This window comes from Arthrobacter sp. P1_D4 (assembly GCF_056406115.1).
This window is the reverse complement of the sequence record NZ_JBFUAU010000025.1, coordinates 1-55825: the sequence shown is the minus strand read 5'-3', so window position 1 is coordinate 55825 and position 55825 is coordinate 1. Positions and strand designations below refer to the sequence as shown.

Below are 55825 nucleotides of genomic sequence, written 5' to 3'. Positions count from 1 at the left end.
AAATGTAGTAGGCGATGTTTTCGGCCAAACGCATGCCCATGGCAATGGCAACCTCACGAGGGTATTTGCGCAGGACCTCGAAGATCGGGGCCTTGGACTTCTCGCGCATGGATGCGGCCTTCTTGGCTTCGGCAAAGACGGGCGACTCCTCGATACTCAGGCGAACCCAGAGCCCGACAAGCACCAGCAGGGCGCTCAGGAGGAAGGGGACGCGCCAGCCCCACGCCAAGAAATCGCTGTCTGACTGCACTGCGGCCAGCACCCACAGCACGACTGCGGCCATCAGGTTGCCCAGCGGTACGCCGGCCTGGACCCAGGAGGACCAGAATCCGCGGTGCCGGTCGTCTCCGTGTTCGGCCGCCATGAGAACAGCGCCGCCCCATTCACCGCCCACTGCGAAGCCTTGGAGCAACCGGCAGAAGACGAGAAGCATTGGAGCGGCAACTCCGATCATGGCGTAGGTGGGCAGCAGGCCGATGGCGAAAGTGGCCGCCCCCATGAGCACCAGGCTGATGACGAGCATCTTCTTGCGGCTTACACGATCTCCGAAGTGACCGAAGATGATGCCGCCCAGGGGCCGGGCGACGAAGCCGACAGCATAGGTGCCGAAGGCCAGCAGCACTCCGGTTGCCGGGTCCTGGCTGGGAAAAAATACCGCTCCGAAGACCAGCGCTGCGGCTGATCCGTAGAGGAAGAAGTCATACCATTCGATGGCCGTGCCGATAAGGCTGGCAAATACGACCTTGCGGATGGGTGTCCGTGCGGCGGTGACGGACGTCTGGGTGTGTGCGTTAACCATGGGGGTCTCCGTTGGATGTGTCACGATGCTTGATGATGGCGTCTGGTTTGGGGTCAGCGTTGACCTGCAGGCGCTTTAGGGAAGGAGCACGACCTTGACTGCTTCGGCGTCGGCCGCGGCTTGGAGTGCGCGAGTGCCTTCGGTCAGCGGGAATGTGGTCACCAGTGACGCCCACATGTCAGGCGCTGCCTCCAGCGCTGCCAGCGCGTTGCGGTAGTCGAGGGCGACTGAGCCGTAGCTCCCGATGAGTTGGATCTCGTTTCTGGCCAGCACATTGACGTCTACGGCCGGGATCGACGGGAACAGGCCGGCGACGACGATGGTTCCGCCCGGGCCGATATTTGCCACCGCAGATGACAATGCCTGGGCCGCGCCCGATGCTTCCAGCCACCCGTGCAGCCCTGCCGGGGTCACGTCCTCTGCCTGGATGGTTTCCAGACCAAGTAGCCGGGCCAGGGGCAGGCGATGCTCTTCGTCGCGTGCTGCGCCGAGGAGCGTAACCCGATGCCCGCGCTGGTTAAGGAGCAACGCGGCCATGAGGCCGATCGGCCCGGGACCGCTGACGATGACACGGGCCTGGGCCGGTATCGATTGCTCCAGGCGTATCACCGCGCGCAGGGCCACGGACAGCGGCTCCGTGAGGGCGAGAACCGCAGCGGGCAGCTCATTGTTCACCGGCACGGCGCGGTATTCAGGGATGGAGAAGAGATCTGCGGCGGCTCCGTCAAAGGAGAGCCCCAGCACGGTTCGGTCCAGGCAAAGTTGACGAGTACCTCGACGGCACAGATCGCAGGATCCGCAGCCATCGATGGCAATGGGCACAATGCGTTGACCGATCCATTGGCTGTCCGTTCCCGCTCCGGTACCTACAACGACGCCGACCGCTTCATGACCCAGTGTCACCGGGCAATGGACCCATTCGTAACCCGTGTCCTGACGCCATGCATGCACATCGCTGCCGCAGAGGCCGCAGGCCAGTGTCTGGACCAGGAGCTCACCGGGAGCCGGGTCGGGCTTGGGATGCTCCTGCACCCGCACGTCTTTCGGTGAGGTGCTTTGTTTTCTAAGGGCTTTCACGGTCAGCCCTGTACGAATTTGTTCATCGGTTCTTCTCCTTCGAAGTTCCGCAGTCAGTGGTAGCGGCTGGTCCGTCGGCGCCCGACAGCGCCGGGGCAGGTTGACAGCCTCATTGGTGTATCCGGATGCCGCCCGGCGCCGCTCCTGGCTGCAGTGGTCGCAGGAGCAGCACCGGACTCGGCCCCGGGTTGCGGCCGGTCAGTGTCGACTCCGGGGAATCGCGGTCCGGCCCCGAAGGGAGAGGAGGCCTCTTAGCGGATGAATTGATCGACGTAGTCGGCGCCAAGGCCTACTGCTTCGTAATGTGCCCTCGCCAGGGCAATCTTGGTGAAGACATCCTCAATGCCCGTCGGGTTGCCGTCGGGATCCACGTAGATGTAGGTGCCGGTGACGTGGAACAGCGTGGCCATTTCCTCCACCCCGTCAGGGACGACGAGCGTGTGGATATCGCCCGGTGTTTCGAAGGCGTACGTGCCTTCTTCGGCCCACCACTCGTGCTCCAGGTAGTGCCAGCGGCCCTTAAGGGTGACCGCGTGAACCGGCCCGGCGTGCCTGTGCCGGGAAAGGATCCCGGATTTGCGCACGCGCAGGATGTTCACGAAATATCCCTGGCTCGCCGACAGAATCAGCGGGCGGAAGGACACGTCCTTGGACTGGGGCACCCACAGGCGCTCGTCCGCGTCCAGGTCGAGAGCGCCGGGCACGATGACGTCATCGATGATGCCATAGGGCTGCTCGCCGCGGTAAGGAACGGCAGCCTCATCCATGGTTGCTTCAGCAGCATTCGCAGTCATTCTTCTCCTTCGAAGTTTAGGAACCGATGTGGATGTCACATCACTTGCGGAACTGAATCGATTAAGTTCGAACGTGGCCAAAACCAGGGTTCCTGAATCGATTAAGTTAAGTATTCATGCCGTCGGCCCGGTGCGCAAGAGCTTTGGAGGATTTTTTGTTGTCCGGGTCACATTCGGGGGTGGCTTAGCCCGTTGTCTCCCTGACTTGAAGGACGTGGGGGAGCACTATGCGCTCGCGGGGCCCGTCATATCCCTGGATTCTGCGGAGCAGCAGTTCGAAGCCGCGCCGTCCCATCATTTCGCGGGGAACCGTCACTGTGGTCAGCTGCAGCGGGCCGGCGCTGGAGAAGCTCATGTCGTCGAATCCGGCGACCGCCAAATCCTCCGGCACCCGGAGCCCCCGTTCCCGGCAGACGTCGAGGACGCCCACCGCGATCATGTCGTTGCCGCACAACACGGCCTCAACCTGCTGCCCGGCGCTCAAGAGCGTCCGGGCCCGGGCGGCCCCGGATTCCCGGGTCAGCGCACCCCAGAGCCCGTCCTCGTTCACAATGGTCGCGCCCTCCATTGCCAGGCCTTCCCGGAAGCCCCGCTCACGGTCTCGGGAAACACTGGACGCGCCGGCGCCGCCGAGCACCGCGACCCTTTTTCGACCTGTCCCCGCCACATGTTGTGCCAGCTCCCGGGCCGCAGCCAGATTGTCGACTACCACCGAATCGGCAGCAGCTCCCTCGAGCACTCGGTGCAACTGTACGAAGGGAACACCGCGTCGGGTGAGGCTTTCAAGCAAGTCGCGGTCCTGATCGGCTACAGAAGTGAAGAGCAGGCCGGCCGAATTCCGGTCAAGCTGTGCCATTGCCGCTTCGGTCTGTCGCTCCCCATTAATGCCGACGTTGGAGACGAATACCTCGAAGCCCTCCAGAGTGGCCGCGGCGATCACTCCGCTGGCAAGATCAGGGTAAAACGGGTTTGCTATGTCGGCGAAAAGCAGGCCGACGGCATCTGTCCGCCCCCGGCGCAATTGCTGGGCTACCTTGTTGGGCCGGTACCCCAGGTCTTCCGCAGCAGTGAGGACACGATCACGTAAATCCTCACTAACCCCGGGCCGCCCGCTCATTGCATAGGACACTGCCGCGGATGAAACACCCACCCGCTGTGCAACGTCGCGGATGGTGACTCGCACACTCTTATCTGGGCCTGAACGCTCTTCCGTCACCATAAACGACAGCTTATCCGTTTAAGAAGATTCGAGCGTCGCGCTTTCTCCTTCGGCCGCGCTTAGCCATTTAGCCGTCTCTCATGAGGTGAGCGCCGATGCAGCTTTCCTCTCCACGGAAGCCGGCCACCTGCTAGCCCGTTGCCGAGTTAGGACTCCGCGTACAGCAACTCGTCGGCTGCCATCTCATCAAAGAATCCCCCTGCGGCAAGCCCTGGGCGCGGACCTCCTGGGCGACCGGTGGGCCCACAAACTCAGCCGCACCCTGGCGGCGGCGAGCACTCACTCGAGGAAGACGGCGGACTCTCGTGTCGCTGGCGGACGTGTTTCGTTTAATCCAAAGGACCTCTGCCGGCTCGCGGAAGTGGGGCTGGAGGTAACCGCTAGGACTTACTTTCGGGCTTCCTCCGACCCTCCGGATGGAAGCAGCAGGGGCTGGAAGGCCAGTAGTTGGTCGATCTCGGAGGCGTGGACATCGTGCTGCTATCCATTCCTGCATGGGCAGGTGGGGCCCGTCGTCGCTCACGACGTCGAACACGTCAGCCCGACCCTTTATTGGATCGGGCTGACGATCTGGGGTTGCTCATCTTGCAGGGCGCCTCAACGGCGCCCGGTTGATGTCCCTACCGGGCGGGCAGCGCCTCGAGCAGGAACCGGGCCGCGTCGTCGAGAGCCTTGCGCCCCTCGGGGAGCCGGTCTTGGTGCATGTGCCAGACGTGGAACATCTCGGGCCAGACGTCCAGGCTCACTCGCACGCGATTCTCGGCCAGGTGCCCGGCGAGCCGGACTGCGTCGCTGAGCATGAGTTCGTTCTCCCCGATTGTGACCAGGATCGGGGGCAGTCCGCGGACGTCGGCGAAGACCGGGGATGCGTCCGGGTCATTCGGCAGTGCCCCGCCTAGGAAGCTGCGTGCCAGCAGGTCCAGGACGGCCTTGCTGTTCAGCGGGTCGAGGCCTTCCCGGTTGGTCATCGACGCGCCTGTGTGCTCCAGGTTCGCCCAGGGTGACAGGGCAACCCCGGCTGCCGGCAGCGGCAACCCCAGATTGCGAGCCTTGATCATCACCGTGACTGTCATGGCGCCGCCGGCCGAATCACCTGCGACCATCAGACGCTTCGGGTCCTGACCCTGCTCCAGCAGCCAACGGTATGCGTCGACGGTGTCGTTGATCGGCGTGGGGAAGGGGTGTTCCGGAGCCAGCCGGTAGTGCGGCAGGAACACCCGGGCGTTTAGTCGGACTGCAAAGTTTCCGGCGAGGCCGTGGTAGCCCGCGGGGCTGCCGACGATGTAAGCACCGCCGTGGATGTAGAAAAGGGCCCGGTTGTCCTCCACGGTCTCGGGCGTCACCACGATCCCTGGGGTCCCTCCCATGTCCACCTCTTCGATGGTGACCCCTTCCGGGGTGGGATGGGCGGCCAGCATCTCGTCGTATGCGGTGCGCAGTTCATCGAGGGTCGTGTCCGACGGTTCTCCGCGGAGCAGTGGGGGAAGGGCGGCCAGGCTGGAGCTCCAGTTGTGAACAGCGGTGGAAACTTCTGTGGTGATAGGCATGTTCGTTCCTTTCGAGGGGGTTGGTTTAAGTTCTAGCACGTTCATCGGTAAATTGCGATATAACGATTTTGAGGTAGCCTTATGGAGTGCCTACAGATGAGAACCCCGGAACCCAGCTCCAGCAGGATGAGCTGCTTGCAGCACTGCGCGCGCTCTCCAACCCACACCGCCTGGCGATCCTGCAGTGGCTCCGCGACCCCGTGAAGAATTTCGAAGAACAGAAAGTCGACGCCACACGCTACGGGGTGTGCGTCTCAAGCATCCGGAAGCGTTGCGAGGTCTCCCAGTCCACCGCCTCGCAGTTCATGGCTACCCTCGCAGACGCCGACCTCGTGCAGACCACCCGCATTGGACAGTGGACGTACTTCGCCCGCAACGAGGCGGCCATCGACCGGTTCCGGTCCTCCGTGGCCACGTCCCTCTAAGCCTTCCCAACCTCCTGTCGCGGGAAAAGTGAGTGAAGGCATAAGCTTGCCCGGCATCCCAGCCCAGGAATCCGGCATCGCGTCAGCGCAACTGAACTCCGCCCAGCAGATCGGCGACGCCCTTGGCGTTGCAGTGCTCACCACAATCTCCGTAAGCATCACCGAATACAGGCTCCCCGACGCACTGACAGCGCTGTACACCTCACGCGCCTCTAGAGACGCTGCAGCAAACGCAACAGCCAGCGCTGCACTCACGAGTGGCTACACGACGGCGCTTTTCATCGCGGCCATCCTTCTCGCGGCATCGGCGCTTATCACCGCGCTGATCATCAACGCCGGCCGCCAAAAGGAAACCACCCAAGCGGCCACTCCCTAGGCAAGCCCTAAAAGCAAACAGCCAGCTACGCAAACCTCCACCGGCGGGATGCGCAAGGAATAGGGCACGGCAGGGATCGGTATCACAAACGATCGATTACTGAGACCGTCGGGCGGTTTTCAGGGCGGGTCAGGACTGTCGAGGTAATGAGACGCGGCAAATTGTCCTCGCGGGAACGTTGCGGGTCTCCTTCCGCCGACGTAGCCTCGGCCAGGTGAACGGCGAAGGAAAGCCCATGTCGGCGTCGAACGGCCGAGCGAAGAGAAACAGGGGCGCGGCTTTCCTGCCGATCGGATCGTTTTCGTTGCCGTTGCGATCGCAATGATATTTCTGGGAACCACGGCCTGGATGGCGTTCTTCACGATGGGCATCACGTTCCTCATCCTCGGGATGCAGAAGCCCGCAGACAACGATGAGCGTCCACCCAGCGAGTCTTCACGAGGCTGACCGCGACCGCATCATCGCGCTGAATACTTTTGTGTCCCTGTTTCTGGGGAAGGGACGGGGTCAGGCGGCCCGTGAACGCCGCCTCGGACCGCAGGCTCCCGGCACATAAGAAAGCCCCTCGACGGAGGGGCTTTCGCGGATGAAGCAGTGGGTTGGTGGTGTTGGTCAGCGGTGATGTGCGCCCCCTTCCCGGACTTCGTGTCCGTCTGACTGCATTCGATACCGAAAGACTTTATTAGCTGATCCGCGGATCGTCCAGCCGCAATGCGGCGTGTCATCCCGCACACGGGATCGCCGCCCAGCTTCGGTGCCCCCGGGCAGGAACCCTGCGCACCGGTGGTTCCGCAGCGGCCAGTGCCTGCCCAACGGTTCTTCGGGCGACCCGGTACTCCCGGACAAGGCAGCGGATGGATAAGCCCTTAACCCTGGCATCCCGGCGGATCCTCGAGAATAGCTCCACTCTCGACTCCATCACTGCCTTCCACCGTTGGGAAAAACTCTGATGGAACCAACCGTGGGGCGGGCGCAACTCAAACTGCGATTCATCAACGGGCGAGCCGCGAAGTGGGCCCAACTCAGACTGCAGAACCGGTCCCCACTCAAACTGCCATAATCAGCGCCGTCAAGGCAGCCCGGCTGTGGCCGACCCGGGAAAAGAGAGGGTGTGCACAATGTGCATACCCTGGGCTTCGGATCGGGTCGTACCGGTTCCGGACTGGGCCGGATTGGCGATGGTTGCGGGGGAGTGGCGGAAATTCAAGGGCTGGAACCCGGTTCGAGTCCCACCTCGGGCACGTGTTTTCCCTGTTCAGGGGCTTGTGGTCCTCTGAATGTGTACAAATCTCCTTTTATGGGCCCCTGCGGGGGCCCATTTTTGTTGTTGGCTGTTGCTTTCTGCCGGCTCCTCTCTTGGCTTGGACAGCGGTGTTGCTGCTCACTCCTGCATGGCCGGGAGCGCCTGGAACTGCATGACCTGGGATCAGATCCTTAGGGTTATCCCTGTTGGCAGCCGGAACCCCTGGCAAACTGTCGCTGTCCTCGACGATGTTCTCCAGCATGGGGCAGGACTGGACGAACCGATCGGGTTTGGTGACGGCCGGGGTGCCGCCTGCACAGCCGCCTGGGCTTAGTTCAGTCCCAGCCGATCCTTGTTCCTGCCGGTCACGCCGTGGTCACCATTGATCAGCTCCTTGGGGGACGCCCAGGCCTAAGCGCCTTGCGCGGCGCTGCCAGGTCCTGTTCGTTGGTGCAGACCCGGACGCAGCCATGATCTGTGCGGGCGGTGCAACCGTCGCGATTGTTCAACCTGAGCGGCACAGTTTTGCAGGCGGGGTATACGCGAATCCAGGATTCCACTAGCTGTATCGGATTTCTCGCAGCGCCAGTGCGGGCAGATGGTGTCGCGGTGGGGGACCGGCTTACGGGACGGGCCGGAAGAGGCGCCCGTAGTGCGTCGATGGATCCGCGCCCCTCCTGTTCTTGGGATTGCATCGTCCACCCGACGTAAGAATGTATTCGACCGCCGGTGATTATCAACTGCCGAAAAATTAGCCCACGTAGGCTATGCATTAGGAAAACAAAAAATGGGGGAACATCATGAATCAGCCGATAGACGCGGACGAGAAGGAACGGATCGCTTCTTGGAACAAACGGTGCGCGAAAGTCTGGTTCAAGTACCTTGCTTTCGTCGTTCTAACCTTTGCTCTTCTGCTAGCGCCCTTCATCCAGGTTTTCCACTACTTCCTGGACGTGACCGTCCCCTTGGTTTCAGGTGAACTGATTTATGGGCAGCCCGGCTACCAGGAATACCAGACCGCGAAGGACTGGTATCTAATTATCCTGGCCGTCCTGCTTGTCCTCTTCAGCGTCGTCTACTACCTCGGCCATCGTTGGTACAAGAGGGCAATTCGCGCTCTTGGCACACCACCGAGCGGAATGTTCAACCGATGGAACCGCTGGGTAGTGGGCTCAGCGCAAGAATCCTAAAAAGCGCAAAGCCGGCGGTACGGAAGTTTGTTCAAGAAATCCTTCGTCAGACGACAAAGCGTCCTATGGGCCACCGGCTTACGGGCATCAGTGAGGGCGGACTGAGGCAACCGCACATGACGTTGCGACGAACATCGCCGGGCGGACGGAGGGCGGGTCCGGTGAAAGAAGCCCGTCGGTAGGATCGACCTATGACCCGTAAGCCCTGGATGACTCTTAGTCCGCCTGCCCATATAGTCGAGCGTTTCTTCGCAAAGCACGGACGGGCTGGCTTGGTGCTACCTGACGGTTGGTACGGGAGGCCTTTCGATTCCCTCTTCGCTCTCACCTCCGCCGTGGATCTTCCGGATGGGCTCAAAATCGAGATTGAAGGTGGAAGGGAACTGATTTGTGAAGGCAACGTGACCATCGTCAAGACGGAGTTCGAGAAATATCCGGCTTTGAGGATTGAGGGGTTCAAGTCGGGGAACCCCCACGATGGCGTCGTAGATCGGCAGACCTATGGCGAGTCAGGTGCGGTCGTCTTAGTTTCCTAGGTGGGGCAGTCACCTCTGGCGCTTGGCGGGGCAGATCAACACCCTCAGCTCGAAGGGCGCGGGTTTCAGTGACTGCGCCCCGGATCAGAGGAGCGAAGATGGCCACCAGGACGGCGGTATATGTAATGGACCGCCACGGCTGGGCTACGTCGGCTGCGTCTAGGGTGGCCTGCAGGACACCGCTCAAGATGATGAGCCATAGCAGCGCCCACACGACCAGCCGTCGCCGTTTCGGCGGCATGCCGTCCAGGGAGTCGGACGGCCACGATTGCCACGGGTACCCTTTGCCGTCTCTGTTGCCTGACGTCACGACATCTGGGAGGCGACGAGTGTCGAACTCACGACGAACCCGATGCCGATGAACGCGAACATGGCGCCGAAGATCCGGATGAACGTCGGGTTGGCGAAGAACGATTTGGAGTAGTCGACCCCCATCGGCCTGTGGTCCTTGATCATCGAGGCATAGGCGCGCGTCGAGCCGCGAAGGTCCGCCGCCAGCATCACACCAAGGACGATGGCGGTGAGACCTAGCGCCGTCAGGCTCCACGGCATCACTGGGTTTTGCTTGCCCTCGGTGAATATTGCCGAAGCCGGCACGGACACGAAGACGACCGCGAAAGCGATCAGGTAGGCGACAAGGCCGCCCTTCACCGGCTGCCGTAATTTCATCATCGAACGCCAGGGCTTCATTGGTCCCCAATTCGGTAGTTTGGCTATTGCCGTCACCCTAGCCCGTCCGGGCGCCTTGGAGCCCCAGGAAAATGGCGGTCGGTGAGCCATTATCTGCGCACGACTTCGGGCGTGTCTTACGACGTGAACGGGTCGTTTGCCACCAGCCGCCGCGGAGCTTGGCCTTCATGGTCGCGGCGGTAGCGACGGAACCGCCTGCTATCTGTTGCTGAAGAACATCACCATGACGATGATGCCGCCGACAATGTCCAGAACACCCAGGATTTTTCCGGCTGTGGCCTTAACCCCGGCGGCTTCGGCTCGGCCGGCCATAATGAACGCCACGACGCCCGCCACGATGCCGAACAGGAACAGACCGATCACCCCGATGATGATGGAATTGCGGCGGTACTTCCGTCCCTCGTGGAAGGCGACTGCTCCCGACTCCGTCGGGCCATCCACTGACACCGTTCCGTGCAGGTCGTTGGACTCGCTCATGTATTCCCCCAATTTTCTAGGCCATCGTCGGCGTAATCGAGAGGCTACTACCTGTAGGGCAGCTGGCATAGAGCAGGAAGGAAAGGACTTTTGCCCCTACGGGGGCGACCCCGGTCTTTACGCAAACTGTCATGCCCGATCACGAAAATGACAAGCATGCTTCTCTAGTCATTGGACAAAGGCGGTGTCTAAAGTGAGCGTCATCACTCAGTTCCAAGTCTGGAGACACGATGTTTGTTGGGGAGGGCGGCCCTTGCCGCAACATTCAAATCGATCTGCCGGTGGCGATAGGCCGCCGGCTTTATTGTTGCGGGGCGCCACCCCTCTGCCTGGGCATCGGGCTACTGGCCGTCTCATAAATTATGAGCGGTGAAAAGAGAGACAAGCCAGCAGAGAAGCGATTCTTTCCCAGTGTCGGAGGGGTCGTCGCCGGACTCCTCCCAGGGGTTTTCGCACTGTTCACAGATGTATCCCAACCATTTGGATTGCCTTCAAGGTGATCCTGGTGGCAGCGGCGCTGGGGTTTGCCGCTGCAAACCTGATCGGGTTGGCTGTCGTCAAACATCGTCGCTCTACTAAGGATGGAGAGCGAGGGATTACCTAGCGAGTGTCGTCGCACTCCCCGGGCCCTGTTGGGGCGGCCGGGGGACCCCGGACCGATACGCGGTCCGGGGTCCCCCTAAGGAGCCAGACCGTGGAAGTGCCTGAAAGAAGGCAAGGGACAGAGAAGTCCCCGGAAGGAGCAAGATTGAGCGTCCACTGGCGGGTGCCCAGGGCAATCGCCTGCCTAAGCGGCGGAGCGGCTTTCGTGGCATTCTCGGCGGGGTGGTGAGGGAATGATCTATTGGCCACTGATTCCTCTTACCGCAGGTCTAATTCTGCTCGGCGCCTGCGCTCTCTACGTGAGGTCAAAGCGACCCGATGGTTCTGGAAGCCACCCGAGGAGATGACTTATGGCCACCGCAATTCTTTACCTGGGCACTGCAGCTGCGATAGCTGCCATTGGCGTGCTGGGGGTTGGCCTCCGCCAGATGGTCCGGGAGCGGAGGACCACTTACCCGCGGGCAGTATTCACTATTCCTCCTGCTCTGCCTGGCTGGCGTAGGCTGCTTTTTCCTTTACGCAGGGCTGGTGTAACTACCCGCTAGAAGACCACAGACCGGACGTCGGTCCGGGGTTTGTACGAGAAGAAAGTTAGGAGGTGACGTCATGGGGCGAGCGGTCACAGCGATTGCCCGGGCGTCGTGGTGGCAAGTCGGCTTTCTCATCGCCCTCGCCATAGTGAGTCTGTTGGATCTGACCTTGCCACGCGTGGTAGGCGGCATCGTGTTGCTGGCCTTGGCCCTGGTGATCGCCGTGTGCAAGCTCTTTGTGCGGCGTGAGGGGCGAGGAGCCTCTGTCGAGGTTGATGCCACAAACCGAAGACCAAGGAAACCGACAGATGGTTAGGCCATATATCCCGCTCGCCGCCGGACTAATCATCTTCTGGGGTTGCTTCTTCTACGTGAGATCTAAACGACCTCCGCGGGGGAAACCTTTCCCGGGCCGGGGCCTCGTCTTGGCCCTCCTAATGGTTGCGATCGGCTTGATGCTCTATGCATTGACCGGATTTCTGACAGCGTCAACGGGTTGATCCGAATCTTATCCAGGACAGTCGGTGCCGCACCGCCCACGGCTAGTGCCAGCAGTGGGGCAACGCACGATCGTAGAGGAGTAGATGCGGAGATGGCTGTTGAGATGCTGAAGCCCTCACCCCGGGGCAGGTGGGAAAAGGCCGCTGTCACCTCACAGTTCTGGCTGCTCTTCGTCGCGACTATGGCCTCAAGCGTCGTCCGCGATGACCTGGGCTTCTGGGGATCCACTGCATTGACTGTTGTCATCATGGGCCTCGGATCGTTCCTGCTGGTCTACAAGGCAGTTCCCGAACGGAAAGAGCGGCTGGCTCGCGACGCCGAGCGCGGCGTCATCGAATGCGCACTCCGGTATGCGGACTCGCATCCCGATTCCCTCCGCGGCCGGTGGTTGCCGGGTTTCGCCGAAATCGGCACCGGCACGTTCAAGTTCCAGCCCGACTACATCGACAAGGGTGAGCCCGAAGGCAAGATCACTGTGTTCTCGGACGTCGGGCGCCAGGGCCAGATCGAGCCGCCCCCGAAGCGGCCTCGCGAGCTGAAGAAGAACTGGGGGATCGTGGCCCTCGCAACTGATAGAGGTCAGCTCCACTTCGCCACCGGGGAGCCTGGCTTGACGCTCATCGAAGCGCGACTGGGGTAATCATGGGAAAGAGATAGTCGACGGGCGGCCTCTAATCGTGCCATTTCGTTTCCGTCAGTTCCGCGACCAACAGATCGGATCCTTCAATGACAGCCTCGCTAGCCAGAGCTCGTCTGCGGAAAGCAACCCTGATCGCTCTGACCGGCCCCCGCTCTCCAAGCAGGTGCAGACCGGCTGGGCGAGCTCAGCCGACACTACCTTGCCGCGGCGGCGTGAAGTCGGCGCCGAGTGGAAGCTGGGCGTGGCCGCCTCCGGGCTGGACTTGAAACACAACGTGGTGACCCTGGCCTTGTCCGCTGCCTTCAGCTTCGACAGCCACGACCGCCTCGAATGGTTTGAAAGCTCGCGCATATCCGTCCACGGCACGCCGGAATGAGGTAGACGTCAAACCTGCGGCAGCAAGGGAAGGAGTCCAAAAACTTCTTGAGGGCGAGTTTGACGCTGTTTTCATTCACGCCGTGCCACCCTCCGACGAACGGCTCGGTGTGCTGACCCTGGAAACCGGGCCGATGGGGGTTGCCCTTCCATCCGGCAGCCGGCTGGCAAAGCTGGCAGCAATCAGTCCCCTGGATCTGAATGGCCAGGCTCTGATCTGGTTACAGCGCGACGGCGACCCGGATGTTCGCGAGCGGGTACTGGGTTTGCTGGTGGATGAAGGGATGATTCCGGGCCCGCACCGCTGGTCGCCGAGCATAGCCACCACCATGAGCCTGGTGGCTGCCGGCCTTGGCGTGTCGTTCAAAACGCCGCATCAGGTGGTACCAGGTGATCCTCCCGGCGTCGTGTGGCGCCCGTTTGTTGGGGTGTCTCTCCCCATGCCGACCGTACTGGTCTGGCTCCGGAACGGCGCCTCGCCATTGACCACCCAGTTGGTCGCTCACGCCCGGTGGTACGTCGCGAAAAAATTGTAAGGCGTCGGTGCGGTGGGCCCGCTGGTTGCCCCCAGCAGCGAGACGTAAACGGATCCTAATGTTCAGCCAGTCAACAATGCCGGTCCAACGTTTCCTGCGTCCCCATGGGGCGAATCTAGGCGCCTTTGCCATCAATGGACACGAAATCACGCATCTTGGCTGCATACGGCTGCGGTGAAGGAGGTTGCTTGTGTCAGGCATTTGTGGGCTGGCGTGGTCGTTGTGCGGAGTTGTCGCTAGCTTCGTAGGCGCGGCCTGTGCCAGCGCTTCTGCATTCCTGATCGGTCTCGGCGCCAGGAAATCGTTTGTAGACATCATTCGTGAACGGTGCCACGATGGCCGAATACAGGGCCTGGCGCGCCGCGCCGGCGCAGAAGCGAGGCTGGAGGAACCAATGTCGGGGTCCGATCTAGATCGTGTGGTTGAGCAGTACCACCGAGCGCTCGATGCGTTCGTCAGGGGAGACCCGGAGCTGCAGAAGAAGCTGTTTTCGAGGCGGGACGACGTCTCACTGGCCAATCCGCTCGGCCTGCCGGCTCGGGGCTGGAGTGCAGTTGAGCAGACGATGGAGCGGGCGGTTTCTCAGCTGAGGGAGGGCGAGCCCATCAACTTCGAGCGAATCTCGGGGTACGTCGGGACGGAACTCGCATACACTGTCGAAATTGAACGTGCCCGGGCCAAGGTTGGCGGATCCGATGAAGTATCCCCGATTTCTCTTCGCGTGACGACGATTTTCCGCCTGGAGGACGGACAGTGGAAAGTTCTCCATCGTCACGCAGATCCGATCACTTCCCCGCGGCCAATCGAGTCCATCGTCCAGGTTTAGGTCCGGGATCCGTGCCGCACCGGACAGGTCCGGTCGGCGTCCCGCCACTCGTGTTCCACGTCTAAGGAACTGGGACGGATCCGCTCTGCTGCGTCCGCGGCCCGGAGGGAATCATCGTCATGGTCGCAGAGCGGATCAGCCGAACCTCCGGTCGGCCGCCGCCCGATTCGAATGACGCTGCGGTAGCAATGTTGCTACTCCAGCCGGCCGAGGTTGAAAAGTGCAGAGAAGCTACTGTGGTCCGCCGTGAATTCGTGAAGTCGCTGCTGGCGAAGAAGCAGCCGCCCAAGGGCTGGCAGCACTTCACCGTCCACGCCATCACCCATCACCCCGAAACGGCCAGCGGGTACGAGGGAACCGTCGCCGCCGAGATGGCCGGAGCCAAGACGGGGGGAGAGCCCGGACCCGGATGGCCCACGACCCGGAACACGGGACTACGTCACCAAACGCACCCAAGAAGGCCGCAGCTACCGCGAAATCCGCAGATCCCTCAAGCGCTACATCGCCCGAACGCTCTACCGCCAGCTCAACGCCCTTTACGCCACCGCGGAACCGGCCCGATCCCAGGTTGCCGGGGCAGACCCTTACCCGGAATAGGAGCACCGGTTGAGCATGCCGGGCTTCAGTTTGATTACGGTTCAGGTGGTGTCCGGTTAAGGATCGTCAACCGGACAGGTTTCAGGCCCGGATTCTTGAGCGATTACAGTTTGAGAGTGAATTTCCACGCATTCAAACGCTTCATCGATCTTGCGTCTGCTCCTGCCGATGCACAGCCTGTCATCCAGGTTGAAGAACAGAACAGCGACTACGAATCTGGGGTTGCACGCATCGGGAAGGAGCAGTGGCGAATCCGCACCGCCCGGATCACACCGACGAAGCCGGGCGCCTTCGTCGCGGTCTGGAAGCGCGACGAAGGCGGATCGACCAGGCCCTTCACGGCTGACGAGTCGATGTCTGGACTGCTCGTCTTCGCAGAGGAGCAGGAACGGTTCGGGGTCTTCCAATTCACCACGGAGCACCTGATCTCGCTCGGATGCGTCAGCTCCGAGCTGCATCCTGGCAAGCGCGGTTTCCGCGTCTATCCCGCATGGTGCACCGACCTGAATCCTCAAGCGTCACGCACTCAGCGCGCGCAGGGGGCTGCGTTCTCCGAGCTTTCTCCGAGTAACGCGTCGCGGACCGTAACTGAAAACGATCGTGCCCTTCAACGGCGCCCGTAAGCCGGTGGTTCAGCGGACGCCCTGGTGACCGCAGGGATTCTTCACCGGGCAGGGGTCCGGCTCAGTAGAGTGGAACGCATGAGTCTTGAATGGGAACAAGTAATTGTCGATTCGGCACGACCGGCCGAGCTTGGACTTTGGTGGGCCAAAGCTTTGGGTTGGGTCGTGACTTTGGAAGCTGACGATGAGTTCGAAATTCGTTCTGCACCGGACCGGTTGCCAGGGTTGGTCTTCGTGCCGGTGGCAGATTCGAAGGTAACAAAGAATCGTCTTCACCTCGATTTTCGGCCGGACGATCCAGCGGCCGAGGTCGAGCGGATGGTCGCTCTGGGTGCCCGCAGGGTCGATGTTGGTCAAGGCGAGCGGCCGTGGACTGTACTTGAGGATCCAGAAGGCAACGAGTTCTGCGTTCTGGGAGCCCGAAATAAGGCCAGTACCGACAGTTGAAAGTTCGGACAGACCACGGGGGCGCCCGTCAGCGGATCCCTTGGCGGGCACTTGGTCGTGGACAGCCAGCGGATGCTCCGAAGTACGAACATCGACCGCGCGTAGGCGCCTAACGGCATCTCGTGGAGTATAGGCTACATGCCATGATGACCAACGAGCGCCTCAAGCCACTGCTCGAGCAGTACGACTGGGCGACGGAACGACTTCTCACTCGCCTCGCCGGGCCCACCAGCAACTCGGGTGATGACAGCGATGTCGACGTACCGGTACTGAAGGACGCCGAGTACCTCTGGGAACCGGTCGACGCGTGCTGGTCTGTACGGAGGCGCGCCGATGGGCCCGGACCGGGCGCCATCAAGCTCATCGGCGCGGGTGAGTGGGGGCGAGACGGCGCCCCCGAAAGTCCGTGGCCTCCGCCCCTCACGACGATCGCCTGGCGGCTTGACCACATCTCCGAAACGCTGTTGGGCCGATCCAACCACCTCGGGGGCGACCGAACGTTCGATCGAGCGACGTACGAATCACGACCAGATGCAGCCGGCGCTATCGAGAGGTTCCGTCAGGCCGCAGCCGACTGGCGCCGGGTACTACTCAGTGTCGATGAGTCCGACTATGACCGGACCGGGCTAAGCAGCTACCCATACGGCAGCGATGCCGAGGAGACGTTTCCGTCGATCGTGTGGTGGGAGAACCAGGAGATCCTGCACCACGGAGCCGAGATCGCGCTGCTCCGCGACCTCTACGTTCACCACGCTCAGTAGCGGCGAGCGCGCACCGCGGACAGCTCAGCTGGCGGAGTCTCTACGAAGTCGGCAATTCCATGAATGTGTCCCGCGTCATAATTTAACGTCATCTCGTGCACGAGATGATAAAGGGGATTACGTCCGCATCGGTGCATAGTGCCCGCAAGCCGGTCGATCACCGTGCCCAGGAAACTTGCCGCACGTCCCTTGCAGTTACTGGCCTAGGCCATGTACGTAAGACCCGCACGATCAAATGCACGGTGACGGGGGGATTACTGCAACCCTGTTCCTCATGACTGGAATGAAGATCGGTTACGCCAGAGTCTCGACAAACGACCAAGACCTAACCGGCCAACGAAACGCTCTCCTTGCCCTTGGTGTTGAAGAGAAGCAGATCTTCGTCGATCACGGACTGACGGGATCTAACCGGGTTCGCCCTGGACTCCGTGAAGCGATGGCGGCATGCCGAGCCGGCGGTACGCTGGTGGTGACCAAGCTGGACCGTTTGGCGCGTTCCCTTTCCGATGCCCGGGGTATAGCTGACGAGCTGACGAGCTGACGAGCTGACGGCCAAAGGGGTAGTCCTCAGTCTCGGCGGCAGCACCCACGATCCGACTGACCCCGTAGGCCGGCTGCTGTTCAACGTCCTGAATGGTGGCCGAGTTTGAGGCAGATCTGATCCGGGCGCGTAGATGACGGCGCCGGACTTGGATGCCTGACTGGTCTGCTGGCTCTTGATGTCAGCGATGATGCTGTTGATGATGAGCCCGATGTCGTTGTACGGGGTAGCCGGGGGATTCCCTGGCACGCTCCAGGTGGTGACGTCGTAGACGGTGGTCAAAGCTGGTTCTCCTCACATCGTTGGGGGACTGAACGCTTGGGTGCTTCTAGAGGACGCCGATCAGGTGACGGTGCCCCAACGGCCGCTGGCCGGCGTCAGGCGTTGCGGCCATCTGTGTGGGTGCTGCGGTGGCGGGGCTGCCGGTGGATGCCATGGCGAAGGCGGTGCCTGCTACTGCTACGGACACCGTGAAGGCCCGCAGCACGCTCCTGCGGCTGACGTCCGGGATGGGTTTCATCTGTTCTCCTTTGAATTGGTGACGAGAGGACCCTAGGGTCCCCAACCGGGCGTGCGAAAGTTGGAAAAGGGCCCGAACGCCAGGGTGGTCTTCGGGGCGCACAATATGCGGCATTTTGCCAAAATCTGCCAAAACGATTTGCCCATCGGCCGTGGGCTACGGTATGGCGGCTGCCATAGCGTCGTCAAGGGTCCGCAGGATTTCGATGTGATGCTTGACACGCATCCGTCGCCGCCCCTAATGTGATGCCAAGTCGATTTGGCAAAACGGTTTTTCACTGAGACTTGAAGTTTCCCAGCTCCACCCCAACCGTAGATTCCGTTCAAAAGAAAGGGAGTCGACAGCGATGTCCTCTCGAACCACGATTTCCCGGATCGCCGCCCTTGGCGGGCTGTCCACCGCGGTGCTTCTGGCAGCAACCGCCTGCGGGGCGGGGGGCCCGGCTGCGACGTCGGGTAGCGCCGCGAGCACCGTCAACGTCCTCGTCGAGGCCGGTGGCCACGCCGAACTGACAGGCGTCGCCGAACAGTGCACGAAAGATACAGGCATCAACGTCAACTTCGTCGAACTTCCTTACGACGGCATGTTCAACAGGCTCTCCAGCGAGTTCTCCTCCGGCAACGTCTCCTTCGACGTCGCCGCGCTGGACTCCGTCTGGCTTCCCAGCTTCAAGGACGCCGTCCAGCCCATCGACGAGCTCTTCACCGACGAGGCGAAGAAGGACATCTTCCCCGCGCTCGTGAAGGAAGCGAACGTGGACGGGCACTTTATCGGCATGCCGGCCTGGACCAACTCCGAAATCATCCTGTACCGCAAGGACCTCTTCGAGGACGCCAAGAACAAGACCGACTTCAAGGCCAAGTTCGGTTACGACCTCGCCGCTCCGACTACGTGGAAGCAATACCAGGACATCTCCGAATTCTTCACCAAGGACGGCATGTACGGCACAGACGTGAAGGGCGGCGTCGAAACCGAATGGCTGGCCCATGTCCTCCAGGCCGGTTCCCCGATGGTCCTCGATGCGAACAACAACGTTGTGATCGACAACGCCGCGCACAAGGACGCGCTCGACTTCTACACCAGCCTGGTCAAGTCCGCCCCTCCCGGCGCCGCTCAGGTCGACTGGGCAGCAGCGCAGAACCTGTTCAACCAGGGCAAGACCGCGATGACCCGGTTCTGGGCCCACGCCTACCGCCAGATCCCCAAGGATTCCCCGGTCGCGGGCAAGGTCGGCGCCGCTCCGATGATCGGCGGCTCCGCCGGTGTTGCCGGTGTTCCCGGCCCCTGGTACCTCTCTGTGCCCAAGGCAACCAAGAACAGCGACGCTGCCAAGAAGTTCGTCAAGTGCGCCTATGACCATAACGACCTGGGCATCGAATCCAGCCTCGGCCTGGCCTCCCGCATCTCGGCCTTCGAGAAGTACCAGGACAAGCCCGGCTACGAGAGCTTCAAGCCGCTTATCGAGACCCTCAAGGGCCAGGCAACGGCCACGCGCCCTGCCACTGCCAAATGGCAGCAGATAGTGGACACCGTCTTGGTTCCCATGCTGCACCGAAACACTAGTGCCGGCCGCGGCCCCAACCATCGGAAGAGAAAACCGTGCGTATCTCCGATCGCCGCTTCGCCCTGTACCTCATGGCGCCGGCGGCCCTGTTCCTGACAGTATTTGTGGCCTACCCGCTGTTCCGCCTCGTGGCAGACAGCCTCTTCAAGATCTCCCCGATCGCCGGGGGCCCCCGCGACTTCGTCGGCCTGGACAACTACATCCGCGCCTTCGCCTCCGAAGCATTCATGGGCGCCGGCTGGCGCACCCTGGCCTACACCCTCGTGGTGGTCGCCCTTGAGTTCGCCCTCGGGCTGGGAATGGCCCTTCTGTTCACGGCCCTTGGCCGGAAATCCGAGGTCTGGCGGACGGTGTTCCTTTACCCGCTGATGATCGCGCCCATCGTCGCCGGCCTGCTGTGGAAATTCCTGATGATCGACAACTTCGGGCTCATCGGCACCCTCCTGCACCAGGCGGGAATCCTGCAGAACCCCAACCAGATCGGCTGGCTCTCCAACCCGGACATCGTGCTGTTTTCCGTGGCCGTCCCGGATATCTGGCTTACCACCTCCTTCATGTGCCTCATTCTCTTCGCCGGCCTCCAGAACATCCCCGGCGACCTCATCGAGGCGGCCCGGCTCGACGGCGCCAAGGCCCCAACCCTGCTCTGCAGCATCATCCTGCCGCTCCTGCGCCCAGTCATCGCAGTGGCATTGGTTGTGCGCGGCATCGACGCAGCCAGGGCCTTTGACACCATCCTGATCCAGACCAACGGCGGCCCGCAGTCCGCCTCCGAAACCATGAGCCTGCTGATCTACCGCACCATGATCCGCTTCGGCGATCCAGGACTGGCCAGCGCCATGGGCACCATCTACCTGCTGGCCATGCTCGGCGTCGCGTTCTTCGCCGTCGCGACCATCTGGCGCCCAGGGAAGGACAACTGATGAGCACCGCCGAAACCCCCATCAACGACAGTTTTGCCGCTGAGGCGGTGGCCTACCGCCCCCGGCCCGCAGGCGCCGTCTCGGCCATCCCGGCCACCGGCACCAAGGCGTCCGGTGCCACTGCCGGTGCTGCCCCCACCGGAGCCCTGACGGTCGAGCCGGCGACGCCCACTTCGGCAGTCTCGGGCACGGGTCGTCCCCGCCGTAGAAATCACCACGCCGAAGGCCTGGAAGCCGGCAGACGCAGCACCCGCACCCTGCTGTGGATCATCCTTGCAGCGGCGATGGTCCTCTACGGATTCCCGTTCCTCTACCTGCTGTTCACTTCCTTCAAGGCGCCGATCGACACCATCGCGGTGCCGCCCACCATCCTTCCCAAGGAATGGACGCTGGAGAACTACACCAACGCCCTGGGCCGCAGCGGAGTTCTGGCCTCGTTCATCAACAGCGCCCAGACCGCCATCATCAGCACCCTGCTGTCCCTGGTCCTGGCGGTTCCCGCGGCGTACGGGATCACCCGCTACAAGACACCGAGTGGCCGGGTGTTCATCATGGCCGCACTGGTCACACGGATGGTCCCGCCGGTCGCCATCGGCATCCCGTTGGCATCGATGATGTCCTCTGCGGGACTCGCGGACACCCCGATCGCGCTGTCCATCGCGCACACCACCATCTCGCTGCCACTGTCCATCTGGCTCATGTCCAGCTTCTTCGAGGCAGTTCCCAATGACCTTGAAGAGGCGGCCACAGTGGACGGGTGCAGCAGGCTCGGCGCCCTCTGGCGGGTGGTCATCCCGGTGGTCTCCGGCGGCATCGCAGTCACCGCGATCTTCGCCTTCCTGGCCTCCTGGAACGAGTTCCTCTTCGCCCTCCTGATGACCGCGGTCCGTTCCCAGACCACCCCCGTGGTTATCGCGAATTTCCAGACCCAGTTCGGACTCGACTGGGGATCCATGACGGCGCTGGCCGCCGTCTACTCGATTCCGGTCATCCTCCTCACACTTCTCCTGCAGCGCAAGATCGTCGCAGGCATGACGCTCGGCGCCGTCAAGGGCTGAGAAACCACAGCACAAAGGGAAGAACCTATGTCAAGCAACAACTGCTACGACGTGACTACGTGGCCCGTCGGCAATCCGTCCGAGGACGTCGGTGAAGTAATCAACAGCATCATCGCTGACATCAAAGACCGGCAGACGGTCACCGATGCGAATAACGGAGGAAAGCCAGGCGCGGTGATCTACATTCCGCCCGGGGACTACCACCTTCGTACGCAGGTGGTGATCGACGTCAGCTTCCTCAGGATCCATGGGTCGGGACACGGCTTTACGTCGTCGAGCATCCGGTTCAACGTTCCCGAAGACGAATGGCCCGACTTGCATGAGCTGTGGCCCGGAGGGAGTCGCATTCTCGTCGACATTCCCCTCGGCGGAGACGGGGAGGAATCCAAGGGAGCCGCCTTCTACGTTGAGCGAAGCGGGAGTCCGCGGATCAGCTCGGTCGAGTTCTCCAACTTCTGCATCGACGGGTTGCACTTCAACTCGGACGGCTCGGGGATGCATCCGGAGAACACCTACGTCAACGGCAAGACCGGTATCTATGTCGCGAACGCCAATGACTCATTCCGCGTAACCGGCATGGGGTTCGTCTACCTTGAAAACGCCCTCACCATCTACAACGCGGACGCTCTTTCCGTTCACGACAACTTCATCGCTGAATGCGGAAGCTGCATCGAGCTGCGCGGGTGGGGACAGGCATCAAAGATCACCGACAACCTGGTCGGAGCAGGCTTCAAGGGTCACTCGATCTACGCCGAGAACCACGGCGGGCTCCTGATAACCGCGAACAACATCTTCCCCCGCGGGGCGAGCAGCGTCCATCTCAACGGCGTCACGCGTTCAAGCATCACCAACAACCGTTTGCATTCGTTCTACCCTGGGATGCTGATTCTCGAAGCGAATAGTTCGGAAAACCTCGTGGCCACGAACCACTTCCTGCGTGACCATGAGCCCTGGACGCCCTTCCTGGGAGTCGACAACGGACTGAATGACCTCAACGGACTTCTCTGTGTCAGCGGCAGCAACAACTCTGTCGTCGGCAACCACTTCTCCCAGATCATCGACTCACAGAGCATCCGGCCGACAGGTGCGACGCCTGTCATCATCCGGCTGATGGCGGGGGTTGGCAACTTCGTCTCCAACAACCACGTGGTGGCGATGGACGTTCACTCCAAGTCAAGTGACTCCTGTTTCTCGGCTCAGGTGGACGCTCTGTTGACGACCGAGGCTTCGGACGGCCTCGCCGTTACGGCCGTCATGGTCGATTCCGAATCAGCGCGGAATACGATCCTTGATTCCGGAAGTGACGCCCAAGTTATCGCAGACAGGGCTGTTAACGCCTTTAGGGCCACACCCACGATCGGTGTCGAGGCGGCACATGCACTTGTGGACCAGTATCCGGCTCAGGCCCGGCGAGACCCCCGGGGATCGCCATCCGGCCCCTGGGACGAATAAAACGCACTAAGCAATTACCCGGACGTAGAATCAGCATCAACATAAGGACGTGGGAGACAAATGAACAAGTCGGTTGGCATCAAGGACGTGGCAGCCGCAGCCGGCGTCTCTGTCACGACGGTCTCCCACGTCCTCAATGACGTTGCCTACGCCCGGGTGGGGGTGGAGACGAGGGAACGGGTCCACGAAGCGGCCCAACGGCTGGGTTACGGGCCCAACCGGCTCGCCCAGGCCCTGCGCACCCAACGCTCCGGGATGATCGGGTTCATCAGCGAGGAAATCGCCACCACCCCCCACGCAGGCAGGATCATCCTCGGGGCCGAGGAAACGGCGCGGGCCCGCGGATACAACATCATGATCATCAACTCCACCAGCACCAGCTCCCAGGATTCCAGGGAAAGTGATGTGGCGGATCTGCTGGACCGGCAGGTAGACGGCATTCTGTACGCCACGATGTATCACCGCAAACTGGCCGTCCCCAAGAACCTCGTCGGACTCCCGGCAGTCCTGGTGGACTCCGAAGACATCAGCCAAACTGTTTCCTCCGTTATCCCCGACGAAATCGGCGGTGCACGGTCAGCCGTGCAAACCCTGATCGACGCCGGGCACACCCGGATCGGCATGCTCAACAACACCGACGACGTGCCAGCAACTCACTCCCGGCTCAGGGCCTTCAAGGACACGCTGGCAGATGCCGGGCTGCCGTTCCACGCAGAACTGGTCCAGTCCGAGCACTCGGAAGTTTCCGGGGGTTACCAGGCGGCGCTGCGCCTCCTGAAACCCCCGAACCGGCCCACGGCCGTGTTCTGCTACAACGACCGCATGGCCATGGGGGCGTACCGGGCCGCCGGTGAACTTGGTCTCAGGATTCCGGACGACATTTCCTTCGTCGGTTTCGACAACCAACAACTCATCGCCGAAAACCTCTACCCCGCACTGACAACCGTCGCCCTGCCCCACTACGAAATGGGCGCATGGGCAACCGAAAACCTGATCGACGCCATCGAGGGAAAAACCGACCTGCACCTGTTCGCCGCTCACCCGACCACTCTTCCCTGTCCCATGGTCCTTCGCGATTCCGTCGCCTCCCCAAAACATACGGACGCTGCCAGCAGAGCGGCACCGGACTCGTCTACACACGCCAACACCTGACCTCGAGCGCGTCCAGTAAGAGACGCGCACAACCCTCCAAGGACCTCAAATGCACAGCACCCCAGTTCCCCCCTGCCCTGAAACGGATGTCGTCGTCGTCGGCGAGGCCATAATCGACATCATTGACACCGCCGCAGGGCCCATCGAGTTTCCAGGCGGATCGGGTATGAACGTCGCGTTCGGACTCGGTCGGCTAGGCGTCAGCACCGCATTCCTCACCGCGCTGGGCAGAGATGAACGCAGCAAGAGCATCCAACGGCACCTGGCCACCGCAGGAGTACGCCTGCTTCCGGGAGCCGAGCACCTCAACCGCACATCCACTGCCCGGGCGCTTCTGGACAGCAGTGGTTCCGCAGAGTACGAATTCGACTTCGAATGGAACCTCCCCCAAATCAGCCCCACGTTCCTCCCGAAGGTGCTGCACACGGGGTCACTGGCCTCCTTCATGGAACCCGGAGCAACCCAAGTCCGGTCCTTGCTGGAACTGTTCTCCCGCCGCTGCTTGATCACGTACGACCCCAACATCCGCCCGACACTGCTCCACAGCCACGCTGAAGCGCTCAGGACCTTCGAACACACAGTTGCCCTGGCTACGGTCGTGAAGCTCAGTACGGACGATGCCCAGTGGCTCTACCCCGGCACGTCCCCTCACGACATCGCGCGGCGGCTGCTTGATCTCGGGACAGAACTGGCAATCATCACGGATGGCGCATCCGGATCCTATCTGCGGTCGAATGCCGCCGAGATCGAAGTGCCGGCATCGCCAGTGGTCGTCAAAGACACTGTCGGCGCAGGCGACTCTTACATGTCATCGCTTATCGAGGGCCTCATCGAGGACCCCGAGGACGATTTCGGCTACGGCAAACTCACCCGCCTGGGAACAGCCGCCTCGCTCGCTGCGGCCATAACCGTCGGACGGCACGGAGCGAACCCGCCAACACGGGCAGAACTGATCCGATCCCTGGAACTGGCCCAAACTTCCCGAAAGAACTCCCATGACTGAAACAACAACGCACCCTGCCAGCCCCGCCGAAGACACCGCCCCCAACATCCGGCCGATACTTCACTACACAGCCAAGAACACGTGGCTGAACGACCCCAACGGACTGGTGTGGCACCAGGGCGTCTACCATCTCTTCTACCAAAACAACCCCTTCGACAACGTCTGGGGCAACATGTCCTGGGGACACGCCACCTCAACCGACCTTCTGCACTGGACCGAACACCCGGTTGCCATCGCCTGCGACGAGGATGAAGACGTCTTTTCCGGCAGTATCGTGGTGGACCACGGCAATACCTCGGGATTCGGCACGGTGGAAGATCCGGCCCTCGTGGCCACCTACACGAGCGCCTTCAAGGAAGGCTCGGTGCACCAGGGGACACAAGCCCAGTCTCTCGCGTTCTCCACGGACGCCGGCATGACGTGGAGCAAATACGCTGGCAACCCGGTGCTTGGCCGCGGCTCGGCCCATTTCCGGGACCCCAAGGTGTTCCGCTACGAGGTACCGGCCGGTTCCTGCTGGGTCATGGTGGCGGTGGAGGCCCAGCACCAGCAGGTTGTGCTGTACCGCTCGGCCAACCTCAAGGACTGGGAATACCTGAGCACCTTCGGCCCCGCAAACGCCACAGGAGGCGAATGGGAATGCCCCGACCTGTTCCCGCTCCCCGTCGACGGAGACCCGGACAACGTCAAGTGGGTCCTGGTGGTCAACATCAACCCGGGTGCCGTGGCCGGCGGCTCCGGAGGGCAGTACTTCGTCGGCGACTTCGATGGGGTGCAGTTCACCGCCGACTCTGATTCACTTGCTCCAGCGGATGCCGACGGGACCACGGATCTCAGACACTGCCTGTGGCTCGACTGGGGACGTGACTACTATGCCGCTGTCTCCTTCAGCAACGCCCCGGAGAACCGCCGCATCATGATCGGCTGGATGAACAACTGGGACTATGCCAACTCTTTGCCCACGTCCCCGTGGCGCTCCGGGATGTCGCTTGCCCGCGAGGTCGAACTCGCGACGGTCGACGGTTTGCCGCGCCTGGTGCAGCGCCCGGTGCTGCCGTTGGACTGTGGGGAGCCGGCCGGCACCATCCACGACCTGAAACTTCACGACTCCCTGGTGCAACTGCCCGCCGCGGCGCCCGGATCAGCCCAGCTGATCGAGGCCGAGATCCTGCCCGGCACGGCCCGGACCGTTGCTTTCAGGCTTCTCGGCGGATCGGGCGGGAGCGCCGCAACGGTTCTCAGCTTCGATGCCGCTACGAGCCGGCTCACCCTGGATCGCCGCAACTCCGGAAACACCGCCTTCCACGGAAAGTTCGCCTCGGCGGAGTCAGCGCCCATGAAGCTCGACGACGGTGTACTAAGGCTCAGCGTCGTCGTCGACCAGTGCTCGGTGGAGGTCTTCGCCCAAGACGGCAAGGTGGTCCTGAGCGATCTGGTCTTCCCCCTGTCCGGGAACCTGGGCACCGACGTGTGCGTGGAGGGCGGCACGGCCATTGTTCGGAGACTGGCCGTCACGGCCTTGTCCTAATGACAGCCCCGCACTGCAGTGCACTGGTTCGCCACTGAGGACCGAGGACCAGAAGTCCGCAAGTGCGGCCGGGCTTTGGCAATCCACTGCGACCTCATCTACTCGTCCAATCATTTTCTGAGCCTACTGTTGCCCTGGAAAGTCCGGTGCCGAGGGCATGGGGACGTCCCGACCCCCACCCCGGAGAGGTACTTTGACAGGCCGGCCCGGATCGGGTCGTACAGTGGTCGGATCGGGCCGGATTCCGCACGTTTCCGCGGGAGTCCAGTGTTTGCCAGGGAGGGAATGCAGTTCGAGTCCCACCTCGGGCACAGCAACCCCCTCGTCAGAGGGGTTTTTGCTTTAACGGGTGTACGTCGACCGGAGTGGGTCCCTCTGACGCTTGTCGCGGCTGGTGCCTGGCCGCCGCGGTGACCTGTTCGGTTATTTGGGTTGCGGGTTCAGAGCCCTGGCTGGTCAGTCCTCCGCCTGCTGGGAAGTGGCGTCATCCGGGTCTCCTTTCTGGCTGGTTGTGCTGGGCGTGGTTGGTCCTGTACATGTCGCGCGGTCCTGCTGACGACATGACCTGCAGGGATTTCTTGAAGATCTTTTCTCCGGACTCCTTGTTTACCGGCGGCGTGGGGGGTGAGCTGGCCGCCTCGACCTCCCACAACGGAAGATCCGGGGACGCCGGGGCATAAGGGTGCCACAGGCGTGCGCGGTCCCGCCGGATCAGGCCCATCTGCGCCGAACCCTGCGTCATCGGACCAGAACCCCGTGGCGGGAGCACTCCGCGCTCCAGCCCGTCGGTGTGACCTGGACCTTCATCCGCCGCCCGCAGGCGGCGCAATAACGCGGGGGTTCCAGTACCAGGAGTTCCCGGCAGGGAAGGTGAGGGTCCGACGGCGGCCGGGAGCCGCCGTCGTCCGGCTCGCCGCAGTGGCCGCAAAAGTTAGGGGTGGAGTCGGTGGTTGAGCTCGCTGCATCGCCGGTGGTTGAGCTCGTCGAAGCCCGGTTCATAGTGTCTTCTGGAGTTCCTTGATGGGCATGTTCAGCTCGACCAGCAGGTTCAGGTCAGCTTCCGCGGGACGGCCCAAGGTGGTGAGGTAGTTGCCGACGATGACGGCGTTGATGCCGCCCATGAGGCCTTCGCGGGTGCCGAGGTCCCCGAGGGTCAGTTCCCGGCCGCCGGCGTAGCGCAGCACGGTGCGGGGCATCGCCAGGCGGAACGCGGCGATCGCCCGGAGGGCGTCCTTGCCGTCCATGATGCCTTGGTTTTCCAGCGGTGTCCCGGGCCGGGGGTTCAGGAAGTTCAGCGGGACCTCATGCGGTTCCAGGGCTGCCAGCTGGGCGGCGAGTTCTGCGCGCTGCTCGATGGATTCGCCCATACCAATGAGGGCACCGCAGCACAGTTCCATCCCGGCGGCCTTGACCATGTTGCAGGTCTCAAGCCGTTCTTCGTAGCTGTGGGTGGTGACTACCTCGGGGAAGTAGCTGCGTGCGGTTTCGAGGTTGTGGTTGTAGCGGTGCACGCCCCATTCTTTGAGCTGGTCGACCTGGCGCTGAGTGAGCATGCCCAGCGAGCAGGCGATGTTGATCTCCACTTCTTCGTTGATGCGGTCGATTGCGAATTTGATCTGGTTCATCAGTTTGATGTCGGGTCCGCGGACCGCCGCCACGATGCAGAACTCGGTGGCTCCGGTGGCGGCCGTTTCCTTGGCCGCCTTGACCAGTTCCGGGATGTCCAGCCACACGCCGCGTACGGGGGAGTCGAACAGGCCCGACTGGCTGCAGAAGTGGCAGTCCTCGGGACAGCCGCCGGTCTTGATGGAGACGATGCCCTCAACCTCCACGTCCTCGCCGCAATGCCTGAGCCTGACCTCATGGGCCAGCTGCAGCGCCGCCGGAAGGGCAACATCGGGCAGTCGCAAAACCTCCACCAGCTGCTCCTGCGTCAGCCCGCGTCCTTCCTCGAGGACCTGCCGGCGGGCGGTTTCGAGAATCTCATACCCGGTGGTCGCCGGATCTTCCTGCATCGTCATTGATCGTCCTTTGCGCTGATTAGCTGCGGATATTCCTCCAAGCAGACGCTAGTTTTCCAATGGCGGCAGGATTTTGTCGGGTGTCTACAAGCAGGCGGCTGCCGGATTGGTCCCGATCGTATATTTCATAAGTCGGCGTGCACCCGTGGGTTTGTTCCGACCCCAGACAGCTTGAGGAGCTCTTGCGCTTCATTCGTGACGGTGACACCCTGGGCGTGCACAGCATGGACCGGCTCGCCCGGAACCTGGACGACCGCGGTCCCTGGTGCAGAAGCTCACCCGGAAGGGTGTCAGGATCGAGTTTCTCAAGGAAAACCTGACTTTCACGGGGGAGGATTCGCCCCTGGCAAACCTGATGCTTTCGGCGTCGTGGGAGCCTTCGCCGAATTGAAACGTGCCCACAGCTACCGGGCCGGGATCCTGCGGGATTTCGTCGTGTCGAGTAGTTTCAGCTTCAATGAGTACATGCCGCCCGTCTGGTCTTTGCGCCCAAGCCTTCCCTCTGACGCTTCATGGATTGCCGAGCTCCGCGCTCAAGTCATGCGTCCCGATCTCGAGCGGCTCGGACGCTGGGATCCGGTGCACGTCAGAGAGCGCTTCGTCACGGGTTTTCACCCAGCGCACACGTTTGTTATCGAAGTTGAGGCCTCCGCGGTGGGTGTCATTGCTGTCCGCCCCGAATCGGATGAGAAATGGATTGAACACTTCTATCTAGCTCCGGAGTACCAAGGGCAGGGTCTGGGGGGGCGCTGTGCTGCGCCATGTATTGATGGCGCAGCACGATCATCGGCCTTTCCGGCTAAATGTCCTCCAAGGCAGCCCGGCGAGACGTCTCTACGAACGCAACGGATTCGTCCACGAGCACGAGGATTCGATCGATGTCTTCCTCGTCGCCGAAACGGACCAGAAGTTTGTACCCAGGACAACCTGTTCCCTCTGAACGTTCGCCAAAGGCGACAGTAGCTGCGAGGCTCCCGGGTCCTGCTGGTAATCGTAAATCGCGACTTGGATGGCCGACTTGGAAGAAAGGGCGGACGGCCTTTGGCCACGGTTCGACCTCATAGAAGTCGTGCAGTAGGGCGCGGCAATCCGTCAACGAGTAGCAAATAGGTGCTCGGCGACTCGACCGAACGCGAGAACGACAAATTCCGGAAGCCAGCCATCGAAGCGGTGATGGACCGCGCCTCGCTAAACGCCAGCTCGAAGGCATGTTCTTGACCGGGGCTGACCGGCAAAAGCGCGTGTTCGGTAATCACCGGGCGAGTCTCCGACACAGGAACCCCAGGCGCGCCCGCCCGTGCCGCAGGATTCCGAAACGGAACGGGAAGCCGGTATTTCTGCTGCGCTTCACCCGCCAACGAAGTTAACGGTCACGCCAGCATTTGTAGGGGACTTGGCTCGGCGGGGGAGCGGCCCAACGGCGGCGTGGGGGGACCGTCTTACAGCGCGTTGCGGTCTTGTTTCGCGCGGGCGCGGTGTTTGCGGACGGTGTCACGGTTTGCGCAGCGCACGGAGCAGTAGCGCTGGCGACCGTTGCGGGTGACGTCCACCACGACCGCCCTGCAGGGATCACCTGACGACTTCCCGGCGGCGCACCGGCTGAGCCTATGTGCGCCGCGAGTGCTGAGGTGCAGTGCAGTTCCGACACTGATCACGGCGAGCAATACCTGCGGGAGAGCCTGGTCGAGGTCGCGGTAGTGAAGATGCCATCCTTCGCCGTCGTGATCGGTGAGGCGCGGATAGGCGGCGGCAGCAGCCATTTGGGCGTTCAACAGATCGGCCCTGTTCCGTGGATCGCGTTCATCGACGACTGAGAGCCACGCGTCAAGGACGGCGCGGGTTTGCTCATGATCGTCTCCGGCGGAGAGCCTGTAGTCCATCGTCATACCGAACTCCCGAGTCCGCTGCACGAGGCCGTCCCTGTCGGCTGGCCAATCGTTGGCCAACGAGGCGGCAAGGAGTACCGCGTACTCACCGTAAGGGTTGAGATGCATAAGGGTATTACATCATTGTTGGAGGCATGATGATTTTTCCTTGGGCTGCCGATCCGCAGGCACGATATAGGTATCCAGCGAGCAGGACGGTGCGCGCGTGATCGCGGCCACGGACCTCGGATCGGGGGTTTCGATGGCCGCGGCAAGCGGGATGGCTCTAACGGCACTGGGCATGGTGCTCACGCCGGGTCCGAACATGGTCTACCTGGTTTCGCGCAGTGTGAGTCAAGGGCCAGTGGCTGGAATGATTTCTCTCGCAGGTACCTGTGCTGGCTTCCTCGTCTACATGACGATGGCGAACCTCGGGCTCGCGTTGGTGTTCGTAGCGGTGCCGTGGCTCTATGCGGCAATGAAAGCCGCGGGAGTCCTCTACTTGGCCTACCTCGCCTGGCAGGCACTCAAGCCCGGCGGTCGCAGCGTCTTCGACGTTCGCGCCCTCTCTCGCGATTCGGCACGCAAGCTCTTCCGCATGGGCCTCCTCACGAACCTTCTGAACCCAAAAACAGCCGTGATGTACCTTGCGCTCATTCCGCAGTTCATCGATACGGGCCGTGGAGGAACAACTGTCCAGGGCTTTTCCCTCGGAGCGATCCAGATCGCGGTGAGCATACTCGTGAACGCACTGATCGTCCTCGGTGCCGGGTCGATCTCTGCATTCCTCTCCGGCCGGCCGAACTGGACGAAGTGGCAGCGGCGCGTCACCGGTTCGGCGCTCGGCCTGGTAGCGGTCCTCCTCGCGCGGGAAGTACCAGAAAAAGCACGCATATAGCGATTCTGAGGATGAGAGTTCGCCGGGCCCGCGTGCCCACACCCGCACTGCAGTAAGGAGTCCCTACGGCTCAAGCGATTTCGACGGCTTCTCCGTGCACGATGATCCCGCCGTGCGGTGGAATATCAATGGTGAGTCTGCTCGGGCGGCCGACGTGGCTGCCCTGGCGCACCACCACGCGGCTTGGCGGTTCCACGAGGGAGAGCAGGCGGAGGTATCCGCCGAAGGCAGCGGCAGCCGAGCCGGTCGCCGGATCTTCGGTGATGGCGCCCACCGGGAAGAGGTTGCGCGAGTCGAATTCGTCCGGCCCCATCCCGTAGAGCGTCGTGACGGTGCCGGCCCAGTTCTGGGCATCCATCAGCGTGCGCATGGGATCGGGGTCGAAAACGAACGAGTCAAAAGTCTTTCGTTCCGCGAAGACGAGAATGGGGTGCCAGTTTCCGGCAAAAGCGATCATCGGAGGGTACCCGGGGTGCAGCTCGTCCCGGTCCACGCCGAGCAACCCGAGCAGAGCGCTCAGGACGCCATCGGGGAACTCGGCCACTCGCGGCTCCACGCTCGTGAAGCCGGCCGTCACCGCTGCGACCTGGCCCGCAGTCTCGATAACGACGGGCCCCACCGGGGTCTCGAAAACAAAGGTCCCCGCGCCATCTCGCCCTGACAGCGCGACGGCCAAAGCAATTGTGGCATGGCCGCAAAACGGCACCTCGGCGATCGGGGAGAAGTACCGAACACGGTTCCGGCGGGGGTCTCCGTCAACCGTCGCCTCGGTGATAAAGACCGTTTCCGCATACCCGATGTCGGCCGCGATGGCCTGCATCCGGGCGTCGTCGAGGCGGGTTGCGTCCAGGACTACTCCCGCTGGATTTCCGCCGTCGGGGGTGGTGGTAAAGGCGGCATAACGAAGTACGTCGGGTGTCTGATTCATTGCTACATCCTCGGTGGGTTGTGAAGATACGGGCGTGGCGAAGACCAACAGGGCGAAGCGAAATGCGACTAGTAGCACTAGTCCTGTACGGCTCTGCCGGCCATGGCGAGGGAGATGTTTCGGGGGAGGCGCTGGGCGATGCCGGCCAGCAGGCGATTTCCCAAGCCTGAGACGACGCTTACGGGTGTAGTGCGGCGATCGAGAGCGCGCAGGGCAGTGTCGATGACCTCGCTGGCGCCCTGCAGCCGGCCGACCGCTGCGGCCTGGCTCCCGAGTACATCGAAAAACTCGGTGCGGGTAGCCCCCGGGCAGAGCGCGAGCACGCGAAGGCCGGATTCCCTCGTCTCATGTGCCACGGCTTCGGTGAAGCTCAGGACAAATGCCTTGGTTGCTCCGTAAACCGCCATCCCAGGTACCGGCTGAAAAGCTGCGGTACTGGCCACGTTGATGAGTGCGCCCCTCCCGGCGGCGAGCATCTCGGGGAGGAATGCCCGCGTGGTCTCAACGAGAGAGGCCACGTTGAGGGAGATCTCCGAGGCGATGACCGCGGGGTCTTCCTTGACCAAAGGGCCGCTCGTGGCGAAGCCCGCGTTGTTGATCAGGGTGTCGATGCGGATGCCCCGGCCGGCGAGCTCCTCGCGGAGTTCCGCTCCGGCTCCCGCACGGCTTAAGTCCTTCGAGAGCGTAGTCACTGAAATGCCGCTCGAGTCGCGCAGCTTCCGGGCGAGGTCCTCAAGCCGGTCGGTCCGCCGTGCGACCAGCACAAGGCTGGCCCCGCGCGCTGCAAATCGTGCGGCAAACTCCGCGCCGAGCCCGGAGCTCGCTCCAGTGATGAGTGCCGTGGTTCCGGTGTAGCTCATGGTCATGTCGAATCCATTCCGTGTGGCGGCCACTCTATGTAGCCAATGCCTACATAGTAGACAGTGGCACCATTGTAGTCAATGACTACTTTGTGGCTATACTGATCTCATGACCGATCAGCCCTACCATCACGGCAAGCTCCGCGAGGCGTTGGTCGCCCGTGCAAGGGAAGTCATCGAAGAAGCAGGAGTCGAGGGACTTTCCCTACGGCAGCTAGCGCGTGACCTGGGTGTGAGCCACGCGGCACCCGGCAAGCATTTCCGTGACAAGCAGGCGCTTCTCGATGCCCTCGCCCTTGACGGTTTCCGCAGCATGAATGCGAGGATCACAGAAGCGTCCGAAGCCGCCGGAGACCATCGGTCACGCTTTGTCCGGATCGCCAGGGCCTATGTGGACTTCGCGGTCGCCCATCCGGTCCTGTTGGCCGTGATGCACTCCACCAAGCACCATCCTGATGCCAGCAATGAACTGCGCAGCATCGGTGAAGACGGCATAACGGTCGCCAGGGCGATCATCGCTGAAGCCCAGGAGGCCGGGGAGCTCGCGCCAGGGGACCGCGAGTTGCTCGCTCTCGTCTGCTTCGTGAGCCTGCACGGAGCCGCTGTGCTGGCGGCGGGCAACCTCCTGGATGGAACTTCTATCGGCGCCCTGACGGTTGCCACAACAGACCTGTTGTGGGCGGGAATGGTCGCAGGTATTCCCGCACCCCGGGGAGCCTCGGGAATCGGCCCATGAGCCGCTCTCTTAGACGAACTCGGCGTCCTAAACACCCGTTGAGCCGAACCAGCCGTCAGGCATCCTTCCGCCAGAAGGCCTCCCTGTGCGTGGAGGTTTGTCGGCCTGCGGTCCGGCGGGGCACCTGCCGGAAAACGCTCACGCTGCTTTGACGACCGCAGCGTTGGCCTCGTCTTCTGCGGACCCATCGAGCCAAGTGAATCGACGGATATTTTCGGATACCCGGCAGGCGTTCTCTGGGTTTAAGCTGTCTCGGTTCCTAGGAAGTGGAACGCTAGGATTGGTCCTTCGGAATGCGGCGATTCGCGCGTGGGCTCGCGTTCCACAGCTATGTTCAATGGAGATGTTCCGCGAGAACTTACAGAACAACTTAGGGATACTCGGAGAAAGATGGCGCTTTCGTTGCCGCCCGCCAGATGGAGCCAAAGCACGCTGCCGTCAGCTGCCAGCATGTCGATGCGCCCGGTAGCGATGACTTCCCCGTGCTGGTGGATTTGCACGTAGTCGGCCCGTGAGAGCTTGGACCAGTTGGCAATGGGGGCGGGCTTCCGGTTTTCTGTATGAGATCCGGACGATCGGGGCGTCATGGCTTTTCCTTGGGTTGGGGCGACTGCGGTGTCGGAATCGTTTGAGCGTCGGGGGAGGTGGCAGGGCGGCGTTTCCGCCACCCTGCCTCCTCCTTATGGGCTCTCTTCCCACGCCCGACTATCGGGCTGCCTGTTGCGATGGAGTGCGGGAAGAGCGCCCATCTGTGCCGGACATTGGGCCGGCAGTCGGTGGTGATGGTTCGCTCGGGAGACCCGTTTTGCTCGCGAACATCAGGGCAAATCTCCCGGGGAGCTTTCGCCGTCAAGAGCCGGCTCTCGCTCAGTCCCGGTCACTGCGACGAGCGTCGGAGCGAGTGAAGCCGGCGGTGGCCCGCCCGGGTTTTTGAGGAGAAGTGCCGTGGATCCGTGCCCTACGCCAGGCCGCCCGCCCGCCGCCCAAAGACGCACCCGGCAGCAAGTCCGGTGCCTCCCGGGTAGTTGACGCTGAATAGTCCGCCGAGCATTTCACCTGCCACGAACAGGCCTTCGATGTGCTTGCCCTCTGCGTCCAGGACGCGGCCGTGGGTGTCGGATTTGATGCCACCGAAGGTGAACGTGATTCCGCAGGTGACGCCGTAGGCGTAGAAGGGTCCGGTTTCGATCGGGGCGGCCCAGTTGCTCTTGACCGGTTCGGTTGCGGCCTTCCGGCCATCCTTAACGTTGGGGTCGAACGGGGTGGAGCGCTCGATCGAGCTGTTGAAGTCCGTCACGGTTTTGGACAAGCTTTCCGGGTCTATGCCGATTTTGACGGCCAGGTCCTCGAGGGTGTCGGCGACCTCGACAGAGATGCCGGGCATCTCGTATTCTTCGCTGCGCAGCATGGGCCGAAGGCCGGCGTCGAAGATCTGGTACGCAACCGAGCCGGGCTGCTTGAGGATTTCCTTGCCGTATTTGGCGTAGGTGTAGTTCCGGAAGTCGGCACCCTCGTCCAGGAAACGCTTGCCGTCGGTGTTGACGATGATTCCAAACGGGTAGCTTTGCCGGGTGAGGCGGTTGGTGAGTTCGCGGTTGCTTTCGTTGGTGGCGGTAAAGGCATCCCACTGGACGCTGTGGCAGCTGCCCCAGTCTCCGCCCTTGGTGGCGCCGATCTCCAACGCTGCGGCGATCATGTCGCCGGTGTTGTAGGGAGTGCCGCGTACCTTGGCGTTTTCCCAGCCTTCGCCCAAGTACTCCCGCCGCCGCTTCGGGTCCGCCTCGAAGCCTCCGGCGGCGAGGATCACGGATTCTGCCCTCAGGCGCAGCTCCCCTTCAGCGGTGTTGACGACGACGCCGTCTACACGGCCGTTCTCAACGATGAGGCTTTGGGCCGCTTGGCCGTACCTGACTTCGATGCCCAGCTCTGCAGCGACCCGGGTGTGGTCTTCGATCAGGCCTTCGCCGCCGCCTACGTTTCCCACGTGCAGGCCGCCCCAGAAGAGGTAGGACCCGTCGGCACGCTCGAAGGCCTGACGCTCGTACATCAGGCGGTACTTCAGGCCCAGGCTGTTGAGCCACCGAAGGGTGGACTGGCTCTCGGCAATGAGGACTTCCGTCAGTGCCGGGTCGTTGCGGCCTTCGGTGACCTTTTCCAGGTCAGACGCGTATTCCTCAGCGCTGTAGGGCGGAACGACGGTCCGGCTGTGCCGTTCGTCCGGTTCCACGAGCCCCTGGAGGTCGTCCAGGCCGTTGTGGACGATGCGTGTGGCGCCGGCGGTGTAGAAGCTGTTGCCGCCGGCCATGTCTTTGGTGCCTTTTTCGAGCAGGATGACTTTTCGTCCGCGGACGGCAGCCGCGTGGGCCGCCGTGAATCCGGCATTTCCGCCGCCGACGACGATTACGTCGGCCTTGGTGAGGTTTCCCGCTGCAGGTTCGTTCTGATCAGCCATTGTTTTCCGTCTCCTTCATGTTGAATTCATAAGTATTCGACTGTATACACAGTCTGGCAGGGGTGATTTGGGGGTAGAGGCGGCCCGGGGGTGTTAGCGGTGGGCCGGTACGGGGGCTGGCTCTGCCGCTGTCACGGGGAGCGGTTCCTGGGCGGCGAGGCGGTTTTGGCGGCGCTCCAGGGCCACGGCGAGGGCGCCGAGGGCGATGTTGACGACCAGGAATCCCAGCGCGGCAACAAACTGGGCCTGCAGCAGGGACCGGGTGTAGTACTGGCCGATGACGGTGGCGGACCTCAGCAGTTCCATGTAGCCGCCGAGCACAAAGGCCAGTGCTGTTCCCTTGAAGAGGATGATGAGCTGGCTCACGAGGGCAGGACTCATGGACCGCAGGGCCTGCGGGAGCAGGACCAGGCGCAGCGTCCCGACGTGGGAGAAACCCAGTGCGAGGGAGGCCTCGGCCTGACCGGGCGGCAGCGCGAGGATCCCGGAGCGTAGCAGGTCACCGATGACGGCCCCGCTGTACAGGGTCAGCGCGATGACCAGGAACCAGAAGTCCCCGAGTTTGAGGCCGTAGTTGGGCAGCACCAGGGATGTGAAGTAGAGCAGCAGGAGCAGGGGGATGCTGCTGAAGACGTCCGTGTAGACCCGGCAGGTCCGGCGCAGAGGTGCGTGTGTGGAGACGAGTCCGAAGGCCAGGAGGCATCCGGTGATCATGGACAGCACCATGCCGACGGCTGCGGCTGCGATGTTGTTCCACAGCCCCTGGCCGAGAAGCGCCCAGAGTCCGGGCTCGGCGAACGGGGCCCACGCCGCGGCGCTCAGTTCGCCTTTGTCGTAGAGGACGCGGAAGACCAGATAGGCGCCGGCGATCACGATGAGGGCGGTGAGGACTTCCAGGAGCAGGTGGCGGCGTTTGGCGCGCGGACCGGCCGGGTCAAAAAGCGATATGGTACTCATCGGCTGAACGCCACCTTCTGATCGACTGCGGATACGAGCCGGCCGATGACCAGCCCGATGGCGAGGTAGCAGAGGGCGGCCCCGCCGAAGATAATGAACGGTTGTGCCTCATCCACCGCGATCTTGTCCGAAAGGAACGTCAGTTCGGATACCCCTACCAGGGCAGCGACCGAGGTGTTCTTGACCATGGTGATGAAGACGTTGCCCAGCGGTCTGGTCACCGTGGCGAAGGCCTGCGGGAGGACGATGAGTTTCAGTGAGGCCATCGGCCCGAAGCCCAGGGCGCGTCCGGCTTCCAGCTCGCCGCGGTCCACGGTGTTCAGGCCCGCGCGCAGGGTTTCGGCTACGAACGGCGCGGTGTAGAGCACCAGAACGATGGCGGCCGAGGCGTAGAGTGAGTACTGGATGCCCAGGACCGGGAGTCCGAAGACAAACAGCACCATCTGCACGGGAAGCGGCACGTTGCGGAAAATCAGCACGTAGGCCGAGGAAACAGCCCGGGCCGTCCTGATGGGGCTGGTCCGCAGTGCGGCGAGCAGTGTCCCCAGGAGCACCGAACCGGCGGCACCCAGGAGAACGAGTCCCAGAGTCACCATCACGCCCTGGCCGAAATCGCCGAGGTGATTGAGAAGGAATGACATCAGCGGATCCCTACAGCGTTACTTTGGGCGGGGTAACGTCGCCGGGCTTGACCTGGCCGATTGTCGCGTCGTAGGCCTTCTTCCAGTCCCCGTCCGCGATGGCCTTGGTCAGGAGCTGATCGAGGTAGTCATGAAATGCTGCGTCGTCCTTGGCCACACCGATGGCAAATTCCTCGGCATCGGCCAAATGGCCGTCCGCGATGCGGTAGGCATCCGGATTCTGGGACTGGACACCGAGCAGGATTGCCTCGGTAGTGGTCACCGCGTCGACCCTCTTATCCTTCAGTGCCTGCGCGCATTCACTGTAGGTGCTGAACAGGACCACGTTGGCCGCGGGCACGGCCGCGCCGATGAGCTGGGCCGCGCGGGCGCCGGTGGTGGAACACACCGTCTTTCCGGCCAGGTCCTCGGGTTTGTTCACTGAGCTGTCGTCCTTGCGTACCAGCAGGGCCACGTTGCTCTCAAGGTAGGGTCCGGCGAAACTGACGACTTTCTTCCGTTCGTCCGTCACTGCATAGGAGGCGATGACGGCGTCGACCTTGTTCTGCTGCAGGAACGCCTCACGGTTTTTGGTGACCGCCTCAACGAACTCGACATTCTCTGCACTGCCGGTGGGGTCCTTGGCCAGGATTCTGGCCATCTCAATGTCCAGGCCTTCCATCTTGCCGGTGACCGGATTCTTCACGCCAAAGAGCGGCTGGTCGAATTTGACCCCGACGATCACTTTGCCGCGTTTCTGGATCTTGTCCATCGTGCTGTTGGCCGGGAAGCTCCGGGCCGGTTTGGTCTCGGCGGCCGGGGTGCTGCCGCCGCAGGCTGTGGTGCCCAGGATCAGTGCGCCGGCGATGGCCAGGGCCGGCAGGAAGTGCTGGCGTTTCATGGTGACTCCTTAGGGTGGGTGCGTCGTTGCACAGGTGCTGTTAGTGGACCGAGGAGAGGAAGGCTTTGGCCCGGTCGGAGGAAGGGGAGGTGAAAAACGTTTCAGGGTCGGCAATTTCCACGATGGCTCCGGCGGCCATGAACACGATCCGGTCCGCGAAGGCCCGCGCGAACGACATCTCGTGGGTCACGACGATCATCGTCGTGCCGCTCTGCGCGAGGCTCCGCATGGTCGCCAGAACCTCGCGGGTGGATTCCGGATCGAGCGCCGACGTCGGTTCATCAAAGAGCAGGACCTTGGGATCCATGGCCAGTGCGCGGGCGATGGCCGCGCGCTGCTTCTGGCCTCCGGAGAGCTGGGACGGCCGGCTGTGTGCCTTGTCGGCGATGCCGACCATGGCAAGCAGTTCGTGGGCCCGCGTCTCTGCCGCCTGTTTGTCCAGGCCGAGAATTTTCCGTGGGGCGAGGGTGATGTTCTCCAGGATGGTCTTGTGGGAGAAGAGGTTGAAGGACTGAAAGACCATCCCCACCTCGGTACGGAACTTGTACAGATCCCTGCCCTCCACCGGCTGTTCGTGGCCGTCGATGAGAATGTGGCCCTCGTCGATGGCTTCGAGCCGGTTGATGCACCGGCACAGCGTCGATTTGCCCGACCCTGACGGGCCCAGGATGACGACCACCTCGCCACGGCGCACCGACAAATCAATGCCGGTCAGGGCCTGCATGCTGCCAAAGCGCTTGCCGACTCCGCGGAACTCAACGACGGTGTCCGTCTCCGTGATGGCTGTCATGATCTATCTCCTTTGATGGAATACGACTGTATACAGTGAAGTACAGTGTGGCATGATGACCGCAATCACGGCAAGTCATTACGAGTCTTCGATGGGTGCGAACGCTTCGCCACCACCGCGGCAGTTACCAACGGCAGCGGTCTGCGCAACCGTGGCAGCACCGGGCTGATGCCCGGGAGAAGGCAGAAAAGCTGGCGCTTCGGGGCCCGGAGAGCTAGCCGGAGAGCCCGGCAGTGATCTTAGTGGGAGGCCGATTTCCGCAGCAGGTCGAGCCTGATCCGACGGGCTGTCTCCATGTGCTCGCGTGCGGTGTTCCGCGCAGCAGTTTCGTCGCCGGCGGTGATGGCCGCGACCAGCTTCGAATGCTCGGCCAGGGCCTCGTCCCAACGCTCTCCCACAGACAGAGTCGAGTGCGGCGTGCGGATCAAGTGGGTGGACAGCCGCTGCAGGAGATCCTGGAGCACGGGATTGTGCGCAGCCGCCCAGACGGCAGCGTGGAACTCCAGGTTCGTCGACGCCCGGGTGTTGTCATCCGGCTCCGAAAGTGCGCGGTCACGTTCCACCAGGCCTTCGAGCTGCATAATGTCAGTGATGTCGTGGGACAGGGCCGCCTGCCCGGCCGCCTCCTGTTCCAAAAGAATCCGCACGTCATAGACCTGGATGACTTCCTGGGGTGTTGCCTGATGGACCTGCAGTCCACGGGCGCCGCGGTCCAGAAGACGGTCGTGCTGGAGGCGGCGAAGAGCCTCGCGCACCGGCGTGCGGGAGACACCGAAGCGTTCCCCCAAGGTAACTTCCCGCAAGGGAGTGGCGGGAGCAATTGCACCGGCCAGGATTTCAGAGCGCAGCTGGGCGTAGATAGAATCTCCGTCGTGCCGCATCGTTTCAGAACCAGGTGACACAACTTTCCTTCCACAGTGGCGACTCGGAAGGGAGGCTTACGCCGCCACTCGGTCCCGCCAGTTCGCAGGCCCGAAGCCATCGCCCGGACACCCATAGTATTTCAGTGGATACGCAAGTGTCCAAGAGGTGTTGTCCTTTCCATCCGGACGGTGCATGAGTCGGAGTTGTTCGGCCGCCGCGGCTTGGTTCGGCGTCAGTAACTTTTCGCCGTCCGGGCGGAGCTCGCCCGTCGGTGATACGTGCCGGTAAAGGGTCTGGCGGGTGATGCCGAGTTCGGTGCAGAGATCGCGGACTTTGGTTCCGGGCTTGCCCAGGGAGGCCGTGGCGAGCCTGAGTTTGGCCGAGGTCATTTACTCGGGAGACTAAGTCGCATAGCCCGACATGTAGATCGCTGCGCCCTGCAGGGCCGGTCAGATTAGACAGATGTCCGATCGTGAAGCGGCCTGAGGGAGCTGGAGCCGGCGAACCAGTCCGATTCGGGAGCATCGCCGGAGTTATCCCGCCGGGCACCCTCGATCCGTCCTCCTGGGTTGTGGAACTCACCGCCGAACAACACGAGGGGTTCCCGCTTGGTGATGTCCAGTGCGATGACCTCGCCGACGACGATGATGTGGTCGCCGCCGTCGTAGATATTCCACGGCCGGCACTTAAGCGTCGCGGCGTTCCCCGTCAGCACCGGGACGTTGCCGTCCAGCGTCCATTCCGGTTCCGCGTCAAGGACTTTGCCAGCGAAGTGCAGGGCCACATCCTTTTGTTCTACCGACAGGATGTTGATAGCGAAGGGCGCAGCTTCCAGATACCGGGCGCCGCGCGAGGACCGGGTCAGTGTGACCTGGGCAAGCGGCGGGTCGAGGGATACCGCGGTGAAGGCGCTGACGGTGGCGCCGTGCGGAACGCCGTCGTCCGTCCGGGTGGTGACCACCGTGACACCGGTGGCGAACGTGCCAAAGGCGTGGCGCAATTCTCGTTCTTCAATGCATCCCATGACTTCCTGAGTCATCGACTTCTCCTTTCTGCTGTTGTTCAGGCCGCGCTGAATTACCCAAGGTCCCCGCCGCCCACCGGCAGCACCGCGCCAGTGATGTAGCTGGCGTCGTCAGAGGCCATGAACAAGATCGGAGCTGCCTGCTCTTCCAGCGTGCCGTACCGCTTGAAGAGGGTGCTTTCGGTGGTCTGGTCCACGATCTGCTGGTACCACGTCTCTTCCTGGGCGGACTGCGCGTTCGGGTTGCGCGGGACCTTCCGCGGCGGAGCTTCGGTGCCGCCGGGCGCGGTGGCCACTACCCGGACACCCTTCGGAGCGGCTTCGAACGCCAGCGACGCGGTCAGAGCGTTGACCCCACCCTTGGACGACGCGTATGGAACGCGATTGATGCTTCGGGTGGCTATCGAGGAGACGTTCACGATGACCCCGGCCGTCCGTTCGACCATGTGCGGCAGCACTGCGCGGCAGCACCACAGCGTGGGGAAGAGGGAGCGCCGCACTTCGGCCTCGATCTCGTCCTCCTCGTAGTGCTCGTAGGGCTTGGTCCAGATCGTACCGCCGACATTGTTGATCAGGATGTCGATGCGTCCGAACTCTGCCACGGCGTAGGCCATCAGCTTCACGGCGCCCGCATAAGTTTCCAGATCGCAAAGGAAGTATCGTGCGGGTGCATCACTGGCCGTCAGCTCAGCACACACTTCAATGACCAGCTCGGACCGGTCCGCCAGCACTAGGGTGCCTCCCTCGGCCGCAATCTTACGGGCGACGACGGCACCAATCCCTTGGGCAGCGCCGGTCACCACAACAACCTTGTCGGTAAAACGCATTGCTGTGCGTCCTCTCTTATTGGGATTTTTCAGCCGTTGAGGCCAGTTCGATATCTGCGTAGGTGCCCCCGCGTCAGCTGATGGCTTCACGTTCCCGTGGCGCCGGCTCCGTCGAAGCAATTTCGGCTTTAACTGTCGAGCTTCGCACCATCAGGGTGGCCAGTCCGGCCAGAACCAGGGGTACCGCGAGTGCCATGAAGTAGCCGGAGACGCCCAGTCCCGTGAGAATGAGCCCGCCGAGGGCGGAGCCCACGATGGAACCGAGGCGGCCAATTCCGATGCCCCAGCCGGTAGCCGTGGCACGAAGTTGAGTGGGGTAGGCGTTGGCGATCAGGTAGTTCAGGGCCAACTGCTGGCCGCCAATGCCGAAGCCGGCCAGCCCGATAAGCACGAAGACCAGCGCAAAGTTGGAGCCGGCCAGGCCCAGGCCCAGCGCGATGACGATCCCCGCCGCAAACATGACCAGCAGCAATTTTCTGGGGTTGACCTTGGGCAGGATGATGGACAGAGGGATGGCGAAGAGGATAAATGCGCCGTTGACGGTCACGGTTCCCATCGCGGCCTGCGAGCCGGCCAGCCCCAACATCTTGAGCGCGGTTGGCATCCAGAGCAGCAGCAGGAACCACGCGATCCAATTGAGCAGGTAGGTGGCGAAGACCGCGATGGTGACCATCCGGTACTTAGCGGAGAAAAGTGCGGCGACGGAGCTGCGCTCCTGCATTTTGTCGTTGGTTGCGAGCACGGCGTCCGGGCTGACTGGGCTCCCGGAAATTGAGGCCATGATCTGACGCGCCTGTGCGTCGGCTGCGGAGGTGCCCTTGGCCGCCAGGAAGATCGGCGATTCGGAGAGAATCTTGCTGCAGACCAAAACCATGGCAAGTGGCAGCACGCCGCCGGCCAGGAAGATGCCACGCCAGCCCATCACTGGCAGCCATGCCGCCGCCACAAGCCCACCGAGTAGCGCGCCACCGGGCAGGCCAAGCAACACCAATGTCATGAACGTGCCGCGGCGCGATTTGGGACTGTACTCGGCGGTCAGTGCCAGCAGCGCCGGGGTGGCCCCGCCCATGCCGAGGCCAATGAGGAAGCGCAGAATGACAATCTGCTCCAGGGATTGAGCAAAAGCACCGGCAAGGGAGAACACACCAAAAAGGGCCAGTGCGAGCAGGATGGTCTTCTTCCGACCGATCCTGTCCCCGAAGGTGCCAAGGGACATTGCGCCCACGCACATGCCAACGGTGCTGGCGGTGATCACCCAGGTCATGTCAGTGGCCTGCAGGCCGAAGTCTTCGGCGATTGCCGGTCCGATGAATGCAATCGACTGGGTGTCGAATCCGTCCAGCAGTGCGATCACGAAACAGAGGACGACGATGGACCATCGTCTGATTCCCATGGGCGTGTTGTCGATAACGTCCTGGACGTTATAGGCGAGTTTAGTCACCGGTAACTCACTTTCGTGTGATGTTCTGACCCGACCGATCCGGGGGCCGGGCGGCTGCGGCCACTTCATTTTGGGCACGCTGCATTACTGCGGGTGGTGGGATGATATTGGGGTTCAGCGCCGGGGCCGGGCTGTTCCGGCCCCGGCGCTGACAAAGGGGGTTTAGCCCCGGGGATCGAGCACGAAGTTGTAGGTGACTTCGCGGCCCTTGCCGTCGGCGCGCTCGGTGGGGGCCAGGACGAGTTCGGGCTTTACGGCCGAGGCGATGTCGTCGGCCACGTGCTCGTCGCCTTCGAAGTAGAGCTGGGTGGTGATGAGCTCGTGCTTCGGGGCCGAAACCTTCAGGTGCAGGTGGGCCGGCCGCCAGGCGTGCCAGCCGGCCGCGGCGATGAGGGCACCGCAGGCACCGTCGGTGGGGATCTGGTACGGCGCGGGCTGCATGGTGTTGATCTGGAAGTTGCCCTGAGCGTCGGCGATGATGGAACCGCGGAGGTTCCATTCGGGCAGCCCGGGGGCGAACTGGGAGTAGAAACCGAGGTCATCGGCGTGCCACAGTTCGATCAGTGCTCCGGCGAGCGGCTGGCCGGCGACGTTCGTGACCTGGCCCTGGAACAGCAGCGGTGTGCCGGGTTCGTCGTCGCGCATCGGCAGGGTGGCCGGGGTGTTGAGCGTGGGGGCGCTCGGGATGTAGTACGGTCCCTCGATGCTGCCCTTGGAACCGTGGCGACTGGAGTTGGCGACCTCCTCGACGGAGTGCTCCACCCATACGTCCAGGAACAGCGGCCACTCCCCGTCCTCGCCGACCTGGATGAGCCAGGCCTTGAAAGCGTTGTATTCGTCGTAGGTGACCTTCTCGTCCAGGACGGTGTCGTTGATCGCCTTGATGACGCGGCCGGCAAGCGTGCTGACCCGCTCCTGGCTGGTGCCGGCGGCGAGGTGCTTGTTCTCCCGGAAGCGGGCGGTTGCCCCTGCGCCCGAGGAAGCTGCTGTGGCTTCGGTTTCCATTGTCATGGTGACTCCCTTGTCAAAAAAAGAAGGATGGTAAAAACGGTCGGCGGTTCCGGACTGGCAAATTTCGCTCAGTGCCGTGCCGCACATCACATCCGGTGTTGATTCAACGGTAGGCCCGTAATTGGTCGAGGGGAAATACCTATTTCCGGCCCATTGAAAGCTTTTGGATATGAATGTTCGAGTGAGGGGCTGGGCTATTCGACAGCGGACGGGTGCTTGGCCAGCGGCGTCACCTTGATGTCCATGTAGGGGAAGAGCGGCAGTCCGGAGAGCAGGGTGTGCAACTCGTCGTTGTCCGCGACGTCGAACACCGAGTAGTTGGAGTATTCGCCCACGACCCGCCACAAATGCGCCCATCGTCCGTCGCGCTGCAGCTGCTGGGAATACTCCCGCTCTTCCGCCTTGACGGCGTCGGCGCGTTCCTTGGGCATGTCCAGCGGAATATTGACGTCCATGCGGACGAGATACAGCATGTGGTTCTCCTTGCGTGGTGGGGAGCGGTGTGCCGGCGTTCTGAGGCAGGATGCGGGCCGGGCCGGGCTAGTCCTGCCGGTATTTCTGCAGCTTGTCGGCGTCGATGGCCGCGCCGACGCCGGGGACATCGCGGACCCGGATGGCGCCGTCCATGATTTTTAGCGGCTCCGCGAGCAGGTCGTCCGTCATGTCCAGGTAGTTGGAGAGCTCCCCGGCCCGCCGGGAGCTGGCCTCGAACGCCGCACCAAAGGTGACCGTGGCGAGGCTGCCGATCTGGGTGTCGATCTGGTTGCCCATCGTGACGTCCACGCCGAGGCCCATGCAGAGGCCGAGGATCTGCTGGGCTTCGGTGAAACCGCTGCGCGCAGTCTTAATGCAGATCGCGGTGCTGCCGCCGGAAAGCAATTCGCGGGAGACATCGCCCAGGGTGGGGACACTTTCGTCGCCCACGATCGGGATGCTCGAGCTCTGCACCAGCCGGCGCCGGCCCATCGCCTCGCCGGCATCGCACGGCTCCTCCAGCATGGAAAGGCCCAGGCCCTCGGTCCTGCGCAGGACCTCCATGGCCTCGTTCGCCGTCCAGCCACGGTTGGCGTCGAGGTAGATCTCGGCGTCCTCGCCAAGGCCCTCCCGCAAAACATGGCAGGCCTCGACGTCGAGGGAGAGGGGCCGCCGCCCGGTCTTGAGCTTGAAGGTGTTGATGCCGTACTTTTCACGGAACCGCAGCGCTTCTTCCAGAAGCTCGGCGGCGGGCTTGAAGCCCAACATGTGCGAGACCCGCATGCTGTCGGTGAAGCCGCCCAGCAGTTTGTGCACCGGGGTGCCCAGCGAGATCCCGATGACATCCCAGAGTGCGATGTCCAGGGCCCCCTTGGCCGTGGGGTTGTTGACCGTGCGCCGGAGCAGCTGCTGGACCTTGGAGCGGTCCAGCGGGTCCAGCCCGATGAGTTGCGGGGCAAAGACCTTGGTCACCACCGAGACGATCGAATCCTGGGTTTCGCCGTAGGTGTAGGGCCGCGGCGGGGTGTCCGCGATACCGCAGATGCCGGTGTCCGTGTAGATCCGGACCAGCACGTGTTCCGCGGAAGTCACCTCGCCGCTGGCGAACTTCAGCGGCCGCGCGTAAGGAATGGCGTAGGGAATGGCCTCAATGCGGTCAATTTTCACGGGGTGGTTCCTTTGTTGCGGATGCGGACGCGGGTTGTGACTGTGGCAGGGACTGGGCCGGCGACTCCGCGGGGCGAAGCGGGGGCTGTTGCTGGCCAGGACCCGATGTGGGAGGTAAATCGAAGAGCTGCAGGAAGCTGCGCAGCAGGGGTGTCTCAGCGTCGCGGATCCAGGCAACGGCGAGGTCGACCGGCGGCGGGTTATGCAACGGACGGAAGACGACACCCTGAAAGGAAAACATCCGGGAAGTCATCGGCACTAGGGCGATCCCCATCCCCGCCGCGACGAGCGAGAGCAGGGTGGAGGTTTCCCTGGCCTCCTGGACGAGCCGCGGCTGGAACCCGGCTTTGCGGCAGGCATCCACGACGATGCTGCTGACCGCGGAGTAGCTCGGATAACCGACGAAGTCCTGGCCGGCGAGCTCCGCCAGTTCCAGGGTGCCCTTTTCCGCCAGCGGCGAATCCGCCGGGAGTGCCGCGACCAGCTGATCCTGTTCGAGCAGTTTGAGGGCCACAGTTCCGGAACGGACTGGGGGTCGGAGGACGGCGACGTCGAGCCTTCCGTCCTCGAGTGCGGACTCCATCTGCGGCGTCAGCATTTCGCCCTGAACGGTGATGCGGAGCCCGGGAAAAGTGCGTCGGGCGGCCTGGACGATGCTCGGCATCAGCCGGTAGGTGGCTGTTCCGGTGAAGCCGACGCGGAGGACGCCAGTGGCACCTGCGCCGACCTGCCGGACGTCCTCCTCCAGAGCTTCCAGTTCCTGCATTAGCAGCCGTCCTCGATCCAACAGGACCTGTCCGGCTGGGGTGAGATCCACCTTGCGCGTAGTGCGCAGCAGCAAGGGTGTGCCGAGCTGTTCCTCCAGCTGCCGGATCTGTTGGGACAACGGCGGCTGGGCCATGTGCAGCCGCTGGGCTGCGCGGCCGAAGTGACGTTCCTCGGCCACTGCAATGAAGTACTTGAGGTGGCGCGTCTCCATAAGAAGCTCCCGGGCAGCTCGAAGCAGGCGATATGCCGTACTCCGACCAGCTTAGGAGGACGGATTAGTTAGGGGAAATACCTATTTCGGAGCTATTGGGACGTTTCGCATACCAATCTCCGCCTGTGGGCGGCCGGGCGCGGACAGGCAGGCCAGCGGCAAGGAGGGTTACATTCGCGATATGAGTGGAGGCTCTAAAGGATGAGAGTCTACGACGCGGCATAGAACGAGACGGAGCGGGTACTTTGGCATCGCTGGATGGACGAGGAGGACAAGTTCTTCGCCGCGGACAAAACGGGCCTCCGGGCTGACCTCACAATTCCTGGAAGCTGGGCCAGATGACACTAGCCCCTTCGGCCTGCGCGGCACTGAAACCGCCATTCCCAACTGTGAATTAACAGCCATTCTCAACGAACAGTCACAGCCTCCGCAGTGTCAGGCACTGTCCCACATCCTTGACACACCTCAGTCTCGCAAACGATCAATTACTGAGACAGCTTGGTCGTTCAGCCATGGGTTTCGAAAATCCCCGCCGCGAGACGGACGCTGCCCGTCTCGAAATGCCGTCCAAGAACAGGTAGTTCATAACTGAGAATTGGTCGGGATAAAGAGAATCTGGAGGCGGCGATGGCCGTGATCGGCTACGCGAGGGTTTCCACCACGGAACAGAACCTCGATCTGCAGCTCACAGCACTCAAGGCCGCCGGCGCAGCCAGGATATTTGCCGACGATGGAGTCAGCGGGTCCACGACGGAACGCCCTCAGCTGTCCAGGGCCTTGGACCGGCTGGAGGCCGGCGACGTACTCACCGTGTGGAAGCTTGACTGCTTGGGCCGCAACACCCGGCACGTTCTTGATCTTGTTGAGGACATCAGGGAGCGGGGAGCAGGTTTCCGGTCCCTGACCGAAGGGCTGGACACAACCGGACCCATGGGCACCGCCATGCTGACGATCATGGCCGCGTTTGCTCAGCTGGAGCGCGACACTATGATCGAACGCACCAGGGCTGGCCTCGCTGCGGCCGCGGCCAACAACCGCCACGGCGGAAGGCCCCGCAAGGTGGACGATGCTGCTGCTGCCCGAGCTAAAGAACTCAAAGGCAAAGGAATCAGTGCCTCCGACATCGGCAGGATGCTCGGAGTCTCCCGCGCCACGGTGTACCGATACCTTATATAGGCAACACGGAGAGCGGTCCCGACAACCCGGGGGTGACATCCACGCGGTCCGCCGCCGTACCGGAACTTGCACGTGTGACGGATCATTATGGCGGTACTTTTGGGCTAACTTAACGGACGATCAGATTACGCGGCATTCTGTGGATTCGGGTTGCGGGGTCAAGGATGCCCGCACTTTTGACGGCGACGGCGTTGATAAGACTGGCTGTGGCCTCGGTCAGTCTTTCGTCGAGTCGCGCAGCTTCATTCAATCTTTTGTGTACCGAACCCGGGGTAGATTTTGCTGCCTGGGTTCCTTCCGGGGGCCTCGCTCGTCTGGTCTGCCAGATCGGCAGCTTGTTCGATCGGCACTACGTGGATGCCCTCGGTATGCCCGAAAACCTGCCGGGTCTGCAAGCTGTCATCACGTAGAATCCACACTGCGCTGGAATTATTGGTCTTCGTTTCGATGACGGCTGCGAAGGTCGCACCGTCGTTGGGCCGGACCCACACGTGTTGTCCTGGCAGGAGGCCCGTCCAGTCCTGAGGCGCGAAGCCGTCGCTCGGGTAGCGGGATTTCTTCTTCATCCACGGGTTTCATTTTCTACATTTCTCGCTGGGGCTTCCTGCCGCGGGCGCTGCTGGTGTGGTGTGGTGAGGGGGCGGGGGCCGGCCCCTCGGGCCCTTGGCTCGCGATATACATCCACAAAGCTCGACCCAGGGCCCCTTCCTTAAGAAGCGTTGGGGTCGCGATTCCTGACAGTCTGAATCCTTCCAGGGACTGGTTTCGGGTTCCGGTATGTACGTCATCGGCGACGACTTCGTGCGTCCGGGGCGTCGTCGTTCCCGGTCATTGTTTCGGTGGCTGGGGTGCCGTCGTCTTCGTAGTGTGTGGCTCCTGTGAGGTCGCGTCCGGCGATGTATCCGAAGGTCAGGGCGGGGCCGAGGTTGATGCCCCCGGCGGGGTATTGTCCGCCCATGACTGAGGCCTGGTCATTACCGGCGACGTAAAGGCCCTTGATGGGGTGCCCGTTCGTGTCCAGGACCCGTGCGCGCGCATCGGCTGCGAGGCCTGCGAAGGTGCCGAAGGAGCCAGGGACGATTTTGACGGCGTAGAACGGCCCCTTTTCCAACGGGCGCAAGGACGGGTTCGGGGTGTTCTTGGGGTCTCCGCCGTAGCGGTTGAATTCGCTGGCGCCGCGGTCAAAGTCCGGATCCACCCCCTTGCGGGCGTTCTCGTTGAACTCGGCCACGGTCTTGACCAGAGCATCGGGGTCGATGCCGCAGGCTGCGGCGAGTTCTTCGATGGTGTTGCCTTTTTTGAGGTAGCCGGAGCGGAGGTAGGGGAAGAGCGGGACGGGCAGCGGTTTGGCCATCCCCAGCGGGAACTTGCGCACGTACTCGGCGTCGGCAATCTGCCAAGCCTCGACCGATTCACCCTCGGGGGTCGCCTTCAGCATTCCTTCCACATAGTCGTAGTAGCCGTTGGCCTCGTTAACGAAGCGCTTGCCGTCCCGGCGCACCCCGATGCCTCCGGGTTTGGCGCGGTCCATGATGTGCGGGAACGTACCGGTGCGTCCGTTCCGGTATGGGACCAGGGAGACCGGGCACCACGCTGCCGGAGACGCCGCATCGGTGTCGAAGCGGGCACCCACGGCCGGGGCAATGGTAATGCCGTCCCCGGTAGTTTCCTTGGGTGCGAGTGTCCAGTGCTCGCGGCCCGTGGGGGTCTTGGGGAAAAGCGCCTTGCGGCGGGCAACGTCGTTGGGGAACCCGCCGGTGGCCAGAACGACGCCGCTGGAAGCGTTGATAGTGTAGCTGCCGGCGGGTGAATCCACGACGGCGCCGGTCACCGTGCCGGTCCCGTCGGTGAGCAAGCGCTTGGCGGGGGTGGAGACGCGGATGTCGACGCCGAGGTCGTCGGCTGATTTCATGAGCCGGCCGGTGAGGGCGGTGCCGTTGACCAGCTGCATGCTCCAGCGGTGAATGATCAGGTCCAACAGGTGGAAGCCCACCCGCCAGGCTGCGTGGAACAGGCCCTGGAGGTTTCCCTGGGAGGCGGAGAGGAACTTGGTAAGGTCCGGCCCGGCCATGATGCCCATGCCCAGGAATGATGTTTCGTAGAGCTGGTGGCGCATTATGGCGCGCAGTTCTGGTTTGATTTTGCGGGCGTTGAAGGGTTTGGGGCCCACGGCGCGGTGCCCGGTGCCGGCGCCCGGTGTGCTGCCGTAGATGTCCTTGATCTTGGCTCCGGGAACGAACTGCAGGCTGGTCTTGTCCTGGAAGAAACCGACCATGTGCGGGACGGCCTCAAGGAACGCCTCGACCTTGTCCTCACGGTAGTTCGCGCCGAGTCGGTGGCGCAGGTAGGTGCGGAAGAGTTCGTGTCCTCGTTGACGCCGGCGGCTTTGGCCAGCGGGTTACCCGGGGTCCAGGCCCAGCCTCCGGACCAGGACGTGGCGCCGCCGCAGACCTCGGCTTTTTCCACGACGATGACTTTCAGGCCGTGGTAGGCGGCTGTTACGGCAGCGGAAGGCCCGCCCGCGCCGGAGCCGATGACGAGGACGTCGCAGTCCAGGGCTTTGGCGGGGGATGTGGTCAGGTCATCAGATTTGGTGGTCTTCACTCGGCGCTGGCCTTAATTGTTGGCTGTATCTGTGGTGTGTTTTGTGTGCAGGGGGTGAATGCGTGGCAACTCGCGTCTCGGTTGCCGGTTGCCGCGCACTAGTCTTCGCGTCACCGTTGGTTTGGTTGCGTCCTGCTTCTTGTTTTTAGCGGTGTTCCTTGTTGGCCCACTTGTAGGACCAAAGGCTGGAGACCAGGGCTATCAGGCAAAGCCCGGCGAGGAGCGCCGCGGCAGGGGCCCAGCTGCCGCTGCTGGCCATGAGGGCGGTGGCGATCAGGGGGATGAAGCCGCCCACGGCTCCGGCGAGTGCGTAGGCGAATCCTGCGCCGCTGTAGCGGATCCGGACGTCGAACATGTCGGTGAACCAGGTCTGCTGGACGCAGGTGGAGATGTTGTGTCCGAGGTTGATCAGGGCGCAGAAGCCCAGGATCATCGGGATCAGTTCGCCGCTTTCCAGCGCTGCGAAGAATGGTGCTGCTGCAAGGGCCGCGGCGAGGGGGCCGATGATGTAGAACCATTTCCGGCCGTACTTGTCCGCGAGGCGTCCCCAGAGTGCCAGGAAGGGGATGGCGAGGACCATGGCGACCATCGAGGCGGTCAGGACGGTGGAGGTAGGGGTGTCGGTGAAGTTTTTGACGTAGGCCAGGGAGAAGGTGAAGCCCATGTAGAAGGTGCTCTGGTCCACCATCCGCATGCCGATCACGGCCACGATCTGCTTGGGGCTGGTCCGCAGCGCTTCAGCCAACGGTGCACGGGCGTCCTTGTGTTCTTCCTTGACGGCGGTGAACTGTGCTCCAGGAACTCGTCCAATGGCCTCTCATAACCATGACCGCTGATTTTGGTGTCCGCACAATGTTCGATGATGCTGTTAGCACTGAGCGCCTCACCTACACAACCGGATTTGAAGTACGCTCCGCCGTGGTCGGCCAAGCCTTGGCAGCCGCCGGCAAAGGCATCTGCGTGCTCTCGGATGATCCGAATTTCGGGGTGCACGCCATGCCCATCACTCATCGGGGAAAGGACCTCGTGTTCACTCTCTTCGGCGTCTGGAATCCGCTGCATTTCGCCGCGCCTGCGATAAGGGAGTGCCTGCAGAACCTTTCACGTTTCACCTCGGAGCTGTACCCCGCCGCTCGAWTATAGAAGGGATGCAATCCTCAACTCTCGGCCCTGTGSTTGAGCGGCCTCTCGAACTCTGARTGATAGCTCACRAGATTCGCGGGGCGYGGCTCCGGGGGCAGTGGCCATCGACAGGAGCTCTCGAAGCTACTTCCACTGCCTRCAAAACGCCGATACTGGACCTTTCGTGAACCTGGGGGAGTGATCGAACCAGGCACTCTTCGCCCGCGCAGGAGGCTGGGTGCGAGAGCCTGGCTAGTCTTCCTTGACTTCTTTCAGGACCGCACGCGCAGCTGCCGCGTCGTGAAGCTCGGCAGGTACTTCTCCTGTTCTTCGATCTTCCGGCGGCAGAAGTCGTGGGCGGCCTGTTTTGTGATCCCCAGCGATTCGCKGATCTGGGCCCACGTCGGTCCGGAKACCGCGACATCCTTTGGGGCAACGACCCCGAGGACTGCATCGCCGGAGCATACCGACGCACCGAGGTGCGCGCCCGCGCCCGATGATTGGCGCCCGTCAACTTGSTTGTGTCCGCTGTTGCTCGGGGAGTCAGCTGAGCTGCAAGTTGTTGCCGGTCTTGGCTTTTACCATGTTCGTCGCGTAGCTGATCAGGAATTCGTACTCGTCTTCCGGCGTCAGGTCGCCGAGGAGTACATCCATTACGAGGCCGTCCTCGAGTGCTACGAAGCTCCGGGCCAAGAATCCGGCTGGCGCTGAGAGGGTGAAGGCATCCTCCTGCGCGCCCCGTTCCAGGATCCCTTTGTAGAGGTTCGTTTGACGCTCCACGAACGCCATCTGCTGCCGAGCGGCTGCCTTGTTGCGCAGATAAACTGGGATGAGTTCCACGAGGATCCKGGAAGCGGTTTCGCTTTCCCCGGGCCAAGGTACGCCTGAGTGGATGCAGGCCCTCAGTTGCGCTTCAGGGTCGCTTTCGGCTTGGATGCGGGCCTCCCGGCGGTCACAGTACTCCGTCACGCCTTGATGGAAGACCTCGCTGAAGAGCTCGTCGACGTCCCGGTAGTAGTACAGCACCGCAGCCGGGGTGACGCCGGCTTCGTTGGCAATGTCGGAAAGGCGGRCCGCTGATGACCCTCTGTCCAGCAGGACTCGTCCTGCTGCTGCTACGAGTTGATCCCGGCGGGCTGTCTGATTCCGTGGTCTTGCCATGCTCACCATGCTTTCACACTGGCCTCGAAGTGACCCTTGACACACCCAAGTTCSTTAATTATTCTTTAATTAATCTTTAGTTAATGAAATCTYCCACGATAGGAATACCGTCATGACTCGACTTCTCCCTCTGGCTCTTGTGCAATCACCTGCTGAGTCCTTGACTGATTTTGCTGCTGGTCTMGAGCGAAGGGTCAAAGCGCATGCCGTCGCCGACCTTTTCGTTTACCCGGAGCTTCACCTGAACACGGTAGATTCTGCCGGGTTTGTGGACCGGCAGGCCTACATGGAAGCCTCGGCAGAACCTCTTGATGGCCCACGCGGCCGTACCCTTGCTGAGCTYGCAGGAGACCTTGGGATCTGGCTTTTGCCTGGCAGYGTGCTTGAACGTGGTACGGACGGGCATATCTACAACACCGCCGTTGTCTACTCTCCACAAGGAAAAGCAGTAGCCGCGTACCGAAAGATCTTTCCCTGGAAGCCCTATGAGACCGTTTGTTCCGGTAAGGACTTCGTGGTCTTCGACATGACCGGCTACGGCCGCGTCGGTTTGTCAATTTGCTACGACGCCTGGTTCCCCGAACACAGCAGGCATCTGGCCTGGATGGGGGCAGAGCTCGTTCTCAATGTTGTCCAGACGCCGACCAACGATCGTGTGCAGGAAGTTGTTATCGGTCAAGCCAATGCAATCGTGAACCAGAACTTCGTTGCCAGTGTGAACGCGGCGGGSCCGCACGGGGTCGGACGTAGTTTCCTGGTTGATCCTGAAGGCCGCGTGCGAATTTCGGCAACCGGGCCCGAAGACGCGACATTGGTCGATGTGATCGACCTGGACCARGTAGGGAACGTCCGCCAATATGGCACAGCGGGCGTCACCCGCCCYTGGGACCAGTTCGCTGAAAACGACGACAGCATTCCATTGCCGCTATACGCCGGCCAGCTTGATCCCCGCCTTTGGCGGCAGACCAACGCCCCGTCAACCCTGACCAACCTCAGCACTGCCCCAGCCTAAGGAACTCCCCATGTCCGCTGAGAACATTAAACTTACCCCCAAGCTATCCCTGCTATCGGTGGTCGTGTTCGGCTTGGCCTATATGGCCCCGGGAATCGTAATGACGATCTTCGGTATCATCTCCTCCACCAGCGACGGAACAGCCCCGACAGCATTCGCCCTCGCCACGGCCGCGATGCTGCTGACTGCCCTCAGCTACGCGAAAATGGCAAAGATCTTTCCGAACTCGGGATCGGCCTACGTGTATGCACGACGGCTCCTCGATTCCCGTGTCGGTTTCCTCGTCGGGTGGGCAATCCTCCTCGACTACCTCTTCCTTCCCACCGTGGCCTGGCTGTTCCAATCGTTCTACCTTGCAGCGCAGTTTCCCGGCATCCCCGTCTGGGCCTGGCTCGCTCTGAACGCTGGATTGACAACGATCATCAACGTCACGGGAATCGTGCTCACTGACCGTGTCAATAAAACGCTGACCCTTCTGGTCGTTACCCTCATCGGGATCTTCATCGCCTACTGCCTGGCCTACCTCGGCGGAAACCCACCCGCGTCGTTCACAGACCCCTTCTGGAACAATGCCACGACGGTCGGCGGCGTCGCTGCCGCAGCCGCCATCGCGGCCTACGCCTTCCTGGGATTCGACGCCGTCAGCACACTCAGCGAAGAAACCAAAAACGCCCAGCGCAACATTCCCCGCGCGATCCTCCTGACCGTCCTCGTCGGCGGAATAATCTTCGTCGTGGTTTCATACATCATGCAGCTCGTTCACCCAGGCGGAGACTTCGAGCACGCAGCGACCGCAGCATACTCCATGCAGGTCCTCGTCGGCGGGCAGTTCTACGCCAACATCACCAACATGCTCTTCATCATCGGMGGGTTCGCATCGGGCCTCGCCATCCAGGCCAGCACCAGCCGACTCCTCTACGTCATGGGCCGCGACGGAGTCCTACCCCGCAGGCTCTTCGGACGCCTCCACCCCCGAACCAAAACGCCCATCTTCAACCTGGTCCTCGTCGGTGCCGTGGCCATGCTGGCRCTGAACATCTCYTTGGAAACCGCAACCTCCTTCATCAACTTCGGAGCATTCCTGGCATTCACAGCCGTCAACTTCTGCGTCATCGCCTACTTCATCCGAAACCGCCGGCAWGGCAAAAAGCTTTCGATCATTGGCTTCATCGTCCTACCAATACTGGGCGCCGCCGTCGACAYCTACCTTCTAACCCAGCTCAGTCCCATCGCCATCACCATCGGCYKCTGCTGGATCGGTCTGGGMGTTGTTTATCTAACCTTCCTCACCAAAGGATTCCGCAAGGAACCACCAGAGATGGACCTCCACGACCGTGAGAGCCAGCCGGGCGAACCCACCAAGGAGGTTCAGCAACCAAACC

At 62.5% G+C, this 55825-nt stretch carries 56 protein-coding genes and 6 pseudogenes (1 of these 62 cut by a window edge); 29 read left to right on the top strand and 33 right to left on the bottom strand.

Features of this window, described 5'->3' with window-relative positions; translation table 11 throughout:
- The 5 genes from AC1D0A_RS20220 to AC1D0A_RS20200 all read right to left on the bottom strand — a co-directional run.
- On the bottom strand, positions 1-799 hold the 5' portion of the coding sequence (locus AC1D0A_RS20220) for an MFS transporter (RefSeq protein WP_243178536.1). 554 nt of this gene lie to the left of the window's left edge; the window shows 799 of its 1353 coding nt (coding positions 1-799); its start codon is at positions 797-799; its stop codon lies off the left edge, out of view.
- Between the two features lie 75 nt (positions 800-874).
- The gene (locus tag AC1D0A_RS20215; protein WP_243178532.1) at positions 875-1831 is read right to left on the bottom strand and encodes an alcohol dehydrogenase catalytic domain-containing protein; all 957 of its coding nucleotides are present in this window, start codon (positions 1829-1831) and stop codon (positions 875-877) included.
- A gap of 296 nt (positions 1832-2127) precedes the next feature.
- Positions 2128-2670 (bottom strand): 2,4'-dihydroxyacetophenone dioxygenase family protein, encoded by a 543-nt coding sequence (locus tag AC1D0A_RS20210; protein WP_243178529.1) that lies wholly within the window; start codon positions 2668-2670, stop codon positions 2128-2130.
- Positions 2671-2854: 184 nt separating this feature from the next.
- A complete protein-coding gene (locus AC1D0A_RS20205) occupies positions 2855-3787 on the bottom strand; it encodes a LacI family DNA-binding transcriptional regulator (RefSeq protein ID WP_476946650.1) in 933 nt (310 codons plus the stop codon).
- A gap of 722 nt (positions 3788-4509) precedes the next feature.
- Complete coding sequence (locus AC1D0A_RS20200) at positions 4510-5436, bottom strand: alpha/beta hydrolase (protein WP_476946645.1); 927 nt, start codon at positions 5434-5436, stop codon at positions 4510-4512.
- 86 nt (positions 5437-5522) lie between these two features.
- On the opposite strand from AC1D0A_RS20200, the gene AC1D0A_RS20195 reads away from it, so the two are divergent.
- The 4 genes from AC1D0A_RS20195 to AC1D0A_RS20180 all read left to right on the top strand — a co-directional run bounded on the left by AC1D0A_RS20195 (position 5523) and on the right by AC1D0A_RS20180 (position 9206).
- Positions 5523-5861: an ArsR/SmtB family transcription factor gene (locus AC1D0A_RS20195; protein ID WP_186329212.1), complete on the top strand. Its 339-nt coding sequence runs from the start codon at positions 5523-5525 to the stop codon at positions 5859-5861.
- A 46-nt stretch (positions 5862-5907) separates the two neighbouring features.
- On the top strand, positions 5908-6237 hold the full coding sequence (locus AC1D0A_RS20190) for a hypothetical protein (RefSeq protein ID WP_476946644.1): 330 nt from the start codon (positions 5908-5910) through the stop codon (positions 6235-6237).
- Positions 6238-8280: 2043 nt separating this feature from the next.
- Positions 8281-8670, top strand: coding sequence for a hypothetical protein (locus AC1D0A_RS20185; protein WP_243178515.1), 390 nt, complete (start codon positions 8281-8283; stop codon positions 8668-8670).
- A 191-nt stretch (positions 8671-8861) separates the two neighbouring features.
- A complete protein-coding gene (locus tag AC1D0A_RS20180; protein ID WP_459384481.1) occupies positions 8862-9206 on the top strand; it encodes a hypothetical protein in 345 nt (114 codons plus the stop codon).
- 306 nt (positions 9207-9512) lie between these two features.
- Here AC1D0A_RS20180 and AC1D0A_RS20175 read toward each other — a convergent pair whose 3' ends face one another.
- Both AC1D0A_RS20175 and AC1D0A_RS20170 read right to left on the bottom strand, forming a co-directional pair.
- Positions 9513-9875 (bottom strand): hypothetical protein, encoded by a 363-nt coding sequence (locus tag AC1D0A_RS20175; RefSeq protein ID WP_476946643.1) that lies wholly within the window; start codon positions 9873-9875, stop codon positions 9513-9515.
- A 219-nt stretch (positions 9876-10094) separates the two neighbouring features.
- Entirely contained in the window at positions 10095-10373 is a 279-nt protein-coding gene (locus AC1D0A_RS20170) for a hypothetical protein (protein WP_476946642.1), read from the bottom strand.
- Positions 10374-12098: 1725 nt separating this feature from the next.
- Here AC1D0A_RS20170 and AC1D0A_RS20165 point away from each other — a divergent pair.
- The 9 genes and pseudogenes from AC1D0A_RS20165 to AC1D0A_RS20125 form a co-directional block, all read left to right on the top strand.
- Positions 12099-12647: a hypothetical protein gene (locus AC1D0A_RS20165; protein WP_243178508.1), complete on the top strand. Its 549-nt coding sequence runs from the start codon at positions 12099-12101 to the stop codon at positions 12645-12647.
- A 37-nt stretch (positions 12648-12684) separates the two neighbouring features.
- Positions 12685-13023 (top strand): hypothetical protein, encoded by a 339-nt coding sequence (locus AC1D0A_RS20160; RefSeq protein WP_476946641.1) that lies wholly within the window; start codon positions 12685-12687, stop codon positions 13021-13023.
- Positions 12983-13558: a LysR family substrate-binding domain-containing protein gene (locus AC1D0A_RS20155; protein ID WP_476946640.1), complete on the top strand. Its 576-nt coding sequence runs from the start codon at positions 12983-12985 to the stop codon at positions 13556-13558. The genes AC1D0A_RS20160 and AC1D0A_RS20155 overlap by 41 nt, the downstream gene beginning before the upstream one ends.
- Positions 13559-13976: 418 nt before the next feature.
- Positions 13977-14384 carry a YybH family protein gene (locus AC1D0A_RS20150; protein WP_216699090.1) on the top strand — a complete coding sequence of 136 codons (408 nt, stop codon included), beginning with the start codon at positions 13977-13979 and terminating at the stop codon, positions 14382-14384.
- Positions 14385-14614: 230 nt separating this feature from the next.
- Positions 14615-14774, top strand: a pseudogene (locus AC1D0A_RS20145) (ParB/RepB/Spo0J family partition protein); the annotation flags it as partial.
- A 323-nt stretch (positions 14775-15097) separates the two neighbouring features.
- Positions 15098-15604 carry a MepB family protein gene (locus AC1D0A_RS20140; protein ID WP_243178506.1) on the top strand — a complete coding sequence of 169 codons (507 nt, stop codon included), beginning with the start codon at positions 15098-15100 and terminating at the stop codon, positions 15602-15604.
- A 78-nt stretch (positions 15605-15682) separates the two neighbouring features.
- On the top strand, positions 15683-16051 hold the full coding sequence (locus AC1D0A_RS20135; RefSeq protein ID WP_476946639.1) for a VOC family protein: 369 nt from the start codon (positions 15683-15685) through the stop codon (positions 16049-16051).
- 122 nt (positions 16052-16173) lie between these two features.
- Positions 16174-16812 carry a DinB family protein gene (locus AC1D0A_RS20130; protein WP_476946638.1) on the top strand — a complete coding sequence of 213 codons (639 nt, stop codon included), beginning with the start codon at positions 16174-16176 and terminating at the stop codon, positions 16810-16812.
- Between the two features lie 274 nt (positions 16813-17086).
- Positions 17087-17484 (top strand): annotated as a pseudogene (locus AC1D0A_RS20125) (recombinase family protein); the annotation flags it as partial.
- 197 nt (positions 17485-17681) lie between these two features.
- On the opposite strand, the gene AC1D0A_RS20120 reads toward AC1D0A_RS20125, so the two are convergent.
- A complete protein-coding gene (locus AC1D0A_RS20120; protein ID WP_243178504.1) occupies positions 17682-17873 on the bottom strand; it encodes a hypothetical protein in 192 nt (63 codons plus the stop codon).
- Between the two features lie 346 nt (positions 17874-18219).
- Between AC1D0A_RS20120 and AC1D0A_RS20115 the strand changes: the two genes are divergently transcribed.
- From AC1D0A_RS20115 to AC1D0A_RS20085, 7 genes are all read left to right on the top strand, one after another.
- The gene (locus AC1D0A_RS20115; RefSeq protein ID WP_476946637.1) at positions 18220-19533 is read left to right on the top strand and encodes an ABC transporter substrate-binding protein; all 1314 of its coding nucleotides are present in this window, start codon (positions 18220-18222) and stop codon (positions 19531-19533) included.
- On the top strand, positions 19473-20360 hold the full coding sequence (locus tag AC1D0A_RS20110; RefSeq protein WP_243178500.1) for a carbohydrate ABC transporter permease: 888 nt from the start codon (positions 19473-19475) through the stop codon (positions 20358-20360). Before AC1D0A_RS20115 ends, AC1D0A_RS20110 begins: the two co-directional genes overlap by 61 nt.
- 227 nt (positions 20361-20587) lie before the next feature.
- Positions 20588-21418: a carbohydrate ABC transporter permease gene (locus AC1D0A_RS20105; protein ID WP_308197232.1), complete on the top strand. Its 831-nt coding sequence runs from the start codon at positions 20588-20590 to the stop codon at positions 21416-21418.
- 27 nt (positions 21419-21445) lie between these two features.
- The gene (locus tag AC1D0A_RS20100; protein WP_476946636.1) at positions 21446-22870 is read left to right on the top strand and encodes a right-handed parallel beta-helix repeat-containing protein; all 1425 of its coding nucleotides are present in this window, start codon (positions 21446-21448) and stop codon (positions 22868-22870) included.
- Positions 22871-22930: 60 nt separating this feature from the next.
- Entirely contained in the window at positions 22931-24022 is a 1092-nt protein-coding gene (locus AC1D0A_RS20095) for a LacI family DNA-binding transcriptional regulator (RefSeq protein ID WP_476944373.1), read from the top strand.
- A 49-nt stretch (positions 24023-24071) separates the two neighbouring features.
- Positions 24072-25025 (top strand): carbohydrate kinase family protein, encoded by a 954-nt coding sequence (locus AC1D0A_RS20090; RefSeq protein ID WP_476946635.1) that lies wholly within the window; start codon positions 24072-24074, stop codon positions 25023-25025.
- A complete protein-coding gene (locus AC1D0A_RS20085; protein WP_476946634.1) occupies positions 25018-26553 on the top strand; it encodes a glycoside hydrolase family 32 protein in 1536 nt (511 codons plus the stop codon). The genes AC1D0A_RS20090 and AC1D0A_RS20085 overlap by 8 nt, the downstream gene beginning before the upstream one ends.
- 18 nt (positions 26554-26571) lie before the next feature.
- Here AC1D0A_RS20085 and AC1D0A_RS20080 read toward each other — a convergent pair.
- The 3 genes and pseudogenes from AC1D0A_RS20080 to bioB form a co-directional block, all read right to left on the bottom strand.
- Positions 26572-26667 (bottom strand): annotated as a pseudogene (locus AC1D0A_RS20080) (hypothetical protein); the annotation flags it as partial.
- Between the two features lie 624 nt (positions 26668-27291).
- Positions 27292-27552, bottom strand: a complete 261-nt coding sequence (gene bsaP / locus AC1D0A_RS20075; RefSeq protein WP_084476061.1) for a biotin synthase auxiliary protein BsaP — start codon at positions 27550-27552, stop codon at positions 27292-27294.
- Positions 27549-28574: a biotin synthase BioB gene (gene bioB, locus AC1D0A_RS20070; RefSeq protein WP_476946633.1), complete on the bottom strand. Its 1026-nt coding sequence runs from the start codon at positions 28572-28574 to the stop codon at positions 27549-27551. Before bioB ends, bsaP begins: the two co-directional genes overlap by 4 nt.
- Before the next feature lie 167 nt (positions 28575-28741).
- Between bioB and AC1D0A_RS20065 the strand changes: the two are divergent.
- From AC1D0A_RS20065 to AC1D0A_RS20055, 3 genes and pseudogenes are all read left to right on the top strand, one after another.
- A pseudogene (locus AC1D0A_RS20065) lies at positions 28742-28973 on the top strand (recombinase family protein); the annotation flags it as partial.
- 66 nt (positions 28974-29039) lie between these two features.
- A pseudogene (locus AC1D0A_RS20060) lies at positions 29040-29285 on the top strand (GNAT family N-acetyltransferase); the annotation flags it as partial.
- Positions 29286-29343: 58 nt separating this feature from the next.
- Positions 29344-29514, top strand: coding sequence for a hypothetical protein (locus AC1D0A_RS20055; RefSeq protein ID WP_476946652.1), 171 nt, complete (start codon positions 29344-29346; stop codon positions 29512-29514).
- A 118-nt stretch (positions 29515-29632) separates the two neighbouring features.
- Here the strand turns inward: AC1D0A_RS20055 and AC1D0A_RS20050 are convergent, their stop codons facing one another.
- Together AC1D0A_RS20050 and AC1D0A_RS20045 are read right to left on the bottom strand one after the other, a co-directional pair.
- Complete coding sequence (locus AC1D0A_RS20050; RefSeq protein ID WP_476946632.1) at positions 29633-29830, bottom strand: antibiotic biosynthesis monooxygenase family protein; 198 nt, start codon at positions 29828-29830, stop codon at positions 29633-29635.
- Positions 29831-30013: 183 nt separating this feature from the next.
- Positions 30014-30568, bottom strand: coding sequence for a CGNR zinc finger domain-containing protein (locus AC1D0A_RS20045; RefSeq protein WP_476946631.1), 555 nt, complete (start codon positions 30566-30568; stop codon positions 30014-30016).
- Positions 30569-30665: 97 nt separating this feature from the next.
- Between AC1D0A_RS20045 and AC1D0A_RS20040 the strand changes: the two genes are divergently transcribed.
- Positions 30666-31337, top strand: coding sequence for a LysE family translocator (locus tag AC1D0A_RS20040; RefSeq protein ID WP_243178486.1), 672 nt, complete (start codon positions 30666-30668; stop codon positions 31335-31337).
- Positions 31338-31407: 70 nt separating this feature from the next.
- On the opposite strand, the gene AC1D0A_RS20035 is transcribed toward AC1D0A_RS20040, so the two are convergent.
- Complete coding sequence (locus AC1D0A_RS20035) at positions 31408-32265, bottom strand: PhzF family phenazine biosynthesis protein (RefSeq protein ID WP_476946630.1); 858 nt, start codon at positions 32263-32265, stop codon at positions 31408-31410.
- A gap of 77 nt (positions 32266-32342) precedes the next feature.
- Positions 32343-33131: an SDR family NAD(P)-dependent oxidoreductase gene (locus AC1D0A_RS20030; RefSeq protein ID WP_476946629.1), complete on the bottom strand. Its 789-nt coding sequence runs from the start codon at positions 33129-33131 to the stop codon at positions 32343-32345.
- 103 nt (positions 33132-33234) lie between these two features.
- On the opposite strand from AC1D0A_RS20030, the gene AC1D0A_RS20025 reads away from it, so the two are divergent.
- Positions 33235-33861: a TetR/AcrR family transcriptional regulator gene (locus AC1D0A_RS20025; protein WP_476946628.1), complete on the top strand. Its 627-nt coding sequence runs from the start codon at positions 33235-33237 to the stop codon at positions 33859-33861.
- Positions 33862-34819: 958 nt separating this feature from the next.
- Here AC1D0A_RS20025 and tcuA read toward each other — a convergent pair.
- The 14 genes from tcuA to AC1D0A_RS19955 form a co-directional block, all read right to left on the bottom strand.
- Positions 34820-36313 (bottom strand): FAD-dependent tricarballylate dehydrogenase TcuA, encoded by a 1494-nt coding sequence (gene tcuA / locus AC1D0A_RS20020; protein ID WP_243178478.1) that lies wholly within the window; start codon positions 36311-36313, stop codon positions 34820-34822.
- A 93-nt stretch (positions 36314-36406) separates the two neighbouring features.
- The gene (locus tag AC1D0A_RS20015) at positions 36407-37270 is read right to left on the bottom strand and encodes an amino acid ABC transporter permease (protein WP_476946627.1); all 864 of its coding nucleotides are present in this window, start codon (positions 37268-37270) and stop codon (positions 36407-36409) included.
- Positions 37267-37911: an amino acid ABC transporter permease gene (locus tag AC1D0A_RS20010; RefSeq protein WP_028276552.1), complete on the bottom strand. Its 645-nt coding sequence runs from the start codon at positions 37909-37911 to the stop codon at positions 37267-37269. Before AC1D0A_RS20010 ends, AC1D0A_RS20015 begins: the two co-directional genes overlap by 4 nt.
- A gap of 10 nt (positions 37912-37921) precedes the next feature.
- On the bottom strand, positions 37922-38791 hold the full coding sequence (locus AC1D0A_RS20005) for a glutamate ABC transporter substrate-binding protein (RefSeq protein WP_476946626.1): 870 nt from the start codon (positions 38789-38791) through the stop codon (positions 37922-37924).
- A 40-nt stretch (positions 38792-38831) separates the two neighbouring features.
- The gene (locus AC1D0A_RS20000; RefSeq protein ID WP_028276553.1) at positions 38832-39581 is read right to left on the bottom strand and encodes an amino acid ABC transporter ATP-binding protein; all 750 of its coding nucleotides are present in this window, start codon (positions 39579-39581) and stop codon (positions 38832-38834) included.
- 239 nt (positions 39582-39820) lie between these two features.
- Complete coding sequence (locus AC1D0A_RS19995) at positions 39821-40483, bottom strand: GntR family transcriptional regulator (RefSeq protein WP_243178471.1); 663 nt, start codon at positions 40481-40483, stop codon at positions 39821-39823.
- A 36-nt stretch (positions 40484-40519) separates the two neighbouring features.
- A complete protein-coding gene (locus AC1D0A_RS19990; RefSeq protein ID WP_476946625.1) occupies positions 40520-40834 on the bottom strand; it encodes a hypothetical protein in 315 nt (104 codons plus the stop codon).
- 65 nt (positions 40835-40899) lie between these two features.
- Positions 40900-41484, bottom strand: a complete 585-nt coding sequence (locus tag AC1D0A_RS19985; protein WP_476946624.1) for a flavin reductase family protein — start codon at positions 41482-41484, stop codon at positions 40900-40902.
- A 38-nt stretch (positions 41485-41522) separates the two neighbouring features.
- Positions 41523-42296: a 1,6-dihydroxycyclohexa-2,4-diene-1-carboxylate dehydrogenase gene (locus AC1D0A_RS19980; protein ID WP_476946623.1), complete on the bottom strand. Its 774-nt coding sequence runs from the start codon at positions 42294-42296 to the stop codon at positions 41523-41525.
- 73 nt (positions 42297-42369) lie between these two features.
- On the bottom strand, positions 42370-43737 hold the full coding sequence (locus AC1D0A_RS19975; protein ID WP_028276558.1) for an MFS transporter: 1368 nt from the start codon (positions 43735-43737) through the stop codon (positions 42370-42372).
- Positions 43738-43899: 162 nt separating this feature from the next.
- Positions 43900-44748 carry a catechol 1,2-dioxygenase gene (catA, locus tag AC1D0A_RS19970; RefSeq protein ID WP_028276559.1) on the bottom strand — a complete coding sequence of 283 codons (849 nt, stop codon included), beginning with the start codon at positions 44746-44748 and terminating at the stop codon, positions 43900-43902.
- A 194-nt stretch (positions 44749-44942) separates the two neighbouring features.
- Entirely contained in the window at positions 44943-45221 is a 279-nt protein-coding gene (gene catC / locus AC1D0A_RS19965) for a muconolactone Delta-isomerase (protein ID WP_028276560.1), read from the bottom strand.
- Positions 45222-45288: 67 nt separating this feature from the next.
- A complete protein-coding gene (locus AC1D0A_RS19960; RefSeq protein WP_459384503.1) occupies positions 45289-46389 on the bottom strand; it encodes a mandelate racemase/muconate lactonizing enzyme family protein in 1101 nt (366 codons plus the stop codon).
- Complete coding sequence (locus AC1D0A_RS19955; RefSeq protein WP_476946622.1) at positions 46379-47368, bottom strand: LysR substrate-binding domain-containing protein; 990 nt, start codon at positions 47366-47368, stop codon at positions 46379-46381. Before AC1D0A_RS19955 ends, AC1D0A_RS19960 begins: the two co-directional genes overlap by 11 nt.
- A 627-nt stretch (positions 47369-47995) precedes the next feature.
- Here AC1D0A_RS19955 and AC1D0A_RS19950 point away from each other — a divergent pair.
- Positions 47996-48544 carry a recombinase family protein gene (locus tag AC1D0A_RS19950; RefSeq protein ID WP_476946621.1) on the top strand — a complete coding sequence of 183 codons (549 nt, stop codon included), beginning with the start codon at positions 47996-47998 and terminating at the stop codon, positions 48542-48544.
- Between the two features lie 242 nt (positions 48545-48786).
- Here AC1D0A_RS19950 and AC1D0A_RS19945 read toward each other — a convergent pair whose 3' ends face one another.
- From AC1D0A_RS19945 to AC1D0A_RS19935, 3 genes and pseudogenes are all read right to left on the bottom strand, one after another.
- Positions 48787-49110 carry a hypothetical protein gene (locus tag AC1D0A_RS19945; RefSeq protein WP_476946620.1) on the bottom strand — a complete coding sequence of 108 codons (324 nt, stop codon included), beginning with the start codon at positions 49108-49110 and terminating at the stop codon, positions 48787-48789.
- Between the two features lie 218 nt (positions 49111-49328).
- Positions 49329-51148, bottom strand: a pseudogene (locus AC1D0A_RS19940) (FAD-dependent oxidoreductase).
- A gap of 145 nt (positions 51149-51293) precedes the next feature.
- The gene (locus AC1D0A_RS19935; RefSeq protein ID WP_476946619.1) at positions 51294-51893 is read right to left on the bottom strand and encodes an MFS transporter; all 600 of its coding nucleotides are present in this window, start codon (positions 51891-51893) and stop codon (positions 51294-51296) included.
- 44 nt (positions 51894-51937) lie between these two features.
- On the opposite strand from AC1D0A_RS19935, the gene AC1D0A_RS19930 reads away from it, so the two are divergent.
- Positions 51938-52291: a LysR substrate-binding domain-containing protein gene (locus tag AC1D0A_RS19930; protein ID WP_476946618.1), complete on the top strand. Its 354-nt coding sequence runs from the start codon at positions 51938-51940 to the stop codon at positions 52289-52291.
- 522 nt (positions 52292-52813) lie between these two features.
- On the opposite strand, the gene AC1D0A_RS19925 is transcribed toward AC1D0A_RS19930, so the two are convergent.
- Complete coding sequence (locus tag AC1D0A_RS19925; protein ID WP_476946617.1) at positions 52814-53431, bottom strand: TetR/AcrR family transcriptional regulator; 618 nt, start codon at positions 53429-53431, stop codon at positions 52814-52816.
- A gap of 112 nt (positions 53432-53543) precedes the next feature.
- Between AC1D0A_RS19925 and AC1D0A_RS19920 the strand changes: the two genes are divergently transcribed.
- Both AC1D0A_RS19920 and AC1D0A_RS19915 read left to right on the top strand, forming a co-directional pair.
- Positions 53544-54443 carry a carbon-nitrogen hydrolase family protein gene (locus tag AC1D0A_RS19920; protein WP_043433978.1) on the top strand — a complete coding sequence of 300 codons (900 nt, stop codon included), beginning with the start codon at positions 53544-53546 and terminating at the stop codon, positions 54441-54443.
- A 10-nt stretch (positions 54444-54453) separates the two neighbouring features.
- A partial coding sequence (locus AC1D0A_RS19915) for an APC family permease (RefSeq protein WP_476946616.1) occupies positions 54454-55825 on the top strand: 1372 nt, incomplete at its 3' end.

Excerpts from the sequence above, each read along its gene's own strand:
- AC1D0A_RS20210 (WP_243178529.1), bottom strand. The coding sequence starts at position 2,670 with ATGACTGCGAATGCTGCTGAAGCAACCATGGATGAGGCTGCCGTTCCT.
- AC1D0A_RS20205 (WP_476946650.1), bottom strand. The coding sequence starts at position 3,787 with ATGAGCGGGCGGCCCGGGGTTAGTGAGGATTTACGTGATCGTGTCCTC.
- AC1D0A_RS20200 (WP_476946645.1), bottom strand. The coding sequence starts at position 5,436 with ATGCCTATCACCACAGAAGTTTCCACCGCTGTTCACAACTGGAGCTCC.
- AC1D0A_RS20185 (WP_243178515.1), top strand. The coding sequence starts at position 8,281 with ATGAATCAGCCGATAGACGCGGACGAGAAGGAACGGATCGCTTCTTGG.
- AC1D0A_RS20180 (WP_459384481.1), top strand. The coding sequence starts at position 8,862 with ATGACCCGTAAGCCCTGGATGACTCTTAGTCCGCCTGCCCATATAGTC.
- AC1D0A_RS20175 (WP_476946643.1), bottom strand. The coding sequence starts at position 9,875 with ATGAAATTACGGCAGCCGGTGAAGGGCGGCCTTGTCGCCTACCTGATC.
- AC1D0A_RS20170 (WP_476946642.1), bottom strand. The coding sequence starts at position 10,373 with ATGAGCGAGTCCAACGACCTGCACGGAACGGTGTCAGTGGATGGCCCG.
- AC1D0A_RS20165 (WP_243178508.1), top strand. The coding sequence starts at position 12,099 with ATGGCTGTTGAGATGCTGAAGCCCTCACCCCGGGGCAGGTGGGAAAAG.
- AC1D0A_RS20135 (WP_476946639.1), top strand. The coding sequence starts at position 15,683 with ATGAGTCTTGAATGGGAACAAGTAATTGTCGATTCGGCACGACCGGCC.
- AC1D0A_RS20120 (WP_243178504.1), bottom strand. The coding sequence starts at position 17,873 with ATGAAACCCATCCCGGACGTCAGCCGCAGGAGCGTGCTGCGGGCCTTC.
- AC1D0A_RS20115 (WP_476946637.1), top strand. The coding sequence starts at position 18,220 with ATGTCCTCTCGAACCACGATTTCCCGGATCGCCGCCCTTGGCGGGCTG.
- AC1D0A_RS20100 (WP_476946636.1), top strand. The coding sequence starts at position 21,446 with ATGTCAAGCAACAACTGCTACGACGTGACTACGTGGCCCGTCGGCAAT.
- AC1D0A_RS20095 (WP_476944373.1), top strand. The coding sequence starts at position 22,931 with ATGAACAAGTCGGTTGGCATCAAGGACGTGGCAGCCGCAGCCGGCGTC.
- AC1D0A_RS20090 (WP_476946635.1), top strand. The coding sequence starts at position 24,072 with ATGCACAGCACCCCAGTTCCCCCCTGCCCTGAAACGGATGTCGTCGTC.
- AC1D0A_RS20085 (WP_476946634.1), top strand. The coding sequence starts at position 25,018 with ATGACTGAAACAACAACGCACCCTGCCAGCCCCGCCGAAGACACCGCC.
- bsaP (WP_084476061.1), bottom strand. The coding sequence starts at position 27,552 with ATGAACCGGGCTTCGACGAGCTCAACCACCGGCGATGCAGCGAGCTCA.
- bioB (WP_476946633.1), bottom strand. The coding sequence starts at position 28,574 with ATGACGATGCAGGAAGATCCGGCGACCACCGGGTATGAGATTCTCGAA.
- AC1D0A_RS20055 (WP_476946652.1), top strand. The coding sequence starts at position 29,344 with ATGGCGCAGCACGATCATCGGCCTTTCCGGCTAAATGTCCTCCAAGGC.
- AC1D0A_RS20045 (WP_476946631.1), bottom strand. The coding sequence starts at position 30,568 with ATGCATCTCAACCCTTACGGTGAGTACGCGGTACTCCTTGCCGCCTCG.
- AC1D0A_RS20035 (WP_476946630.1), bottom strand. The coding sequence starts at position 32,265 with ATGAATCAGACACCCGACGTACTTCGTTATGCCGCCTTTACCACCACC.
- AC1D0A_RS20030 (WP_476946629.1), bottom strand. The coding sequence starts at position 33,131 with ATGACCATGAGCTACACCGGAACCACGGCACTCATCACTGGAGCGAGC.
- AC1D0A_RS20025 (WP_476946628.1), top strand. The coding sequence starts at position 33,235 with ATGACCGATCAGCCCTACCATCACGGCAAGCTCCGCGAGGCGTTGGTC.
- tcuA (WP_243178478.1), bottom strand. The coding sequence starts at position 36,313 with ATGGCTGATCAGAACGAACCTGCAGCGGGAAACCTCACCAAGGCCGAC.
- AC1D0A_RS20015 (WP_476946627.1), bottom strand. The coding sequence starts at position 37,270 with ATGAGTACCATATCGCTTTTTGACCCGGCCGGTCCGCGCGCCAAACGC.
- AC1D0A_RS20010 (WP_028276552.1), bottom strand. The coding sequence starts at position 37,911 with ATGTCATTCCTTCTCAATCACCTCGGCGATTTCGGCCAGGGCGTGATG.
- AC1D0A_RS20005 (WP_476946626.1), bottom strand. The coding sequence starts at position 38,791 with ATGAAACGCCAGCACTTCCTGCCGGCCCTGGCCATCGCCGGCGCACTG.
- AC1D0A_RS20000 (WP_028276553.1), bottom strand. The coding sequence starts at position 39,581 with ATGACAGCCATCACGGAGACGGACACCGTCGTTGAGTTCCGCGGAGTC.
- AC1D0A_RS19990 (WP_476946625.1), bottom strand. The coding sequence starts at position 40,834 with ATGACCTCGGCCAAACTCAGGCTCGCCACGGCCTCCCTGGGCAAGCCC.
- AC1D0A_RS19985 (WP_476946624.1), bottom strand. The coding sequence starts at position 41,484 with ATGACTCAGGAAGTCATGGGATGCATTGAAGAACGAGAATTGCGCCAC.
- AC1D0A_RS19980 (WP_476946623.1), bottom strand. The coding sequence starts at position 42,296 with ATGCGTTTTACCGACAAGGTTGTTGTGGTGACCGGCGCTGCCCAAGGG.
- catA (WP_028276559.1), bottom strand. The coding sequence starts at position 44,748 with ATGACAATGGAAACCGAAGCCACAGCAGCTTCCTCGGGCGCAGGGGCA.
- catC (WP_028276560.1), bottom strand. The coding sequence starts at position 45,221 with ATGCTGTATCTCGTCCGCATGGACGTCAATATTCCGCTGGACATGCCC.
- AC1D0A_RS19955 (WP_476946622.1), bottom strand. The coding sequence starts at position 47,368 with ATGGAGACGCGCCACCTCAAGTACTTCATTGCAGTGGCCGAGGAACGT.
- AC1D0A_RS19950 (WP_476946621.1), top strand. The coding sequence starts at position 47,996 with ATGGCCGTGATCGGCTACGCGAGGGTTTCCACCACGGAACAGAACCTC.
- AC1D0A_RS19945 (WP_476946620.1), bottom strand. The coding sequence starts at position 49,110 with ATGAAGAAGAAATCCCGCTACCCGAGCGACGGCTTCGCGCCTCAGGAC.